General features: G+C 50.9%; 55 protein-coding genes and 3 pseudogenes (1 of these 58 running past the window's edge). 38 read left to right on the top strand and 20 right to left on the bottom strand.

The window, feature by feature from the left end:
• Positions 1–70 precede the first annotated feature (70 nt).
• A complete protein-coding gene (gene ycjG, locus FHD02_RS04890) occupies positions 71–1036 on the top strand; it encodes an L-Ala-D/L-Glu epimerase (RefSeq protein ID WP_137370649.1) in 966 nt (321 codons plus the stop codon).
• Here the strand turns inward: ycjG and mpaA are convergent.
• Positions 1011–1739, bottom strand: a complete 729-nt coding sequence (gene mpaA, locus FHD02_RS04885) for a murein tripeptide amidase MpaA (RefSeq protein WP_042308148.1) — start codon at positions 1737–1739, stop codon at positions 1011–1013. The genes ycjG and mpaA overlap by 26 nt on opposite strands.
• A gap of 184 nt (positions 1740–1923) precedes the next feature.
• Between mpaA and mppA the strand changes: the two genes are divergently transcribed.
• Together mppA and FHD02_RS04875 are read left to right on the top strand one after the other, a co-directional pair.
• The gene (gene mppA, locus FHD02_RS04880; RefSeq protein ID WP_220393643.1) at positions 1924–3537 is read left to right on the top strand and encodes a murein tripeptide ABC transporter substrate-binding protein MppA; all 1614 of its coding nucleotides are present in this window, start codon (positions 1924–1926) and stop codon (positions 3535–3537) included.
• Positions 3538–3810: 273 nt separating this feature from the next.
• Entirely contained in the window at positions 3811–4680 is an 870-nt protein-coding gene (locus FHD02_RS04875) for an aldo/keto reductase (RefSeq protein WP_137370651.1), read from the top strand.
• Between the two features lie 85 nt (positions 4681–4765).
• On the opposite strand, the gene FHD02_RS04870 is transcribed toward FHD02_RS04875, so the two are convergent.
• On the bottom strand, positions 4766–5329 hold the full coding sequence (locus FHD02_RS04870) for a MarR family winged helix-turn-helix transcriptional regulator (protein ID WP_137365455.1): 564 nt from the start codon (positions 5327–5329) through the stop codon (positions 4766–4768).
• Between the two features lie 116 nt (positions 5330–5445).
• Here FHD02_RS04870 and FHD02_RS04865 point away from each other — a divergent pair, with 116 nt between their 5' ends.
• A complete protein-coding gene (locus FHD02_RS04865) occupies positions 5446–5676 on the top strand; it encodes a glutaredoxin domain-containing protein (protein WP_032939694.1) in 231 nt (76 codons plus the stop codon).
• A gap of 66 nt (positions 5677–5742) precedes the next feature.
• Positions 5743–6012, top strand: a complete 270-nt coding sequence (locus FHD02_RS04860; RefSeq protein WP_220393642.1) for a Rho-binding antiterminator — start codon at positions 5743–5745, stop codon at positions 6010–6012.
• Positions 6013–6041: 29 nt separating this feature from the next.
• Here FHD02_RS04860 and FHD02_RS04855 read toward each other — a convergent pair whose 3' ends face one another.
• Positions 6042–6812 (bottom strand): DeoR/GlpR family DNA-binding transcription regulator, encoded by a 771-nt coding sequence (locus FHD02_RS04855; RefSeq protein WP_137370653.1) that lies wholly within the window; start codon positions 6810–6812, stop codon positions 6042–6044.
• A gap of 116 nt (positions 6813–6928) precedes the next feature.
• On the opposite strand from FHD02_RS04855, the gene FHD02_RS04850 reads away from it, so the two are divergent.
• The 3 genes and pseudogenes from FHD02_RS04850 to FHD02_RS04840 all read left to right on the top strand — a co-directional run bounded on the left by FHD02_RS04850 (position 6929) and on the right by FHD02_RS04840 (position 9206).
• Entirely contained in the window at positions 6929–7312 is a 384-nt protein-coding gene (locus tag FHD02_RS04850; RefSeq protein ID WP_137370654.1) for a VOC family protein, read from the top strand.
• A gap of 172 nt (positions 7313–7484) precedes the next feature.
• A pseudogene (locus tag FHD02_RS24840) lies at positions 7485–8113 on the top strand (carboxymuconolactone decarboxylase family protein).
• 40 nt (positions 8114–8153) lie between these two features.
• Positions 8154–9206, top strand: coding sequence for an NAD(P)-dependent alcohol dehydrogenase (locus tag FHD02_RS04840; RefSeq protein ID WP_137370656.1), 1053 nt, complete (start codon positions 8154–8156; stop codon positions 9204–9206).
• A gap of 38 nt (positions 9207–9244) precedes the next feature.
• On the opposite strand, the gene FHD02_RS04835 is transcribed toward FHD02_RS04840, so the two are convergent.
• Positions 9245–10276 (bottom strand): mechanosensitive ion channel family protein, encoded by a 1032-nt coding sequence (locus FHD02_RS04835; protein ID WP_220393641.1) that lies wholly within the window; start codon positions 10274–10276, stop codon positions 9245–9247.
• Between the two features lie 244 nt (positions 10277–10520).
• On the opposite strand from FHD02_RS04835, the gene FHD02_RS04830 reads away from it, so the two are divergent.
• The gene (locus tag FHD02_RS04830; protein ID WP_137370658.1) at positions 10521–10781 is read left to right on the top strand and encodes a DUF2534 family protein; all 261 of its coding nucleotides are present in this window, start codon (positions 10521–10523) and stop codon (positions 10779–10781) included.
• A 47-nt stretch (positions 10782–10828) separates the two neighbouring features.
• Here FHD02_RS04830 and uspE read toward each other — a convergent pair whose 3' ends face one another.
• The 3 genes from uspE to ogt form a co-directional block, all read right to left on the bottom strand.
• Positions 10829–11779 (bottom strand): universal stress protein UspE, encoded by a 951-nt coding sequence (uspE, locus tag FHD02_RS04825; protein ID WP_137370659.1) that lies wholly within the window; start codon positions 11777–11779, stop codon positions 10829–10831.
• 151 nt (positions 11780–11930) lie between these two features.
• On the bottom strand, positions 11931–12683 hold the full coding sequence (gene fnr, locus FHD02_RS04820) for a fumarate/nitrate reduction transcriptional regulator Fnr (protein WP_003020397.1): 753 nt from the start codon (positions 12681–12683) through the stop codon (positions 11931–11933).
• Between the two features lie 194 nt (positions 12684–12877).
• Entirely contained in the window at positions 12878–13393 is a 516-nt protein-coding gene (gene ogt / locus FHD02_RS04815; RefSeq protein WP_038640835.1) for a methylated-DNA--[protein]-cysteine S-methyltransferase, read from the bottom strand.
• Between the two features lie 214 nt (positions 13394–13607).
• Between ogt and smrA the strand changes: the two genes are divergently transcribed.
• Entirely contained in the window at positions 13608–14171 is a 564-nt protein-coding gene (smrA, locus tag FHD02_RS04810) for a DNA endonuclease SmrA (protein ID WP_042308178.1), read from the top strand.
• A 12-nt stretch (positions 14172–14183) separates the two neighbouring features.
• Here smrA and FHD02_RS04805 read toward each other — a convergent pair whose 3' ends face one another.
• The gene (locus FHD02_RS04805; protein ID WP_079224040.1) at positions 14184–15416 is read right to left on the bottom strand and encodes a sensor domain-containing diguanylate cyclase; all 1233 of its coding nucleotides are present in this window, start codon (positions 15414–15416) and stop codon (positions 14184–14186) included.
• 700 nt (positions 15417–16116) lie between these two features.
• Between FHD02_RS04805 and FHD02_RS04800 the strand changes: the two genes are divergently transcribed.
• From FHD02_RS04800 to dbpA, 4 genes are all read left to right on the top strand, one after another.
• Positions 16117–17226 carry a methyl-accepting chemotaxis protein gene (locus tag FHD02_RS04800; protein ID WP_220393654.1) on the top strand — a complete coding sequence of 370 codons (1110 nt, stop codon included), beginning with the start codon at positions 16117–16119 and terminating at the stop codon, positions 17224–17226.
• Between the two features lie 156 nt (positions 17227–17382).
• Positions 17383–18366 carry a zinc transporter ZntB gene (gene zntB, locus FHD02_RS04795; protein WP_042308182.1) on the top strand — a complete coding sequence of 328 codons (984 nt, stop codon included), beginning with the start codon at positions 17383–17385 and terminating at the stop codon, positions 18364–18366.
• A gap of 292 nt (positions 18367–18658) precedes the next feature.
• Entirely contained in the window at positions 18659–18823 is a 165-nt protein-coding gene (locus FHD02_RS04790; protein ID WP_370607385.1) for a hypothetical protein, read from the top strand.
• A gap of 28 nt (positions 18824–18851) precedes the next feature.
• Entirely contained in the window at positions 18852–20225 is a 1374-nt protein-coding gene (dbpA, locus tag FHD02_RS04785; RefSeq protein WP_137370660.1) for an ATP-dependent RNA helicase DbpA, read from the top strand.
• A gap of 48 nt (positions 20226–20273) precedes the next feature.
• Here dbpA and ttcA read toward each other — a convergent pair whose 3' ends face one another.
• On the bottom strand, positions 20274–21209 hold the full coding sequence (gene ttcA, locus FHD02_RS04780) for a tRNA 2-thiocytidine(32) synthetase TtcA (RefSeq protein ID WP_137370661.1): 936 nt from the start codon (positions 21207–21209) through the stop codon (positions 20274–20276).
• Between the two features lie 49 nt (positions 21210–21258).
• Positions 21259–21506, bottom strand: a pseudogene (locus FHD02_RS04775) (tyrosine-type recombinase/integrase); the annotation flags it as partial.
• A 137-nt stretch (positions 21507–21643) separates the two neighbouring features.
• Between FHD02_RS04775 and FHD02_RS04770 the strand changes: the two are divergent.
• Both FHD02_RS04770 and FHD02_RS24835 read left to right on the top strand, forming a co-directional pair.
• The gene (locus FHD02_RS04770) at positions 21644–21781 is read left to right on the top strand and encodes a hypothetical protein (protein ID WP_220393640.1); all 138 of its coding nucleotides are present in this window, start codon (positions 21644–21646) and stop codon (positions 21779–21781) included.
• 1 nt (position 21782) lies between these two features.
• Positions 21783–21878 (top strand): annotated as a pseudogene (locus FHD02_RS24835) (SAM-dependent methyltransferase); the annotation flags it as partial.
• Positions 21879–22024: 146 nt separating this feature from the next.
• On the opposite strand, the gene FHD02_RS04765 reads toward FHD02_RS24835, so the two are convergent.
• On the bottom strand, positions 22025–22219 hold the full coding sequence (locus FHD02_RS04765) for a hypothetical protein (protein WP_137370663.1): 195 nt from the start codon (positions 22217–22219) through the stop codon (positions 22025–22027).
• A 461-nt stretch (positions 22220–22680) separates the two neighbouring features.
• On the opposite strand from FHD02_RS04765, the gene FHD02_RS04760 reads away from it, so the two are divergent.
• The gene (locus tag FHD02_RS04760) at positions 22681–22956 is read left to right on the top strand and encodes a hypothetical protein (protein ID WP_137370664.1); all 276 of its coding nucleotides are present in this window, start codon (positions 22681–22683) and stop codon (positions 22954–22956) included.
• Positions 22957–23088: 132 nt separating this feature from the next.
• The gene (locus FHD02_RS04755) at positions 23089–23400 is read left to right on the top strand and encodes a hypothetical protein (RefSeq protein WP_220393639.1); all 312 of its coding nucleotides are present in this window, start codon (positions 23089–23091) and stop codon (positions 23398–23400) included.
• A gap of 96 nt (positions 23401–23496) precedes the next feature.
• On the opposite strand, the gene uspF is transcribed toward FHD02_RS04755, so the two are convergent.
• From uspF to nifJ, 4 genes are all read right to left on the bottom strand, one after another.
• A complete protein-coding gene (uspF, locus tag FHD02_RS04750) occupies positions 23497–23931 on the bottom strand; it encodes a universal stress protein UspF (protein WP_006684401.1) in 435 nt (144 codons plus the stop codon).
• 81 nt (positions 23932–24012) lie between these two features.
• A complete protein-coding gene (locus tag FHD02_RS04745; RefSeq protein WP_072014741.1) occupies positions 24013–24225 on the bottom strand; it encodes a KTSC domain-containing protein in 213 nt (70 codons plus the stop codon).
• A 145-nt stretch (positions 24226–24370) separates the two neighbouring features.
• Positions 24371–25498, bottom strand: coding sequence for a porin OmpC (ompC, locus tag FHD02_RS04740; RefSeq protein ID WP_220393638.1), 1128 nt, complete (start codon positions 25496–25498; stop codon positions 24371–24373).
• A 368-nt stretch (positions 25499–25866) separates the two neighbouring features.
• Positions 25867–29391 carry a pyruvate:ferredoxin (flavodoxin) oxidoreductase gene (gene nifJ, locus FHD02_RS04735; protein WP_220393637.1) on the bottom strand — a complete coding sequence of 1175 codons (3525 nt, stop codon included), beginning with the start codon at positions 29389–29391 and terminating at the stop codon, positions 25867–25869.
• Positions 29392–29665: 274 nt separating this feature from the next.
• Between nifJ and FHD02_RS04730 the strand changes: the two genes are divergently transcribed.
• Entirely contained in the window at positions 29666–29932 is a 267-nt protein-coding gene (locus FHD02_RS04730; protein WP_137370667.1) for a DUF333 domain-containing protein, read from the top strand.
• A 13-nt stretch (positions 29933–29945) separates the two neighbouring features.
• On the opposite strand, the gene hslJ is transcribed toward FHD02_RS04730, so the two are convergent.
• Complete coding sequence (hslJ, locus tag FHD02_RS04725) at positions 29946–30365, bottom strand: heat shock protein HslJ (protein WP_137370668.1); 420 nt, start codon at positions 30363–30365, stop codon at positions 29946–29948.
• Positions 30366–30476: 111 nt separating this feature from the next.
• The gene (locus FHD02_RS04720) at positions 30477–31466 is read right to left on the bottom strand and encodes a 2-hydroxyacid dehydrogenase (RefSeq protein ID WP_137370669.1); all 990 of its coding nucleotides are present in this window, start codon (positions 31464–31466) and stop codon (positions 30477–30479) included.
• 246 nt (positions 31467–31712) lie between these two features.
• Here FHD02_RS04720 and FHD02_RS04715 point away from each other — a divergent pair, with 246 nt between their 5' ends.
• The 5 genes from FHD02_RS04715 to FHD02_RS04695 all read left to right on the top strand — a co-directional run bounded on the left by FHD02_RS04715 (position 31713) and on the right by FHD02_RS04695 (position 35584).
• A complete protein-coding gene (locus FHD02_RS04715; RefSeq protein WP_074458538.1) occupies positions 31713–31925 on the top strand; it encodes a hypothetical protein in 213 nt (70 codons plus the stop codon).
• A 165-nt stretch (positions 31926–32090) separates the two neighbouring features.
• A complete protein-coding gene (locus FHD02_RS04710; protein ID WP_220393636.1) occupies positions 32091–34730 on the top strand; it encodes a YdbH family protein in 2640 nt (879 codons plus the stop codon).
• Entirely contained in the window at positions 34727–34918 is a 192-nt protein-coding gene (locus FHD02_RS04705) for a YnbE family lipoprotein (RefSeq protein WP_042308207.1), read from the top strand. Before FHD02_RS04710 ends, FHD02_RS04705 begins: the two co-directional genes overlap by 4 nt.
• Before the next feature lie 7 nt (positions 34919–34925).
• Entirely contained in the window at positions 34926–35249 is a 324-nt protein-coding gene (locus FHD02_RS04700; protein WP_137370678.1) for a YdbL family protein, read from the top strand.
• A gap of 143 nt (positions 35250–35392) precedes the next feature.
• Positions 35393–35584, top strand: a complete 192-nt coding sequence (locus tag FHD02_RS04695) for a hypothetical protein (RefSeq protein WP_137365473.1) — start codon at positions 35393–35395, stop codon at positions 35582–35584.
• A gap of 42 nt (positions 35585–35626) precedes the next feature.
• Here the strand turns inward: FHD02_RS04695 and azoR are convergent, their stop codons facing one another.
• Complete coding sequence (gene azoR / locus FHD02_RS04690; protein ID WP_006684422.1) at positions 35627–36232, bottom strand: FMN-dependent NADH-azoreductase; 606 nt, start codon at positions 36230–36232, stop codon at positions 35627–35629.
• 201 nt (positions 36233–36433) lie between these two features.
• On the opposite strand from azoR, the gene hrpA reads away from it, so the two are divergent.
• The 3 genes from hrpA to aldA all read left to right on the top strand — a co-directional run bounded on the left by hrpA (position 36434) and on the right by aldA (position 42853).
• A complete protein-coding gene (gene hrpA / locus FHD02_RS04685; protein ID WP_220393635.1) occupies positions 36434–40336 on the top strand; it encodes an ATP-dependent RNA helicase HrpA in 3903 nt (1300 codons plus the stop codon).
• An 80-nt stretch (positions 40337–40416) separates the two neighbouring features.
• Positions 40417–41214 (top strand): YdcF family protein, encoded by a 798-nt coding sequence (locus FHD02_RS04680; protein WP_170975148.1) that lies wholly within the window; start codon positions 40417–40419, stop codon positions 41212–41214.
• Between the two features lie 199 nt (positions 41215–41413).
• Positions 41414–42853, top strand: coding sequence for an aldehyde dehydrogenase (aldA, locus tag FHD02_RS04675; protein WP_079224067.1), 1440 nt, complete (start codon positions 41414–41416; stop codon positions 42851–42853).
• A gap of 86 nt (positions 42854–42939) precedes the next feature.
• On the opposite strand, the gene gap is transcribed toward aldA, so the two are convergent.
• Positions 42940–43941, bottom strand: a complete 1002-nt coding sequence (gap, locus tag FHD02_RS04670; protein ID WP_220393634.1) for a type I glyceraldehyde-3-phosphate dehydrogenase — start codon at positions 43939–43941, stop codon at positions 42940–42942.
• Positions 43942–44130: 189 nt separating this feature from the next.
• Here gap and cybB point away from each other — a divergent pair, with 189 nt between their 5' ends.
• The 6 genes from cybB (at position 44131) to FHD02_RS04640 (ending at position 50314) form a co-directional block, all read left to right on the top strand.
• Complete coding sequence (gene cybB / locus FHD02_RS04665; protein WP_042308232.1) at positions 44131–44661, top strand: cytochrome b561; 531 nt, start codon at positions 44131–44133, stop codon at positions 44659–44661.
• Positions 44662–44904: 243 nt separating this feature from the next.
• The gene (locus tag FHD02_RS04660; protein ID WP_042308234.1) at positions 44905–45324 is read left to right on the top strand and encodes a translesion error-prone DNA polymerase V autoproteolytic subunit; all 420 of its coding nucleotides are present in this window, start codon (positions 44905–44907) and stop codon (positions 45322–45324) included.
• Between the two features lie 2 nt (positions 45325–45326).
• The gene (locus FHD02_RS04655) at positions 45327–46595 is read left to right on the top strand and encodes a Y-family DNA polymerase (RefSeq protein WP_220393633.1); all 1269 of its coding nucleotides are present in this window, start codon (positions 45327–45329) and stop codon (positions 46593–46595) included.
• 434 nt (positions 46596–47029) lie between these two features.
• On the top strand, positions 47030–47305 hold the full coding sequence (locus FHD02_RS04650) for a metal/formaldehyde-sensitive transcriptional repressor (protein WP_003833178.1): 276 nt from the start codon (positions 47030–47032) through the stop codon (positions 47303–47305).
• Positions 47306–47337: 32 nt separating this feature from the next.
• Positions 47338–48456 (top strand): S-(hydroxymethyl)glutathione dehydrogenase/class III alcohol dehydrogenase, encoded by a 1119-nt coding sequence (locus tag FHD02_RS04645; protein WP_137371580.1) that lies wholly within the window; start codon positions 47338–47340, stop codon positions 48454–48456.
• Between the two features lie 169 nt (positions 48457–48625).
• Entirely contained in the window at positions 48626–50314 is a 1689-nt protein-coding gene (locus tag FHD02_RS04640) for a methyl-accepting chemotaxis protein (RefSeq protein ID WP_137371579.1), read from the top strand.
• Positions 50315–50353: 39 nt separating this feature from the next.
• Here the strand turns inward: FHD02_RS04640 and FHD02_RS04635 are convergent, their stop codons facing one another.
• Positions 50354–51277 carry a LysR substrate-binding domain-containing protein gene (locus FHD02_RS04635; protein WP_038640774.1) on the bottom strand — a complete coding sequence of 308 codons (924 nt, stop codon included), beginning with the start codon at positions 51275–51277 and terminating at the stop codon, positions 50354–50356.
• Positions 51278–51508: 231 nt separating this feature from the next.
• Here FHD02_RS04635 and FHD02_RS04630 point away from each other — a divergent pair, with 231 nt between their 5' ends.
• The 5 genes from FHD02_RS04630 to rimL form a co-directional block, all read left to right on the top strand.
• The gene (locus FHD02_RS04630; protein WP_220393632.1) at positions 51509–52411 is read left to right on the top strand and encodes a manganese-dependent inorganic pyrophosphatase; all 903 of its coding nucleotides are present in this window, start codon (positions 51509–51511) and stop codon (positions 52409–52411) included.
• 121 nt (positions 52412–52532) lie between these two features.
• Positions 52533–53876, top strand: a complete 1344-nt coding sequence (locus FHD02_RS04625; protein WP_220393631.1) for a VOC family protein — start codon at positions 52533–52535, stop codon at positions 53874–53876.
• Between the two features lie 193 nt (positions 53877–54069).
• Complete coding sequence (locus tag FHD02_RS04620) at positions 54070–55725, top strand: glucan biosynthesis protein D (RefSeq protein ID WP_220393630.1); 1656 nt, start codon at positions 54070–54072, stop codon at positions 55723–55725.
• 166 nt (positions 55726–55891) lie between these two features.
• Entirely contained in the window at positions 55892–56116 is a 225-nt protein-coding gene (locus tag FHD02_RS04615) for a YdcH family protein (protein ID WP_006684453.1), read from the top strand.
• A gap of 100 nt (positions 56117–56216) precedes the next feature.
• Positions 56217–56565: the 5' portion of a 50S ribosomal protein L7/L12-serine acetyltransferase gene (gene rimL, locus FHD02_RS04610; protein ID WP_220393629.1), read on the top strand. 197 nt of this gene lie beyond the right edge of the window; only the first 349 of its 546 coding nucleotides appear in the window; its start codon is at positions 56217–56219; its stop codon lies beyond the right edge, outside the window.

The raw sequence follows: 56565 nt of genomic DNA, 5'->3' as shown, positions 1-56565 counted from the left end.
GCCATCAGCAGTTAACACGGCAAACGCTATTTGCGGATATCCGCTTCAGGGACTGCACTAAGGAAAACGAATGAGAACAGTAAAGGTATATGAGGAAGCCTGGCCGCTGCACACTCCCTTTGTTATTGCCCGTGGGAGCAGAACCGAAGCGCATGTGGTGGTTGTCGAAGTAGAAGAAAATGGCGTCGCAGGCATCGGAGAGTGTACGCCTTATCCGCGCTACGGTGAAAGCGATGCCTCAGTGCTGGCGCAAATTATGAGTATTGCGCCACAACTGGAAAATGGACTGACGCGCGAAGAACTGCAAAAGCTATTGCCAGCGGGAGCGGCGCGTAACGCCGTGGACTGTGCGTTGTGGGATCTGAGTGCGCGTCAACAGCAGCAGTCTCTGGCTGAACTGGTGGGTTGCGAATTGGCGGAGGTGGTGACGACAGCGCAAACGGTGGTGATTGGTACGCCGGAACAGATGGCGGCGAGCGCGGCAGCACTGTGGGAGAAGGGGGCGAGACTGCTGAAAGTCAAACTGGATGAGCGTTTAATCAGCGAACGGATGGTTGCCATTCGTGCGGCTGTGCCTGATGCCACGATTATTGTCGACGCCAACGAATCCTGGCGGGCAGAGGGGCTGGCCGCGCGCTGTCAGCTTCTGGCTGATTTAGGGGTTGCGATGCTGGAACAACCGCTCCCGGCGCAGGATGATGCCGCGCTGGAGAATTTTGTGCATCCGCTACCGATCTGCGCAGATGAAAGTTGCCACACCCGCAGCAGCCTGAAAGCGCTGCACGGGCGCTATGAAATGGTCAATATCAAACTGGATAAAACGGGTGGCCTGACCGAAGCGCTGGCGCTGGCCGTTGATGCTCGCGAACAAGGATTTGCGCTGATGCTGGGCTGCATGTTGTGTACATCCCGGGCGATTGGTGCGGCGTTACCCCTCACGCCGCAGGTCAGTTTTGCCGATCTCGATGGACCTACCTGGCTTGCCAGTGATGCGGAGCCAGCCCTGCATTTTACGACCGGACAGCTTCATCTCTAGGGTGCCAACGCAGGAGATTGGACATGGCCAGCAAGTATTTCTCGCTCGCTTCATCGGATGAAATGGGCGGGAATTCGGCGGTGATACAGTGCAAGTTCAGGTCGGCACACCAGCTACCAAAAGAGCCGGGCGTTTCATAACCTACGCTGGTAACCAGGGGCAACTCAAATGACTGCGCCAGCCACGCGCCCAATTCGCTGCGTCTGGGATCTTCAATACAGGCCAGCGGATCGTGGAAAGACACCACCCAGGCGGGATGAATCCGGTGAATAAGCTGACACAGCGCCTGGGTTTCTGGTTCTGACCCCGGATGCTCGCCAGTCAGCAATACCACGTCGCGTTCTTCTGCGCTACTGTTCCAGCGATACACCGTTTCACCCGCTTTCCAGTTTGCGGCAGGAAAGTTACGGTTAAGATCTACGCCGTTAGCATTTGCGCGTAGCCCAAGCTGGCAACCGTCGGGGTTCACCGCCAGCACAACATGATGACGACGCAGGGAAGGGTTAAGCGTACGCAATGCGCAGGAAAGGGTGACGACCGATGAGTTTTCATCACCGTGTGTACCTGCCAGTATCAGGCCGCTTTCACGATCGGCTGCCAGCGCAGGAAACCAGATTAGCGGTGCGCCTAACGATGAACGTCCGTAATGTTCGGTTCCTGGCGGAAATGCGCCGCGCTCGGCACGGGGACGGGTAGCGGTCATAGTCATCTCTGAATGCTCGAATAGTTACTCGCAGTGTTGTGCAAAATGTATGGATAATCAAATCGTTTTCACACACTTATCTTTTCAGGTGTAATATCACTTTCTTGTCGGAAGTTAATTGCATTTCCTGCTGGCGATACAAATAATTACACATTCACTTAGTAGCCGGAATTGAGGGTATTTTATGCAGCATTCTGTTTCAGTAACCTGTTGTGCGCTGTTGGTTAGCAGCATTTCCTTATCCTGGGCTGCTGATGTTCCCAGCGGAACGGTACTGGCAGAGAAACAAGAACTGGTGCGGCATATAAAAGATGAACCGGCGTCACTTGATCCGGCAAAGGCCGTCGGACTTCCTGAAATTCAGGTTATTCGTGATTTATTTGAAGGGCTTGTCAATCAGAATGAGAAGGGAGAAATTGTTCCTGGCGTTGCCACCCAGTGGAAAAGTAACGATAACCGCATCTGGACGTTTACGCTACGCGACAACGCGCAATGGTCCGATGGTACACCGGTAACGGCGCAGGATTTTGTCTACAGCTGGCAGCGTCTGGTTGATCCCAAAACACTATCACCGTTTGCGTGGTTTGCTGCGCTGGCGGGTATTAGCAATGCTCAGGCGATCATCGATGGCAAAGCAACGCCTGATAAGCTTGGCGTTAGCGCAGTCGATGCGCGTACATTGAAAGTTCAGTTGGATAAACCGCTCCCCTGGTTTGCCAACCTGACGGCAAGTTTTGCATTTTATCCGGTACAAAAAGCCAACGTCGAAAGCGGCAAAGAGTGGACCAAACCGGGGAATTTGATTGGTAACGGCGCCTATGTGCTCAAAGATCGCGTCGTAAATGAAAAACTGGTCGTTGTACCGAATACGCATTACTGGGACAACGGCAAAACGGTTCTGCAGAAAGTTACCTTCCTGCCCATTAATCAGGAATCGGCAGCCACCAAGCGCTACCTTGCGGGTGATATTGATATCACTGAATCCTTTCCGAAAAACATGTATCAGAAACTGTTGAAGGATATTCCGGGCCAGGTTTATACCCCGCCTCAGCTTGGCACTTACTATTATGCCTTCAATACCCAGAAGGGACCGACTGCTGATTCCCGCGTGCGTCTGGCGCTCAGCATGACGATCGATCGTCGTTTGATGGCGGAGAAAGTATTGGGTACCGGCGAGAAGCCCGCATGGCATTTTACGCCGGATGTTACGGCAGGATTTGTACCTGAACCTTCGCCGTTTGAGCAAATGAGTCAGGAAGAGTTGAATGCTCAGGCGAAAACGCTGTTGCGTGCGGCAGGCTATGGTCCGCAGAAGCCGCTGAAACTGACGCTGCTGTACAACACCTCTGAAAACCACCAAAAGATTGCTATCGCTGTGGCTTCTATGTGGAAGAAGAATCTCGGCGTTGACGTAAAACTGCAGAATCAGGAGTGGAAAACCTATATCGACAGCCGTAATACCGGCAATTTTGATGTGATCCGCGCTTCCTGGGTGGGGGACTACAATGAGCCTTCGACGTTCCTGTCGCTATTAACATCGACCCATACGGGCAATATCTCCCGCTTTAATAATCCGGCATACGATAAAGTTTTAACTCAGGCTACGTTGGAAAATACCGAGAAGGCGCGGAATGCGGATTATAATACGGCAGAGAAAATTCTGATGGAACAGGCACCTATTGCGCCAATTTATCAATATACCAACGGGCGGTTAATTCAACCGTGGCTGAAAGGGTACCCGATTACTAACCCGGAAGATGTCGCATACAGTCGCACAATGTATATTGTGAAGCACTGATTAAGAAGTAGCTGGTTACCGGCATGGGCAAAGAGCGCCACTGCCGGGCAGCCCTGAGAATAAACAAAGGGTACGCGCTCCACTCAGCCAAGCCCGTTCTGATACATTCAGCAAGAGTGATGTCGTCGCCCTTATCCCTTCTTGCCGTATCTTCAACAGAATAACCTCGTCTGTATTAATGAATTCCATGCATAGGTCAAATCAGAGATGACAGGCTAATCACGGCGGGGGTTCTGGCCTAATATGGTGTTTTAACATGACAGGGGCTTGGCCGTGGAATACTCAGTACTAAGTAACAACCGCAAAATGCCGATGGTTGGTTTTGGCGTTTTTAAGGTCACCGATAAAGAAGAGTGTAAGCAGTCGGTATTAAGCGCTATTCGTACCGGTTACCGCCTCATCGATACCGCAGCCGTGTACAGCAATGAAGATGCCGTGGGTGAGGCGGTTCGTGCAGCCATTGCCGAAGGTCTGTGTACCCGCGAGGAGTTATTTATCACTTCTAAGCTGTGGGTCCAGGATATGGTCAACTACGATATGGCTCAAGCCGGTATTGAGGCGTCGCTGAAAAAATCGGGCCTGGAATATATTGATCTTTATTTATTGCATCAGGCCATGGGCGATTATTTCAGCGCCTGGCGCGCGCTGGAAGAGGCTTATGAAGCCGGTAAACTGAAGGCCATTGGCGTCTCCAACTTCTATGCGCATGTATTAGCTAACTTCTGTGAAACCGTCAGAATTAAGCCGATGGTGAACCAGGTCGAATTACATCCTTACTTTGCGCAACCTGTAGCTATCGAAACCATGAAGCGCTATAACGTTCAGCCTGAAGCCTGGGCGCCGTTAGGCGGTGGCAGGCATAAACCGTATGAAGATGAAATGCTCCAGGGGATTGCGGATGCCCATCAAAAAACGGTTGCTCAGGTCGTTCTGCGCTGGAACGTGCAGCGCGGCGTCACGGTGATTCCTAAATCCACCCGGCAGGAGCGTATTGCAGAGAACTTTGCCATCTGGGATTTCTCACTCACGGATAGTGAAATGGCGCAAATCAGCGCGCTGGATCTAGGCTATGTGGGTGAGGCGGTGAAGCACTTTTACCCTGAATTCGTCCGCGGCTGCCTAGGTGTTAAAATCCATGACTGAGCGTGGAGAAAACGTCGCGAGCTCGTAAAACGGACAACTTTTTTGCCTGCGTTAAAATGGCTGGTGTGATTTTCCTTCAGCTATTTTAAGTTTCCGGGGGCTGGTGCTCCCGGCAAATCAGCAACGCATCCTCTTCACTCAATCTCTCTTTCGTCAGATTACAATATCCCTGACCACCCGTTTTTTGGTGGAAGCGACAGCTATGGCAAAGTCCAAAGCCAGGCACATTGTTGGTCCGCTGGATCCCACGTAAAAGTTCAAACAGTAGCTCCTTAAGTACAGTCGCGCGTTCACCCATCGCCGTTTCACCCGCCACCAAAAACGTTGGCGGGAGCAGGGCGTCCAGTAACGTACCGGCTGATTCAGTTAACTGTAAATGTACGCTGCGTTTATCGCGGGCATCCTGCTTACGAACAATCAGTCCTTTGCTTTCCAGCAGCTTCAGCGATTGCGATACGGTGCCTTTGGTGAGGCCGAGGTAGTCCGTTACGCCAAGCGGCGTATTGGAATAACGGTTGCAACGGGCCAGATACATTAACGCGCTGAGTTGTACTGGTTGCAGATCCGCCAGTAATGGATGTTGGCGAAACCACATCCTTGTCAGGCTGGAAAGCCTGTCCAGGACATCGAAAAGTGACATGTCGTGCATAACAACTTCCTCCTCGACATATAGTATCGATTAAAAACTATATTGACAAAGCATAAAAGTGGCGTAGTATCAATTATAGTATCGAATCGATACTATAATTTAAAGGGAGATATATCATGACTAAAGCCCGTTTTTATCATGCCGGTTGCCCGGTTTGCGTTTCCGCAGAACAAGCGCTGCTTCAGCATCTGTCCTCCGATGTTGAAATCGATGTTATTCACCTGGGAGAGCAACCTGGCCGGGTTACGGAAGCAGAACAGGCTGGCGTGAAGTCCGTTCCTGCGCTGGTGATCGACGGCAATGTGCTGCATATCAATTTTGGCGCGCCCATTGAAGCGCTGAAATAACCTGGTGCGTTCGGGAAGTGGCGTAAGCAATTTCCCGAACATCCGCGGCAATAAGGAAGAGGCGTTATGAATGTGACGGGAAAATACCATCCTATAGATTGCGAACTTCACGATTATCTGGAGATCGCCTGTCTGTACCATTATTGGTTACGTATTGAGCTAACCGATGGCTCGTGTATGAATGTCACAGCGTTGACGACCTGCACCACCAGAGATAAAGAAGAGTTTCTGGTGGTGGAATACAATGGCAATCCGCTAAAAATTCGTCTGGATCGTTTGTCTGCGATCGCCACGCTGACAAACGGGGCGACGTTTAGCGTCGTCAGCTTTCCTTGAGTAACGACGCAACGAACGCGCCGCCGCTGTTATACGGTATAAATACGAATGTCATGCGCCTGGAAAGCCGTGGCATACTCTTTGCTGATATTTTCCTCCACGACAATCACATCAATATTGCTGCTTTCGGCGACGACATAGCGGGCGACGGCTGGGATCTTTTCCGCCGTCAGTGCGACGATAGTTTCATTGCACTGTTTGATTACCGCTTTTTTGAACTCGCAATCCGCATAATCAAATCCGGTTAAGCCGGATTCTGGCGACATCGCGCAACCGCCAATAAAACCCTGATCGAATAAGATGTTCTGCACTTGGGCGATGGCGGTGGCCCCCACACATCCACCCGAGGATCTCTGTACCGCGCCGCCTAACATGATGACCTCAAACAGCGGTTTTTCCAGCAAAACGGCGGCAATCTCTGGGGAGTTAGTCACTACGGTTAACGCCAGTTCGGCGGGCAGGGCTTCAGCCATCGCTAAATTTGTGCTGCCCGTGTCGATAAAAATGCAACTGCCGGATTTGACCAACCGGGCGCACCTCTGCGCGATACTGTTTTTTTTCGCCACATTAATGTTCTTGCGTACAGCGATGTCTTCGGATTCAGGAAGGGCAATGACCGCGCCGCCATAAACCTTTTTACACACGCCATCTTTACTTAGCTCATGCAGGTCGCGGCGGATCGTATGTTCAGAAACGCCTAGCCGACTGGCGAGCTCGGAACAAATGACTCTGCCGTTTTCCTGCAAGATCTGATAGATAAGCGCCTGGCGCTGTTCCGGGAAGGCAGCATAATCAAGCATAAATACTCCAGATAAAACAAATAACGAGCAATAATGAGCATGATCGTGCATGATGATTAACGATGTCAACACCCTTGAGAACGTACTGTTCGAAATACTACGAGAAGAGGTTCGCGATGAAGATTGCGCATATGGCTTTATGGACACAGGATCTCGAGCAGCAAGCTCGTTTCTGGGTCACGTTCTTTGACGGCAAGATTAACGAAAAATACTGCAGTAAAACCAATCCTGGATTTGAATCTTATTTTGTGCGTATTGGCGATGAGGTTGCGATTGAAATAATGACCAAACCGGGCCTTACAAGACGGCAGCCAGACAATAATACCTGTGGATGGGTACACCTTGCGCTCTCTGCAGGCTGCGCGGAAAAAGTTGATGCCATCGCGAGACGTGCGCAGGAACAGGGGATTTTACTTTCTGCTCCACGAACTACCGGTGATGGCTATTACGAAGCGGTAATACAAGATCCTGACGGCAATTTAATTGAGATTGTTGCCTAACGTTGTACAAATTTCCCTGCTGATAAATGGCATCGGGGACTGATTATTGATGAGTATTGTTCATAGGTTCGTTCTTATTTAACCCTCTAATCAGCGGTGTGTCAGGCCTCTATAATTTTACTGTTTTCAGTATCCGGCGGCAGTACGCTGGCGTTATTTTGGAGAGTCATACATGCAACATCAACTGGATGCCAGACAGCAGGCAATCATACCTATTGCCGCGTTTACCGCTACAGGTCAGGGTGAAAACCTGGACGCGGCGTTGAATGCCGGGCTGGATGCGGGGCTCACCCTCAATGAAGTGAAGGAAATTCTACTACAGCTTTATGCTTACTGCGGTTTTCCCCGCAGCCTGAACGGACTTGCTTGTTTAATGTCTGTGGTTAAACGCCGTAGAGAAAGAGGAATTACCGACGCAGAGGGAAATCCGGCCACGCCGCCGACGGAGGGCTGGGACAGCTTCCTGGCGGGGAGTCGCACACAGAGCCAGCTCGTTGGCATCAGGTCAGTGGGCCGCTGTTCGACTTTGCCCCTGCCATTGATGTCTGGCTAAAGGCACATTTATTTGGCGATATTTTTCAGCGTGATGTCCTTAACTGGAAGATGCGGGAGTTAGCGACGGTTTCTGCGTTAGCGGTATTAGGCGGTGTGAACAGTCAACTGAAGAGCCATTTTGCTATCAGTCTGAATATCGGTATGACTACTGATCAACTGATTGAATTTATTGCAATACTTGAACAGCATTGTGGTGCTGAGATAGCGACTAATGCCCGCGCTGTTCTTGATGAATGTCGCTTATGAATGCTGGTTAAGGTAATACCTAATCCCTGAGGAAATCATAATGGTCATGAACGTGAAGGGTTATGCCGCTCTGGCGGTGAAAGAAGATCTGGTTCCACACAGCTTCGTTCGTCGCGATCCGCGCGAAGATGATGTGGTGATTGATATCTTGTACAGCGGTGTTTGCCACTCAGATATCCACAACGCCTATAATGACTGGGGCGGCGCTAAGTATCCGATGGTGCCGGGACACGAAATCATTGGCCGTGTGGTGCATGTCGGGAAGTCGGTGACCAAATTTGCCGTAGGCGATCTCGCCGGGGTTGGCTGCATGGTTGACTCATGCCAGCATTGTAGCGCTTGCGAACAGGGGCTGGAGCAATATTGCGAAGAGGGTAACACGCTCACGTATAACGATATCGATCGTCATGACGGGCTGCCTACCTTCGGGGGCTATTCCGACAAGATTGTCGTTACCGAAAAGTTTGTGGTGAAGGTGCCAGAAGGGATAGATTTACGCGGTGCCGCGCCGCTGCTTTGTGCCGGGATCACCACATGGTCGCCGCTGCGTCACTGGCAGGTTGGAGAGGGCAGTAAAGTCGCGGTTGTTGGGTTGGGCGGCCTTGGGCATATGGCCATCAAACTCGCTAATGCGTTGGGGGCTGAAGTTACGCTGTTCACGCGTTCTCCGGGCAAAGAAGCAGATGCCAGACGTCTGGGCGCCAGTCACGTTGTGCTTTCCACTTACCCTGAGCAGATGAAGGCCGCCGCTAATCAGTTTGACCTGATTATTGATACTGTCCCGTACGTTCATGACCTGAATCCCTATATCCCAACGTTGGCGCTAAGCGGTACGCTGGTGCTGGTTGGCTATCTGGGCGCGTTGGATCCGTTCCTGAATACGGTTCCCCTGATTCTCGGGCGGAAATCTGTTGCGGGGTCGGTTATCGGCGGGATTGCAGAAACGCAGGAGATGTTGGATTTTTGCGGCCAGCACGGTATTACAGCCGATGTCGAAGTGATCAATATTCAGGATATTAATAACGCCTGGCAGCGGATGTTGAAAAGCGATGTGAAATACCGCTTTGTAATTGATATTGCCTCGCTGAAATAACGGTAGAAAGACGCGGATTTCCGCGTCTTTACTTTTTGTTAGTGTGCCGATGGCGATACTTCAGGATTATCCATATACAGCGTCTGGCTGGGGAATGCAAAGTCGGCGCCGTTTGCCTGGACTATCGAAATGATTTTCAAATAAACGTCTTGTTGTACTGTAAGCCATTCCTGCCATATGGTAGTTTTCGTGAAGCAATACACCATGATATTTAATGATGAATCTGCAAATTCATTGAAATAGACCAGTAGCGTTTGCTTCTGGTCTATCCCTGGATGATTTTGCAGCATTTGCCTGACCGCCTCGACAACAGCCTCAATTTTATCGGCATCTTCATATCGTAACCCGATCACCGTTTTGATTCTTCTGTTGGTCATACGCCCTGGATTTTCTACGCTGATAGAGGAGAAAATCGAGTTTGGGACATATAACGGACGATGATCGAAGGTGTTTATTTTGGTCATTCGCCAGCCAATTTCTGTCACTGTGCCTTCAATATTACGGTCCGGGGAACGGATCCAGTCACCGATGCTAAACGGTCTGTCGAAGTAGAGCATGATGCCGGAGAAAAAATTGCTCAGGATGTCTTTACCTGCCATACCTACAGCGATACCACCGATGCCGCCAAAGGTTAGCAGACCAGATAAGCTCATGCCGAAATGTTCGCCATACAGCAAAATGATGGCGACCACGATGGTAATCTTAATGATCCGCGATAGGATCCTCGCGCTGGTAATATCTCTGCCTTTATTAATCTGCGTTTTTTCAAACTGATTAATCACCAGAAAGAGTTTGATCGTCAGAATCAGCGCAATCAACGAGGTGCAGATAAAATCGACTACGCTGGGAGAGATAAATTTCAGGTTGTAACTCTCGATCACGTTATTGGCAATACTGCCGAACGTTCCAATGATAATGGCATAGACGAAAAATTGTGCCGCATGAAATATGAATCCTTTGCAACGTCGTTCGCCACGGTGAAACCAAACGCTCATCAGCACCAGTGCGGTAAAACAGCTGAGAATTACCGTCAAATTAAACGCATTATTCATAAACAGTTCAGCGATCATGATCCTTCCTGGCAGCTCCGTGGTTGCTAAATATCATCTGACATTCTGCTCATCGGATATTTTACGCAGTTTTGGCGCTCAGATCATTAACCAAAGGGTGAGAGAAATAATGCAATCAGCGCTAATTTCAGCGCAATCGCGCAGGCGTCACTGATGAATAGGCGTTATGTAGCAGACAGTAAGTTGATGTCATGGTATTGTTAGCGCAAAGTAACAAGCTTTTCATCTGCAAAAGGACAGTACTATGATCATGGCTAAGCTGAAGACAGCGAAGGGACGAAAGTTTTTGTTGTGCCTGCTTGGGGTGTTTATTATCGCAGCGTCAGTAGTCACGCGAGCGACGATCGGTGGCGTTATTGAACAGTATGACATTCCGCTATGCGACTGGACCGCCTCAATGTATGCCATTCAATCTGCAATGATTTGTGTCTACAGCATGGTGTTTACCATTCTGCTTGCCATCCCTCTGGGCATCTACTTCCTCGGTGGCGACGAGAAACACTAATTATTTGTTATGCCGGATGAATATCCATCCGGCATTGTATGGTGTGGTTAGTCGTCTTCGTCGTCGTCCAGCTCAACGGGCGTCTGATACTGATCCGGCTTGATAACCAGCAGGTCACAGCGTAGATGATCGATAACCTGTTCCGCGGTATTTCCCAGGAACGCGGCAGAGATGCCGGTACGTCCAACGGTGCCCAGGACCACGATGCCCGCCTGTAAGTGTTCGGCTAAATCAGGAATAACCTCTTCAGGCAACCCTTTTTCAACGTGTGTTACTTTCTCATCAATACTGAATTTCTGCCGTAATGCCTTCATGGCCAGCAAATGCTGTCCACGGATCGCATCGTTATATACGCTGGGATCAAATTCAGGGAGCTCAATCGCAATGTTGATGGGGGTAACAGGGTAGGCGCCAACCAGATGCACTTCGGTATGGTTAACCTGTTCCGCCAGTTGCAGCGTTTCTTTGACCAGTTTTTCATTGAGGGCGTTGTGATAGGCCTCTTCACTGGCGAGGTTCACCGCAACCAGCGCTTTACCGCCCTCAGGCCATGGCTGGTCTTTAACCATCCACACTGGGCTTGGACATTTACGCAATAAATGCCAGTCGGTTGGGGTGAAAATCACGGCTTCCAGACGGTCGTGTTGGTGCGCCATTTTTAGCACCAGGTCATGCTTCGCACTGATGACTTCCTGGATGATGGCTTCAAAGGGGCGGTTGTGCCAGACTACTTTTATCTCAAGTGGGATCCCTGCTTCGATATAGTATTTCGCTTGTTCACGTATCCACGCCGTTCGCTGGCTGATGACACCCTGACGCATTGCCGTACGCTCATCGGGCGACAGCAGGGTAGTCATCTCATAGGAAAAGTCGTAGATCGGCAAAAAGGCTTTAATTTTGCCACCAATCCGTTGATGCAAATAAACAGCTCGCCGTAATGCTGGTTGATCGTCCTGGTTAGGGTCGATGACGACCAGCATATTTTTATACATAGCCATACAGGGTCTCCTTACAACTGTCATCGCAGTTTGTAATTAAAAGAGTAACCCAATAATGTGGATTGAAACAGGGGAGAACCTCCTGCCAGATCAATAAATCGGGAAAATTTAGTGATTTGACAGGAGGATAACAGAGATATTTGCAGAACGATTATGCAACGTTACGCGTGTGGCCAGCAAGAACTGCCAGAGCGTCGCTATTCTCAATAGTGATATATTTGCCTTTTACCGCCAGCATACCGCTTTTCTGGAAACGACCCAGCAGACGGCTAATTGTTTCAACCGTTAGACCGAGGTAGTTACCGATGTCGCCACGGGTCATGGTCAGGCGGAATTCACGAGGCGAGAATCCACGCTGGGCGAAGCGGCGGGACAAATTGTAGATAAAGGCCGCCAGGCGTTCTTCAGCGTTTTTCTTCGACAACAGCAGGATCATGTCCTGGTCGCCTTTGATTTCGCCACTCATCAGACGCATCATCTGTTGACGCAGATTCGGCATTTTGCCGGACAGGTCATCCAGAGTTTCGAAAGGAATCTCGCATACCATTGAGGTTTCCAGCGCCTGGGCAAAGCTGGGGTGATGACCGCTGCCAATCGCGTCAAAACCTACCAGGTCACCTGCCAGATGGAAACCGGTGATTTGCTCATCGCCTTGCTCGGTAATGGTATAGCTTTTAATCGTTCCGGAGCGGATAGCATAAAGTGATTTAAGCTCATCACCTGCTTTAAAGAGCGTCTGCCCCTTTTGGATAGGCTTTTTGCGCTCGATGATGTTATCGAGCTGGTCAAGCTCATGCTCGTTAAGTGTGAACGGGATGCAAAGCTGGCTGATGCTGCAATCCTGGCAATGGATAGCACAACCGCCAGACTGAATGCGCCGTATAATTCGCTTTTCCGGGATCATAGGTCTGCTCAAGCCGTAATTGATATTTGTCAATTTTAACATCTTTTTGGTGAGCACGTAAGCCTGAGCTACTCCCAATAGAGAATAATTCAGGCATAACTGGGTTGAATGTTTGTATCTACCTGATTAACCGCACTTTATTTAAGGCTGTATTATGTGGAAGTGTGATGAATAAGGCATTAATTGCCTGGATTCTAGAGTAGCAAATAGCCCTCATGACGCAATAACCACTCTTTTCGTTGCACACCACCGGCATATCCGGTCATGGTACCGTTACGCCCAATGACGCGATGACAAGGGACGACAATGCTTACCGGGTTTGATCCATTCGCCGCCCCGACGGCTCTGGCAGCACCAGGACGTCCCAGTTGTTCGGCCAGTTGACCATAATGCATGACCTGTCCACAGGGAATGGTACGTAACGCTTGCCAGACTTCACGCTGGAAAGGTGTCCCCGCGGTGGCGGTTTCCAGTGTGTCAATAATGCTAAGGTTTCCGGCAAAATATTCAGCCAGCTTATCACTCAATCCGCCAGGGTTTTTGGCAGCAATACGCTGATAACCTTCAGCGCGATAATGAATGTCCAGCAACTGCACCATACGATCGCTGTGTTGATCCCATTCGACCGCGCGCAGACGAAATTGCTCATCGCAAATAATCCACAGCGGGCCCAACGGTGTGGCGATGGTATCTTCCAGTAAGTTCAGCATCCGTTTCTCTCATTACAGCATTACAGGCAAGGTGACACATTATCACGCCAGTTATCGTCGCAGCTATACCTCTAAAAATGGATATCAGTTTGTTGGAAGTAGATCGCTTTCACGGCGTGAATCTGGTGAATTATTGGAAATAATCGTAAACCGTTGTCGGTATAACAGTGCGCGGTTATGATAAGACCCGTCGTAATACGCTGGAGGATGAAACATGAACCTTGATGACGCATCGTTGTTTCTTGACGCGATGGGGGATGTTCAACCGCTGAAAGGCTGCACCGAGGTGCACTGGCAGCCCACGCGCAATCTCCGCGCTCCGGCACGTATTGATACGCTCCAATTGGATAATTTTCTCTCGACGGGTTTTCTCGATATTGTCCCGTTAAGCGTACCATTGGAATTTCGTCGCGAAGGTTTGCAGCACGGCGTGACTGACAAGCTACGAACCGGCAAATATCCGCAGCAGGCGAGTCTCAATCTCGTCCGTCAGCCCGTTGAAACCTGCCGTCAGATGCTCTTCAGTTTTATTCTGCAGGCACAGCAAGAAGGATTGCGTAACGTGCTGGTGATACACGGCAAGGGGCGCGACGATAACTCTCATGCCAACATTGTTCGCAGCTATGTAGCGCGTTGGCTGACGGAATTTGAAGATGTACAAGCCTACTGTGCCGCACTGCCGCATCACGGCGGCAGCGGGGCATGCTATGTGGCATTACGTAAAACCGCGCAGGCAAAACAGGATAACTGGGAGCGTCACGCTAAGCGCAGTCGCTGACCGACATAAACATCAGGCGGCCAGCACCCGGTTCCGCCCTTCGTTTTTGGCTTTGTACAGCGCGTCGTCAACGCGTTTGAATAGCTCATCGATGCTTTCATTCGTTTCGTGCCGCGCAACGCCGATGCTGACGGTAAAGCGGGGAAGGCCAGGGAGCGTCACCTTGGCCACCGCCGCGCGTATTACTTCTGCGAGATTAAGGGCAACCTCCAGTGAGGTTCGTGGCAGAAGGAGCACAAATTCTTCACCTCCCCAGCGAAAAATCAGGTCGTCCTTTCTTGCACAGGACTCCAGCGTTCGTGCCAGAGCGCAAAGCACATCGTCACCTCTTAAATGACCGAAGAGATCGTTAATGCTTTTAAAGCGATCGGTGTCGATTAACAGCAGGCTGTAGTCCTGCGTTAATGACATCGCGTGCGTCTGTTGCGGTTCGGTTACCTGATAAAAATGTCGGCGGTTAAGTAATCCGGTCAGGGCGTCACGCAGGGCCGCTTGTTCAAGTTCCTGCTCCAGCCTTTTTTGTTCGGTAATGTCATGAATGATGCACAGCATGAGCTTATTGCCATAGATTTCGATCGGCCCGGCATAAGTTTGTACGTGACGTGAGGAACCATCAGCAAGCTTATGAACAAAATGCAAGGGCTTATGGCCGCCGGGCAGATGGGCGATTTCATGCATCACCGGTAGGATATGACGGCCCAGCATGTTGATTTCCCATGTATGTTTCTGGCACATCACATCATGGCTGTAACCATAAAAATTCAGGGCACTGAGATTCGCATCGACGATCAAACCATCTCGAGATGGATCGATAAGTAACATCGGCGCGGAATTAGTCTGGAAGAAGCGCGCGTAAAATCCCTGCTTGTTTCGCTGATAGTTCGCAGAACGACTGGCTTTCAGTCCCTGCGCGGTCGGTGTTTCAATGCCTTCGAAAACGATGATATCGCCAATATCCGGGAGCGAGTTAATGGACAGGCGGCTGGCCATCGCAGTTTCCTCACCGTTGCGATAAACCGTGAGAATTTCCACAATATAGTGATGATTTTTCAAGTCGCTGAGATACATGGTTAAATCATTTTGTGCATATGTTGAGAATATGCCTTTTCGCAGTGGAGAAAAACAGGGATCCTGCATTAGCTCCCGTGCAACGGCATTTGCGAACACAAGTTCTTCGGTATGTGGTGAAACTATCCAAACCGGAAGAGTTAATAAATCCAATGAATGCAGCGCGGTTATATTCATCGATAATCCCGTTATCTTATCTGCTGTGTTGCCCATTTAATGGCGAATTTTTTATATTACCGTCTCATAATGTTTTGATTGTCGGTGAGACAAGGGGGTACAACTGGTTTTTTTTGATGTTGGTTGCAATTCATGGTACTGGCTATGCCAATAATAGTAGACACTATTTTGGCATGTTTACCGTTATCGCTAAAATATACTTTCAATTTTTAATTCTAGTGCCAGACACGGTTTCAACATCAATATATTTGAATGAATCGGGCTGGAATCATCAACAAAAATGGTGATCCCCATACATTGGGTCACGCCACCAGATAATCGCCAGAAGGCAGCTCAATGTCAGCCAGAGATCGCCACCTTGACTGTACTCATATTTTTACACTGTGTATTAGTTAGAACCACAAAATATTAAGAATGCTGCAATAGTGCTTATATATGTATTCATGATAATTATAACTCTGTACGTTTTACATTCGCTGCGTGCTCACCATCACAATAATCTGATAACAAACCTGGCCATCACCTTTGGTGGAGTAAATCACTGGATTAAGGCAAATAAATAGCGCCATTGTGTGCTTTAAGTAAAAAGGTTATCGACTCTTATTGAATATTCACTTTTCGTATCCGAGCTATGGCAATTTATATTGCAGGTGCTATAAAAAATAATATTCTCCTCGTTTTCTTGGTAAACAGGGCTAAAATGTTAAATGATATTAGCGTCAGGACCTTTATTGTTTTATTTTTGGTGATTACGGCAGTGGCTCTCAATGTGGTGGAAATAATACTTTCAGCCAGCGTTGATGTTATTATTGGTACCAACTTAGTAAGCTTTATTTCTATAGTATGTCTGTGGGGATACATGACCAAATATCTGGTGATGCCGATTAATACGGTTAAAAGAAGTATTGAAGAGGTTACATCCGGGAATCTGGCGATCAGCATTCCAGAATTTGGTAATAACTGCGCGGGTAGACTTATTCCGGGCATCAATAGCTTATCCAGTAATATTTCAACACTTGTGAATGAGATAAGGATATCTTCACAAACGGCGATGGCGCTCTCAGAACAGCTTGCAGAACGTAGCGCCGAGCTTTTAGTGAAAACAGAACAGCAATCCGGAGCATTAATGCAGACGGCTGCCAACATGGATGAGATCGCGGTGAATACGCGAAACAATGCTGATAACACGCAAATAGCCAGCGCCCAGGCGACAATTGCTACGCAGTGCGCCCGACAGGGGGGCGAATTAATGGTGCAGGTGGCGACAAATATGCGATCAATCACCGAATGCGCGGAACAGATGACTGAAATTATTACGCTGATAGATGGTATCGCATTCCAGACAAATATTCTGGCATTGAATGCAGCTGTGGAAGCGGCGAGGGCCGGGGAACATGGCAAAGGGTTTTCCGTGGTGGCCGGTGAGGTAAGAAAGCTGGCGCACCGTAGCGCAGATGCAGCTAAGAATATTAAACAGCTGATTGCCCAGACTCATCAAAATGTTCAGCAAGGCGCGGCTATCGTACGCGAAGCAGAAAAAAATATGCAGGATATCGTCGGGGGCGCCGGGCAATTAAGCCAGTTAATGGGCGAGATATTAACAACTACCCAGGAGCAGGAGAAAGGGATCATCAGGATCACGCATGCTCTGGCCGAACTGGAGAACGTAACGCAAAGTAATGCCGTTATGGTGGATGAGCTTTCTGATTCATCTGGCATCCTGAAAAACCAGGTTATTGATCTCCAGTCCCGGACCCATCAATTTCGCTTAAGTAAGACACTTGAGCCCGCAATACACCAGCGAGCATAACAGGCTCTCTCTCACCACAAGCGTCGCATTCGTCGACGCTTTTTCTGTTATCGGATACTTTTATGAATCATTTCAGCGCAATGGGACAATGAGATATTGCTTAACCTATTCTGACGGCTAGACTATCGAAAAAAGCTGAATGTTTGTGGAGGCGTTGTGGAAGCCATTAAGGGAACGGATGTTAATGTGCCAGATGCCGTGTTTGCCTGGCTGCTGGATGGCCGTGGTGGGGTGAAACCGCTGGAAAATAACGATGTTATCGACGCTCAGCATCCCTGCTGGCTGCATCTTAATTATACCCATTCTGAAAGTGCGCAATGGCTGGCGACCACGCCTCTGCTTCCTAATAATGTGCGTGATGCGCTGGCGGGTGAAAGTACGCGTCCACGCGTAAGCAGAGTCGGGGAAGGTACGTTAATCACGCTGCGCTGTATTAATGGCAGCACCGACGAGCGACCTGACCAGCTGGTCGCTATGCGCTTGTATATGGATGAACGTCTGATTGTCTCAACGCGCCAGCGCAAAGTACTGGCACTGGATGATGTGGTCAGCGATCTCCAGGAAGGTACAGGGCCGGCTGACTGCGGTAGCTGGCTGGTGGATGTCTGCGATGCGTTAACCGATCATGCCAGCGAGTTTATCGAGCAACTGCACGACAAGATTATAGACCTGGAAGATAACCTGCTCGATCAGCAAATCCCCCCACGCGGATTCCTGGCATTACTGCGCAAGCAACTGATTGTGATGCGCCGCTATATGGCGCCTCAGCGGGATGTCTATGCGCGCCTGGCGAGTGAGCGTTTAGCCTGGATGACCGACGATCATCGGCGACGGATGCAGGATATCGCCGACAGGCTGGGAAGAGGGCTGGATGAGATAGACGCCTGTATCGCCCGGACCGGTATCATGGCGGACGAAATTGCGCAGGTTATGCAGGAGTCTCTGGCGCGCCGCACCTATACAATGTCCTTGATGGCGATGGTTTTTCTACCCAGTACATTTTTAACTGGGCTGTTTGGCGTTAACCTCGGTGGTATCCCCGGCGGCGGCTGGCAGTTTGGCTTCTCACTTTTCTGTATTCTGTTAGTGGTCCTGATTGGTGGTGTTACTTTATGGTTGCATCGTAGTAAATGGTTGTAACAACAACATTTTTTATCGGCTTTTGCGCATGAAAACGGCCAGGTTTTTGAGCGAAGTCAATAAACCATCTACCTATTCGGGGCAATATCTCACTCGCAGGTGAATGCAACGTCAAGCGATGGGCGTTGCGCTCCATATTGTCTTACTTCCTTTTTTGAATTACTGCATAGCACAATTGATTCGTACGACGCCGACTTAGATTAGTCGGCTTTTTTTTGCCTGCAGGAAATCAGCGTCTACCCTAAAAGAGTCAACCTGATGACTGGAGGGCTATATGACCTGTCTGATTGCAATGCTACAGCGGCAAGTACTAAACGCTGATTCGCTACCCACCGACCCGGTTCCTGTTCCCGATCCGCTACCTCGTCCGCAGCCTATGCCGGATCCGCCACCGGATGAAGAGCCGATTAAATTGTCGCATCGCGAGCGCAGATCTGCGAGGATACGCGCCTGCTGAATGTAAGTTTTTACCGCGAGATTAAATTGTGACCGCTTTTTCGACCCTGAATGTTTTACCTGCCGCCCAACTCGAGAACCTCAACGAGCTGGGCTACCTTGAAATGACGCCTGTTCAGGCTGCTGCGTTACCGGCAATCCTGGCGGGGAGAGATGTTCGCGTGCAGGCTAAAACCGGCAGTGGCAAAACGGCTGCTTTTGGTCTGGGGTTGTTACAGCATATTGATGCCGCGCTGTTTCAGACGCAGTCTCTGGTGCTGTGCCCAACGCGTGAGCTTGCCGACCAGGTGGCAGGGGAACTGCGTCGGTTAGCGCGCTTTCTGCCAAATACCAAGATTTTAACCCTGTGCGGCGGGCAGCCCTTTGGCGCACAGCGTGACTCCCTACAACATGCGCCACATATTATTGTCGCCACACCGGGGCGTTTACTTGACCACCTGCAAAAGGGCACCGTTTCTCTGGACGCTCTGAATACGCTGGTGATGGATGAAGCCGATCGCATGCTGGATATGGGTTTTAGCGATGCGATTGATGAGGTGATCCGCTTTGCGCCAGCATCGCGTCAAACCTTGCTATTTTCAGCGACCTGGCCGGAGGCGATTGCCGCCATCAGCGGTCGGGTGCAGCAGGATCCGCTCACGATCGAAACCGATACGGTGGATGCGCTGCCGGCGATTGAACAGCAATTTTTTGAAACGTCCAGCCACGGTAAAATCCCGCTGCTGCAAAAATTGCTCAGTCAGCATCAGCCCGCATCCTGCGTGGTTTTTTGTAATACCAAAAAAGATTGCCAGGCCGTTTGCGATGCACTGAATGCGGCAGGGCAAAGCGCACTTTCGTTACATGGCGATCTTGAACAGCGCGATCGCGATCAGACGCTGGTACGTTTTGCCAACGGTAGCGCACGTGTACTGGTTGCTACCGATGTGGCCGCGCGTGGTCTGGATATCAAGTCGCTGGAACTGGTGGTTAACTTCGAACTGGCGTGGGATCCTGAAGTCCATGTCCATCGTATTGGACGAACTGCTCGCGCTGGTAACAGCGGTCTGGCGATTAGTTTCTGCGCACCGGAAGAAGCGCAACGTGCCAATATCTTGGCTGAAATGCTGCAACTCAAACTGAACTGGTTGCCTGCGCCAGGCAATGGTTCAATCCTGCCTCTGGAAGCTGAGATGGCTACGTTGTGCATTGATGGCGGTAAAAAGGCTAAAATGCGTCCCGGCGATGTTTTGGGCGCTCTGACCGGCGATATTGGTCTGGATGGGGCTGATATCGGCAAAATCGCCGTCCATCCGGCGCATGTCTATGTCGCAGTTCGCCAGACTGTGGCGCATAAGGCATGGAAAAAATTGCAAAACGGAAAGATTAAAGGCAAGACCTGCCGCGTTCGTTTATTGAAATAAATGCGCGTTGGAGCGCCTGATGGCGCTCCGCTTATCCGGCATGATAAGTTACTTCACTTCCACAACGTTCAGGCGCAACTCATCCAGTTGGGTATCATCCTCTTCTGGCTGCCAGCCCGCGGGTTGCAGCGGGATCTCTTCGCGGTCAAACGCTAAATCACCACCGTCCACAACTTCTGAGCCGTGTTTAATGCCTTTAAAATCGAACAGATTGATATCACTCAAATGAGAAGGTACAACGTTCTGCATTGCGCTGAACATGGTTTCAATGCGGCCTGGATAGCGTTTGTCCCAGTCGCGCAGCATATCAGCGATGACCTGACGTTGCAGGTTAGGCTGTGAGCCACACAGGTTACACGGAATAATCGGGAAACCTTTCGCTTCAGAGAAACGCTCAATATCTTTCTCACGGCAGTAGGCCAGTGGACGGATCACGATGTGCTTACCATCATCACTCATCAGCTTCGGCGGCATACCTTTCATTTTCCCGCCGTAGAACATGTTTAAAAACAGCGTTTGCAGGATGTCATCACGATGGTGCCCGAGCGCAATCTTGGTGGCGCCTAACTCGGTTGCCGTGCGGTACAGAATGCCGCGACGCAGGCGAGAGCAGAGCGAGCAGGTCGTTTTACCTTCAGGAATTTTATCTTTGACGATACCGTAGGTATTTTCTTCGACGATTTTATACTCAACGCCCAACTGTTGCAGATACTCCGGCAGAATATGCTCCGGGAAGCCGGGTTGTTTCTGATCGAGGTTAACCGCAACTAAGGAAAAACTGATCGGCGCGCTTTGCTGCAAATTACGCAGGATCTCCAGCATGGTATAGCTGTCTTTCCCTCCGGAAAGGCACACCATAATGCGATCGCCGTCTTCGATCATATTGAAGTCGGCAATCGCTTCGCCCACGTTGCGACGCAGACGTTTTTGCAATTTGTTCAGGTTGTATTGTTCTTTCTTTGTAACTTGTTGATTATCTTGCATTATTACCGTTCTCAAAAACCAAAAGGGGCATATAAGGGGCAAACTTCCATCACAGGGCTAGTTTGTTATTCAACATTGCAACTTGATCGCCATTCATTTCTTCAATCCATGCACTGTAGACTTCGTACACCATCTGCGTGTTTCATGCCCCATCTGATTAGCTATAAATGATGGGTTCGCTCCAGCCGATGACAGCCAGCAGGCAAAAGTATGCCGCGTATGGTACGGATTACGGCGACGAATACCAGCACGTTTTACAGCAGCGTTCCATCTCGCACCGATGCTACTCATCGCCCAGTCTTTTCATTTCAGCCCGGCGGGGGGCTGAACATCAAGCAGCTCAAATCGAACATGAGCAAAAACATGGTTGCATCAATTCACCGCACAAGTCCAGCTATGCAGTATGTACTGGCGTTTTACGGGAGAGCATCAGCATGAAACCGACATATGAAGAACTTGAAGCAAAAGTGCTCGATATGTTTGGGGCTGGCTATAACAGCGCTGTAGTTCACTGTGAAAGCGTATTGCATCAGGCATGTGCCGCCGCTGGCATTGGCGTGAAGGGGGAGTGAGATGGCAGATCAAACGATTTTAGCCGTGTGCTGCGGCTCCCGCATGTTCTGGTTCAACAAACAGGACACCCGTGCCGTGTTCACTGATATCCGCGCCTGACGTGAAACCTGCAATAGGCCAGCGCACCGGGAAGAGCGACAAAACCCATTGGATTCTCTTTGTAAAGGATTAACCCAAAGCCAGGATGCATAGCGCAATAAAAAAGCAGGATAATAATCCTGCTTTGATCTGTGGTTTCTTAGCTATTTTCCAGACAGTTTTCTCCAGATACCTTGGCTAATGCCAAAAGCAAAAGCTAAGAAAACAAGACCAGACCAACGCTCTATCCCTTGCGCCATCACCAGCATAGCAACTCCGATACATCCAAGAGGAATAGCAGTGATAACAAAAAGAATAATACCCCAAAAAAATTGGCCTGCAGTGGGCTCTTGAGACATGACAACACCTTTAATGAAGGAAACCGTTAACTAACGCGCGATTTTTTATGGTTATTATATAGTTCCATGTAGCACTGAGGCTTCTGTGTTTGCTGTACCTTCCATAGGCGTCTCTTCTAATTTTACAAAAGTAACTAGTTGTTTCAACCCCTATTTATGGTGGGTGTTATGTTTCCCACGTTTGTCTGCTAAGTCGCGATTAACCTGTTTCTACTGTATGTGGTCGTCAACTGGGCTCCTCTGCCCGGCGTAGAACTAGTGCGTGCTAATTTGCCGGAACTATGCCAGTCGAAACAAATCGCAGTATGACCGATATCGTTTCCATATGCTTAATAACGTAATTATTCAGTGAGCGTATAATTCATACTTTCTTATGGGGATTGTATGGAGTGGGGGTATCTATAGTTTTTCAGAGAGCCTGATTCACAGGTTGTTTAGAACAATTATCTCTGGAGTTAACTATGGCTTCTATTAAAGAAAGTGAAAGCTATATCAAAGCACTCAAAGCATTAATTGACGCAAGCAAAGAATATGAAAAAGATGGTGGTGTTGATGACAAGGCAAAGATTGATATCGAAGAGTTTTGTAAGTTCTATTCAAAACGTAAACTATCAACCGTTCTAACTGCGCTCATTCTTGTTTTGGGATGGTCTCCTGGCGTTCCTGCGGGGGCAGTTGATGCCTTGAAAAAAATTAAAGAGTTTTTTGATACAATCTGCACGACAAAAGCAGCATAAATATATCCAATTTCTTTATAGGCCTCGCCTTTGTGCGGGGCTTTTCATTTCAGGGGCATAGGAATCATCCGTTACGTGCTTTGTTGATAAATCCAGCCCCGTGAAGCCTGACCCTCTACACACGGAATAACTATGTCTGAGCCAATCACAATTGCCAGTGGAGTGACCTCCGATAGGGATTACTTTCGCCACTATGTTCCCGGAGGCGACGCCTGGCGTAATGTTATGCGAGCGGCCGGGGCGGCAATGTATGTGCTGACACCAGAGCCTCATCAACTATGGAAGCAGATGCTTTTTGCAGTCATCCCGTTTATGGGGGGCGTGTTCTTCTCCGTTCCCATGATCAAGATACTCGCAGGAGTTATCAACTCAGCTCTCGGGCTGTTGCAGCCGTCGGTAAGTATCGAAGTCTCACCGAATGTCGGTGCAAAGCGTCCACACTAGAAACCTCCAGCCAGATGTCAGACTAAAAGTATAGGGGCAAAAAAGGGGCATGAAGGGAAAAACAAAAAGCCCGCCACGATGTGCGGGCCAGGCAGCTTAGCGGACAACCAGAACCGAACACTCAGCATGACGCACCACGGCTGCGGCGTTAGAACCCAGCAGGTAAGTGGTGATGTCAGGTCGGTGAGAGGCAATAATGACCATATCAGCCGGTAATTTTTTAGCCATTTCCAGAATCTTATCTTTCGGCGCACCTTCCGCGACATGAACGTGCACTCTGTCCGTTGGGATATTGAACTTCTTGATAATCTCTTCCAGTTGAGATTTCGCTTCGGCTTTCAGATCGTCCATGGCCGGCAACTCTGCCGAGTAGGCCAATCCCAGGGAAGCGTAATAGGGCAGTGACGGAATAACGGTCAAAAAATGGACCTGCGCATCGTCAATTTTTGCTTCTGCTTCAACATGGGCAATAACGCGTTGAGTTAATTCTGAGTCTGAAATATCGATGGGTACAAGAATCGTTCTGTTCATAAAACCTCCTGTTTAAGTATCCACCTAAAGCTTACCGCGTAATGGCACTTTATGTACAATGACAAAGATCACACTTTGGCATCACTTTATTTTGATTTCAGGGAATTTTCCTTTTATTACCCCATCATAAAATCGACCTTTAGAGACTACGCTGAGGAAATCACGAAAAATACGAGCAGGAACATGCTGGTATTGCAGGGTAGACAATTGATGAAAGCGAATTTCAAGCGTGTGAGAGGATTCGTCGTAACCGACGGATGCAATACGGGATGATTTTACAGGGTGATGATTCATTGCAGGTATCCTCTACTACAGGTCTTTATGCAAGATATCATCTATCAGGGATGTGTTTTGACGCAACAGATATAATGTTTTGATCTGGATAAAACAGAATTGCGATAACAGAAAGGAAGCCCGCCGTTGCCGGCGGGCTGACGAATTAGAACTGGTATACCATACCCAGAGCTACAACGTCATCGGTAGAGATGTTTTGGCGAGTGTAGAAGCTGTCGTCTTCGTCCAGCAGGTTGATTTTGTAATCAACATAGGTGGAGAAGTTTTTGTTGAAGAAGTAAGTTGCACCTACGTCAGCATATTTCACCAGGTCTTTGTCGCCGTCGGTAGAGTTCAGGTCTTTACCTTTAGACATCAGGAAAGAGACTGCCGGACGCAGACCAAAGTCGAACTGGTACTGTGCAGTGACTTCGAAGTTCTGCGTTTTATTGGCTACACCGTTCTTGCCATAAGGAGTCATGTTACGGGTTTCGGAATACATGGTTGCCAGGTAGATGTTGTTAGCATCGTATTTCAGGCCAGTAGTCCACGCGTCAGCTGTATCACCGCCAGCAACGTCGCCTCCAGCTTTACCTGCATTAACCTGATCGTTAGTACGGTCAGACGTGGAGTATGCCGCACCGAAGCTTACACCCATACCCAGATCATAGGTAGAGGAGATACCGAAGCCGTCGCCGTTAGAGTTCTGAATCTTACGGTCGCCACCATTGTTGGTGCCTTCCTGCTCATCACTTGTTTGTTCGTTTGCGCCCTGATACTGCAGTGCAAAGTTCAGACCATCAACCAAACCGAAGAAGTCGGTGTTACGGTAGGTTGCTACGCCGTTAGCACGACCGGTCATGAAGTTATCAGCGTAGGTGTAGGAGTCGCCACCGAACTCAGGCAGCATATCGGTCCAGCCTTCTACGTCGTACAGTACGCCGTAGTTACGACCGTAATCGAATGAACCGTAGTCACCAACTTTAATACCCGCGAATGCCAGACGAGTCCATGAATCGCCTTTATCGCCACTTTCAGTACCGTTAGCCTGAACCTGATATTCCCACTGACCGTAGCCGGTGATCATATCGTTAACCTGAGTTTCACCTTTGAAACCCATACGCATATAAGTCTGATCGCCATCTTTGTTGGCGTCGTCGGAGAAGTAATGCAGACCGTCTACTTTGCCATACAGGTCTAATTTGTTGCCGTCTTTATTATAAACTTCAGCAGCGTGAGCCGCGCCTGCAGCCAGCAGGGCAGGAATTACGAGAGCCAGTACTTTTCTGTTCATTGAAATAATCCTTTAGTTTTTTTATTTAACCTGTGACTACCCATGTAGGGAGTAAAAGCATGCTAAAGGAGAAGTTCCGTAAAGAGATAAATATGAATTGTTACGTTTTAAGTAAAACTTTAAATAAATAATTCTGCAGAAATGGTGATAATTATCATGAATGTATTGGTTTAATATATATAAAATAAAAATTATACAAGTGAATTGTGTTGAGCTATTCTGCGCGTGTTATATGCCTTTATTGTCACGTTTTATTTTTTCGTTGACGTATTGATAGCCAATATTAATTAGCCAGCGAATAAATTGACAAGCCCGAACAACTGTTCGGGCTTTTTTTTTCGTTCCACTTTAACGCTGAGCTAAACGTATTACTCGGTTCCGCTCTTTTCCGCTTTACCTGCCAGTTGCGCCAGGAAATCGTAGCGTTTTTGCAGATCGGCTGTTGCGTCTTTCCACAGCTGTTCAGCAACTTCAGGCTGTTGGGCATTTAAGCGGCGGAAGCGCTGCTCGTTAAGTAAAGTTTCAGCCAGTGCATCTGACGGCGGGCGAGAATCCAGCGCCAATGGCAGTTTACCTTCGTCAGCACGACGCGGATCAAAGCGATACAGCGGCCAGAATCCGGTTGCCGTGAGTTGACGCATCTGATCGTGGCTCAACGCGAGATCATAACCATGCTCCTCGCAAGGGCTATACGCGATAATCAGCGACGGCCCCGGATAGGATTCCGCTTCCTGGATAGCTTTCACCGTCTGGTTCAACTGGGCACCCAGGGAAATCTGCGCGACATAAACATGCCCGTACATCATCATACTGACACCAAGATCTTTACGAGCCTTACGTTTGCCGTGCTCCCCAAATTTAGTGACAGCCCCAAGAGGCGTGGCTTTTGATGCTTGTCCGCCCGTGTTGGAGTAACACTGGGTATCCAGCACCAGAATATTGACGTTCTCGGTCAGGCTCAGGACGTGATCCAGCCCGCCGAAGCCAATATCGTAGGCCCAGCCATCACCGCCAATCAACCAGATGGATTTCTCAACCAGCGCGTCGGCATCGGTTAACAACTGCTGTGCGCCTTCGACATCTTTCAGGTGCTGGCGCAGGGCCGCTACTTGCTCACGACGAACCTCCGGCGTGGCTTCTGCATGCAGCGCGTCATTCAGCTCAGCTGGGATGTTATCGGCAAACTGCTCCAGCAGACGCATAACGCGCACTCGGTGTTGATCCACCGTCAGACGGAAGCCCAGGCCAAACTCGGCGTTATCTTCAAACAGCGAGTTTGCCCATGCTGGCCCACGCCCATTGGCGTCTGTGGTGTAGGGCGTTGAGGGCAGGTTACCGCCATAAATTGATGAACACCCGGTGGCATTCGCAATCAACATCCGGTCACCGTACAGCTGAGTGAGTAGTTTGATATACGGCGTTTCACCACAGCCAGAGCAGGCGCCGGAATATTCAAATAGCGGCGTAATCAGCTGCGAGGTGCGAATATCAATACGTTCCAGTTTGGTGCGATCAATTTCCGGCAGATCGAGGAAGAAGTCATAGTTAACTTTTTCTTCTTCAACATGCTCAAGGCGCGACATCATATTGATGGCCTTGATTTCTGGATTTTGACGATCTTTCGCCGGGCACACTTCGACGCACAGATTACAACCGGTGCAATCCTCTGGCGCGACCTGCAGAACATATTTCTGACCACGCATATCGCGTGATTTCACATCCAGAGAGTGCAGGCTGGCAGGGGCGTTTTCCATCGCTTCTGGGGAAACCACTTTGGCGCGGATTGCCGAGTGCGGGCAAGCGGCAACGCAGTGGTTACATTGCGTACACAGCTCTTCTTTCCAGATGGGGATCTCTTCGGCGATATTACGTTTTTCCCAACGCGTGGTGCCCATTGGCCAGGTACCGTCTGGCGGCAGCGCGGAAACGGGAAGCGCATCACCCAGACCGGCGAGCATTGCTGCGGTGACGGTTTTCACGAAATCTGGTGCGGCATCAGAAACCACCGGTGGGCGGTTGGCGCTATGCGGATCAACCGGCTGCAGGGCCACTTCGGCGACGGATTCACGCGCCAGAGCCAATGCCTGCCAGTTACGTTCGACCAGATCCTGTCCTTTACTGCTGTAGCTTTTCGCAATTGCACCCTGCAATTCGATCAACGCGCTGTCGCCGGGTAAGATTTGCGTCAGGTGGAAGAACGCCATTTGCATCACGGTGTTTATACGCGCCGCCAGACCACACTCACGGGCGATTTTGGCCGCATTAATCACGTAGAAACGGGCTTTCTTCTGATTCAGCACCGCCTGAACTTCCTGTGGCAGACGCGCCCAGACTTCATCCACATTGTATGGGGTATTAAGCAGGAAGATACCGCCTGGTTTCAGGCGCTCGGCCATTTGATACTTATCGATAAATTGCAACTGGTGGCAGCCGACAAAATCGGCTTGTGAAACCAGATACGCTGAGCGAATGGGATGTTCGCTGACGCGCAGGTGGGAAACGGTCAGGCCGCCTGCTTTTTTCGAGTCATACACGAAATAACCCTGCGCATACCACGGCGTAGAGTTACCGATAATCTTGATATTGTTTTTGGTGGCCGACACGCTGCCATCGCTACCCAGGCCGTAAAACAGCGCTTCGAGCTTAGCGGTGCCGGGCAGGGTGTTTTCTGGCAAAGGCAATGACAGGTTGGTGACATCATCATAGATACCGACCGTGAAGCGTGGTTTTGGTTTCGCGCTATTCAGCTCATTAAAGACCGCCATGACGCAGTCGGGTCCAAACTCTTTGGACGAAAGACCATAGCGTCCGCCAATCACACGCGGTAAGGTTTCTCGTTCACCACAGTTAAACGCTTCCGCCAGCGCGGTCATGACATCCAGATATAATGGTTCTGCCTGCGCGCCGGGTTCTTTGGTGCGATCCAGAACGGCGATGCTCCGTACGGTTTCCGGCAGGGCGCGCAGCAAATGTCTGGCAGAGAATGGGCGGAACAGGCGCACTTTCAGCACGCCAACTTTCTCGCCGCGAGCCAGCAGTTCTTCGACGACTTCTTCACAGGTGCCAATCGCCGAGCCCATCAAAATAATGAGGCGTTCTGCCTGCGGATGACCGTAATATTCAAATGGCTGGTACTGGCGACCCGTCGCCGCGGCGAAGTCGTTCATCGCCTGTTCGACGTGATCGTAAACCGCGTTGTACCACGGGTTGGTCGCTTCGCGTGACTGGAAGTAGGTGTCCGGATTCGCTGATGTACCGCGGATAACCGGATGCTCTGGATTTAGCGCCCGAGCGCGGTGAGCATCGATCTCCGCCTGAGGCATCAGTCCGAGGATCGTGTCATCGGCCAGCGGCACAATTTTGTTGATCTCATGCGATGTACGGAAACCATCAAAGAAATGAATAAACGGGACCCGGCTTTTGAGGGTGGCCATTTGCGAAATTAGCGCAAAGTCCTGTGCTTCCTGAACACTGCTGGCGCACAGCATCGCGCATCCCGTCTGACGTACCGCCATCACGTCGGAATGATCGCCAAAGATCGATAACGCGTGAGTCGCAATCGTACGTGCCGCAACGTGCAGAACAAACGGAGTCAGCTGCCCGGCCAGTTTGTACAGCGTTGGGATCATCAGCAGCAGGCCCTGCGATGAAGTAAACGACGTAGAGAGCGCACCGGTCTGCAACGCGCCGTGAACGGTCGCAATCGCACCGCCTTCTGACTGCATTTCTACGACGCGAGGAGTATCCCCCCATACGTTTTTCAGCCCATTTCCAGCCCAGGCATCCGCCTGTTCAGCCATCGTCGAACTGGGCGTAATCGGGTAGATGGCGATAACTTCGCTGGTACGAAATGCGACCGAAGCAACCGCACCATTACCGTCAATTGTTTGCATACTGACACCCTTACATTGCGCAAAAAGGGGGACTCGCGTAACAGCGGCGAATCCTGTAGTTATCCTTCTATTTTAGCAAAAGCCATTCAGGCGCATTTTCGCTTTTGTGTCCCTGGAATTAACAGAATGAATGGTTTGATCAAAAGAGCAGGCAAAAAATTGCCAGAAAATGTAAACAGCGCGCATAAATGCGCATATTGCCTCTCGACGGCAGTGTTTCCGCTGCCTATTATTTATGGCTGTGTCGTTTGGTTAATATTCAGAGGGGAGTAAGATGCGCGCAGCGTTTTGGGTAGGGTGTGCCGCGTTATTATTATCGGCGTGTAGCAGTGAACCTGTTCAGCAGGCAACCGCCGCGCATGTCGCACCGGGCATGAAGGCAGCAATGTCCAGTTCCGGAGAGGCAAATTGCGCCATGGTTGGTGGTTCGCTCTCCGTTGCTCGTCAACTGGATGGCTCAGCCATCGGCATGTGTGCGTTACCCAACGGCAAACGCTGTAGTGAGCAGTCGCTTGCCGCCGGAAGCTGCGGGAGCTATTGAGCCACCGCGTTTATTACATTAAATCCGCAAGTTTATACGTCAGCGTTTGTTCTGCCGTCGCCAGTGTCAACTGGTCAGCAGTCAAATCGACCTGTGCGCCTTGCTTAAACATTTCGCTGACGATGCCGTCGAGCGCGTTAAGCTGTGGATCGGCGCACATCATGCGGGTCATCGCCATATCTTTCACTTTCAATTCGCCGTCGGACAGCTTGCCCTGACCGTGGAATTGATTACACATCTTTCCCGATACCGTCATGTTTTCGCCAAAACTCAATTCGGGTGGGTTGTTGGCGACGGTAACAGCTTTACCATTCACGCTCTGCAAAACGAAACGGTGATGCTGTAACTGGTCGCGATTGACGGAAACTTTTTCGCTGCTCACACAGCCAGCCATCAGTGTGCTGAGGGCAATCAACGTGACAACTTTCTTCATTAAAACTCTCTAAGTTCGTGACCGGAATACATTCAATATAATAATGATACTGACTATTTTATCATCGGCAATTGTCTGAAAATGCCCCCCTAAAGCCAGGGGGCACAAGGATTAGAAGAGGGCGTTTGGACAGGTTTCGCCTTTGGCGATTTGTTCCAGATTTTGCAGCGTCGTTTCAGAAATGCTGGTCAACGCTTCGGCGGTCAGAAACGCCTGATGCCCGGTAAACAGCACGTTATGACAGGCTGACAGACGGCGGAACACATCATCCTGAATCACATCATTGGATTTATCTTCAAAGAACAGGTCGCGTTCGTTTTCATATACGTCCATTCCCAAAGAGCCAATTTTCTGGTTTTTCAGAGCATCGATAGCCGCCTGCGAATCGATTAGCGCCCCGCGACTGGTGTTAATAATCATCACGCCGTTTTTCATTTGCTCAAAGGCTTCCTGATTGAGCAGATGATAATTCTCCGGCGTTAACGGGCAGTGCAGGGAGATAACGTCGGACTCAGCAAACAGCGTTTTAAGATCGACATATTCCACGCCTAATTCCAGAGCCGCGGCGCTTGGGTAGGGATCGAACGCCAGCAGGCGCATACCAAAACCTTTCAGGATCCGCAGCGCAGCAATACCGATTTTACCGGTACCAATCACCCCAGCCGTTTTGCCATACATGGTAAAGCCGGTCAGCCCTTCAAGAGAGAAGTTGGCATCACGGGTACGCTGATACGCGCGATGTATACGGCGATTTAAGGTCATCATCATGCCAATCGCATGCTCAGCGACGGCTTCAGGCGAATAGGCCGGGACGCGTACCACCTGCAGACCGAGCTCTTTTGCCGCGTCGAGATCGACGTTATTGAACCCGGCACAGCGCAGGGCGATATATTTCACACCCAGCTTTTTCAGTTCTTCCAGAACCGGTCGGCTGCCATCGTCGTTGACGAAGATGCATACCGCTTCGCAGCCATGGGCTGTTTTGGCCGTTTTCTCCGTCAGCAGAAAGTCAAAAAATTCAAGTTCAAAACCAAAAGCCTCGTTAACCTGCTGCAGATACTTTTTGTCGTACTGTTTTGTACTATAGATGGCGAGTTTCATAAGACTTTCTCCAGTGATTTTGACGTCACATTAGTTCAATTCAAATTATTTTACAAAATCTAAAAAGTTATTGATAGTCATAGAAGTAATGAATATCTGAAGCGTATCTTTTGTTAGTGTGGGCAGGTTACGCGATTTCAACAACTGGATATTTTCCATCTGTGGAGCAGGTAGTGTGGGTAAAAAGCCAGGTGATTCACATCCAGACAGCTACGCTTATACAGGTAGCAGATATCGGGAGGAGTTATGCTAACTCACTCTGAAGCAAAACGATGGGCCACCTTAATGCTTAAGGCGGCTTTATGCGATGGAATGAAGCCCGAAGAAATTTCCCGCCAGGTGCATCTTGTCTGTGATCATCATGGCAAGGAGTGTCTTGAAGAACTTATAGAAGAAATATTGATAGAGGCTGGTCGGATAGGACCTAAACATAGCGATGGACAACTGAACCATCATTGAGTCCGAGCCCATGTGCCACTATGTTGGAATCATTCCTGACGGCACGTGTAACAGCGTGCCACATAGCGCTGTTATCTATCCTTAATGTGGGCATATCCAGTTAAACATGCCACAATACAGGCCTAAACCGGCTTAAATTTTGCTAAATCAGGATATTAACTACCCATGAAGGGTAAATATAAAGCCGTTCTGGCACTCCTTTTATTATTGATTCTCGTGCCGCTGACGCTGGTGATGACGCTTGGCTTGTGGGTCCCGACCCTGGTGGGCGTCTGGTTACCTGTGGGGACACGTATCGCGCTGGATGAGAGTCCACGGCTGACACGGCATGGGCTGCATATCCCGGAACTCCGCTATCTGGTCGATGATTGCCCGCTGGCGCGCATTACTCAGGCGAACCTGTCCCATCCCAGCCGCTGGTTGCTCAATGTTGGGACAATTGAGCTGGATTCCGCTTGCCTGGCCAAATTACCGCAGACAGAAGCGTCTCCGGCAGCACCCAAAACGCTGGCTGAATGGCAATCGATGCTGCCCAATACCTGGATCAACATCGACAAACTTATTCTTTCTCCCTGGCAGGAATGGCAAGGAAAACTGTCGCTTTCGCTAACGCCCTCTACTCAGCAACTGCGCTACCAGGGTGAAAAGGTTAAATTCCAGGGGCGTCTGCATGGGCAAAATCTGACGGTAAATGAGCTGGATGTCGCTGCATTTGAAGGACAACCGCCGGTAAAACTGGTCGGTGAATTTACTATGCCGCTGGTTCCGGATGGGTTACCAGTGAGCGGTCATGCCGTTGCGACGCTGAGCTTGCCGCAGGAACCCACGCTTGTGGATGCCGAACTGGAGTGGCAAGAAAACAGCGGACAACTGATCGTCATGGCGCGGGATAGTGCCGATCCACTGCTCGATCTTCCGTGGGAAATAACCCGCCAGCAGTTGACCATCAGCGATGGTCGTTGGAACTGGCCCTATCAGGGATTCCCGCTAAGCGGGCGGCTGGGCATGAAAGTTGAAAACTGGCAGGCAGGGCTGGAAAACGCCGTGGTGAGCGGGCGTCTGAACATTCTGACGCAAGGCGATGCCGGTAAAGGAAATGCCGTTTTAACGCTGGGGCCAGGTAAGTTGGGCATCGATAATAACGAGATGCCGTTACAGCTGATCGGCGAAGCGAAACAGGGCGATCTGATCTTCTACGCAAAATTACCCGCCAAACTCACCGGAAGCCTGAACGATCCACAACTGGCGTTTGAGCCAGGGGCGCTGTTGCGTTCGCGGGGGCGGGTAATTGATTCGCTGGATATTGATGAGATTCGTTGGCCGCTGGCGGGCGTAAAGGTAACACAACGCGGTGTGGATGGCCGTCTACAGGCTATTTTGCGTGCGCATGAAAACCAGATGGGGGGCTTTGAACTGCATCTGGATGGTCTGGCAAATGAGTTTCTTCCTGATGCCGGTCGTTGGCAATGGCGCTACTGGGGCGAAGGCAGCTTTACGCCGATGCATGCTCGCTGGGACGTGGCGGGTAAGGGTGAATGGCATGACAACACGCTGAAGCTATTTGATCTCTCCACCGGATTTGATCACCTGCAATACGGGACCATGACGGTGGAAAATCCACGCCTGGTAATGGATGAGCCGATCGTCTGGGTACGGGACGCGACCAAACCGACGTTTAGCGGCGCACTATCACTGGACGCAGGAAAAACCGTCTTCACCGGCGGAAGCGTCTTACCTCCCTCAACGCTAAAGTTCAGCGTGGAAGGCAGCGACCCGACGATTTTCCAGTTCAAGGGCCAGCTTCACGCGGGTGCGATTGGCCCCGTACAGCTAAATGGTCGTTGGGACGGGATCCGTCTGCGCGGACAGGCCTGGTGGCCAAAACAATCACTCACCGTGTTCCAGCCGCTGATCCCGCCTGACTGGAAAATGAAACTGCGTGAAGGTGAGCTCTATGCGCAGGTCGCATTCTCGGCCGCGCCGGAACAGGGCTTTGAAGCAGGCGGTCATGGGGTATTAAAAGGCGGTAGCGCCTGGATGCCTGATAACCAAATTAATGGCGTCGATTTTATCTTGCCGTTTCGGTTTAGCGAAGGCGCATGGCAACTGGGTACGCGTGGGCCTGTTTCACTGCGTATTGCGGAAGTCGTGAATCAGGTGACGGTGAAAAATATTACTGCCGATCTGCAGGGCGCGTACCCCTGGAGTGAAGACAATCCGTTACTGCTGAGCGATGTCAGCGCTGAACTGCTGGGAGGCAAAGTCATCATGCAGCAACTGCGGATGCCACAGCACGACCCAGCCTTATTACGCGTGCAGAATATCTCCTCCAGCGAGCTTATTAGCGCGGTTAACCCCAAGCAATTCGCCATGTCGGGTCCGGTCAGCGGCGCGTTGCCATTATGGTTAGATAACGAAAAGTGGATCATCAAAGACGGCTGGTTAACCAACCCAGGCCCAATGACGCTGCGCATTGATAAAGACACGGCGGATGCCGTCGTTAAAGATAATATGGCGGCTGGCGCGGCAATTAACTGGCTGCGCTATATGGAAATAACCCATTCCTGGACGAAAATAAACCTGGATAACCTGGGTGTCTTAACGATGCAGGCAACCGTTACTGGCAATAGTCGAGTCGATGGCAAAGTGGGGACGGTTAATTTGAATTACACCCACGAGGAAAACATCTTTACGCTATGGCGCAGTTTGCGTTTTGGTGACAATTTACAGGCATGGCTTGAGCAAAATGCAGCGCTGCCGGAAACCCATTGCCTGGAAGGCAAGGAATGTGAGGAACAACAATGAAAACGATAGCCGCCATGCTGAGTTTGCTGGCTTCATCTCTGGTGGTAGGTTGTACCCCAAGAATCGAAGTGGCTGCGCCAAAAGAGCCGATCACGATTAATATGAACGTCAAAATTGAGCATGAAATCCATATCAAAGTTGATAAAGACGTTGAGAGCTTATTGAAATCGCGCAGCGATCTGTTCTGAGGTAATGATGAAAAAACAGCTTGCAGCGATCCTGGTGGCGCTGAGTTTTATCACCAGCAATGCGTGGGCGTTGACCCTGAATGAAGCCAGAACCCAGGGGCGGGTGGGGGAAACACTTAATGGTTATCTGGTGGCATTACAAACCGATGCTGAAACGCAGGCGCTGGTGAGTGAGATTAATAAGGCGCGAAGCGCCAGTTATCAGCAGCTGGCTGAGAGCAATAATATTCCGCCAGACGAAGTGGCAAAAATGGCCGGGCAGAAGTTAGTTGCTCGCGCTAAACCGGGGGAGTATGTCCAGGGTATAAACGGTAAGTGGATGAGGAAATAATAATCATTTCTGAGCGTCGTTGTTGGATTGGTATTACAAGTGGAGGATCCTTCCGGATTATTCATCGACATCGCAATAGTTGCCACACGGCATCAAACTGATGTTGATATAGTTCAACACCGGTCGCGTCGTGGAGTGAAATCATGTGGCTTCTCAAGTGGTATGTCTGGAATCGTTGGGTGTTCAAGCTGTTAAGCCGGGATGTCGCGGAGCCGGAACAATTTTTAGCTCATTGCTGGGAAGAAAATCTGGCGAAATGCAGGGAATATGCCACCATCTGGCGTGATATTAATCGCATTCACGGCAAGCAGGTACATGTGCGGGCAAAGAAGTAGGTACCGAGAATCCCTCCCACCGGATGGTGAGAGGGGGAATTATCAGGCAGCAACCACGCTGTCGATAGCGGCTTTCGCATCGGACTGTGCTTTAGATGCCACTTCCGGGCCGTAAGCGATACCTTCAGCAAAGACAACGTTCACGTCGGTGATACCGATAAAGCCCAGGAACACGTTCAGGTACGGTGTGATCAGGTCAGTCGGCGTATCTTTATGAATACCACCACGGCTGGTCAGCACCACTGCGCGTTTACCGGTCACCAGACCTTCCGGACCTTTCTCGGTATAACGGAAGGTCACGCCAGCACGGGCAATCAGGTCAAAGTAGTTTTTGAGTTGCGTCGGAATGTTGAAGTTATACATCGGCGCGGCGATAACAATCACATCATGCGCTTTCAGTTCAGCGATCAACTCGTCAGACAGCGCCAGCGCTTCTTGCTGACGCGGCGTCAGCGGCGCATCGCTTGGGCGCAGCGCACCCACCAGTTCGCCATCCAGCACCGGAACAGGATTTGCAGCCAGGTCGCGGACGGTGATTTCATCAGCAGAGTGCTTTTCACGCCACTGTTCAACAAAATAATCAGACAACTGACCAGACTGAGAGTACCCTGCCAGAATACTGGATTTAAGAACTAATACCTTGCTCATGGGTGTTTCCTTTTATGTGTTTGAAGGGGTAGTGCCCCGTTGCTTGTTGACACTTTATTCACAATCCTGTCGCAGTGATAGCGCAATATATCGAATCCTATGTTCGAAATTATTGAACAACACATAAAAAGCCCCGATGTGGTACTCTATATCTATCATCTAAAAGAGATTTAACCCGGCAGAACTCTGCCTTTTAACGCTATGACAGAACAACCAAAATTAACCTTCAACATGCTGCAACAACAGCTGGACTCGCTGATGCTGCGCGACAGGCAGCGTTTTGCGCGCCGTTTGCACGGCGTGAAGAAGGTTAAAAATCCTGATGCACAACAGGCCATTTACCAGGAGATGGCAAAAGAGATCGACCAGGCAGCCGGTAAAGTTGTGCTGCGTGAAGCGGCGCGTCCGGTCATCAGCTACCCGGAAAACCTGCCCGTCAGCCAGAAAAAACAGGATATTCTGGAAGCCATTCGCGACCATCAGGTGGTGATTGTGGCTGGTGAGACCGGTTCAGGTAAAACCACCCAGTTGCCGAAAATCTGTATGGAACTGGGACGCGGGGTAAAAGGGCTGATCGGCCATACCCAGCCGCGTCGTCTGGCGGCGCGTACTGTGGCGAACCGTATCGCGGAAGAGCTGCAAACCGAGCCGGGCGGCTGTATCGGTTATAAAGTCCGTTTTAGCGATCATGTTAGTGACAACACCATGGTTAAGCTGATGACGGACGGTATCCTGCTGGCAGAAATCCAGCAGGATCGGCTGCTAATGCAGTACGACACCATCATCATCGATGAAGCGCATGAACGCAGCCTGAACATTGATTTTCTGCTTGGCTACCTGAAAGAACTTCTGCCGCGTCGTCCGGATCTAAAGATTATCATCACTTCGGCGACCATTGACCCGGAACGCTTTTCTAAGCATTTCAACAATGCGCCGATTATCGAAGTCTCTGGCCGAACCTATCCGGTGGAAGTACGCTATCGACCGATTGTTGAAGACGCAGATGACACTGAGCGCGATCAGCTACAGGCAATTTTTGATGCCGTAGATGAGTTAGGGCGTGAAAGTCAGGGCGACATTCTGATCTTCATGAGCGGCGAGCGCGAAATCCGCGACACCGCCGATGCCCTGAATAAGCTGGATTTGCGTCACACCGAAGTGCTGCCACTGTATGCGCGTCTCTCCAATAGCGAGCAGAACCGTGTATTCCAGTCACACAGCGGTCGTCGTATTGTGCTGGCCACCAACGTGGCGGAAACCTCGCTGACCGTACCGGGCATCAAGTATGTGATTGACCCGGGCACTGCGCGTATTAGTCGTTACAGTTACCGCACTAAAGTCCAGCGTTTGCCGATTGAACCGGTGTCGCAGGCCTCTGCCAACCAGCGTAAAGGCCGCTGCGGTCGTGTTTCAGAAGGGATCTGTATTCGTCTGTATTCTGAGGACGACTTCCTGTCGCGTCCGGAGTTTACCGATCCGGAGATCCTGCGTACCAACCTGGCGTCCGTTATTTTGCAGATGACCGCGCTGGGGTTGGGGGATATCGCGGCGTTCCCGTTTGTTGAAGCGCCGGATAAACGCAATATTCAGGACGGGGTGCGCCTGCTCGAAGAGCTGGGGGCGATAACCACCGACGAACAGGCAACCGCTTATAAGTTAACGCCGTTGGGCCGTCAGCTGTCGCAACTGCCGGTGGATCCGCGTCTGGCGCGTATGGTGCTGGAAGCGCAAAAACATGGCTGTGTGCGTGAGGCAATGATCATCACCTCGGCGCTGTCCATTCAGGATCCGCGCGAGCGCCCAATGGACAAGCAGCAAGCTTCCGACGAGAAGCACCGCCGCTTCCATGACAAAGAGTCTGATTTCCTGGCGTTTGTGAACTTATGGAATTACCTCGGCGAGCAGCAAAAAGCGTTGTCGTCAAACCAGTTCCGCCGTCAGTGTAAAGTCGACTTTCTTAATTATCTGCGCGTACGTGAATGGCAGGATATCTACACGCAACTGCGCCAGGTGGTAAAAGAGTTAGGGATCCCGGTTAACAGCGAACCTGCTGAATACCGGGAAATCCACGTCGCATTGTTGACCGGTTTACTGTCGCATATCGGGATGAAAGATGCCGATAAACAGGAGTTTACCGGTGCGCGTAACGCCCGCTTCTCGATCTTTCCGGGCTCCGGTCTATTCAAAAAACCGCCGAAGTGGACAATGGTGGCAGAACTGGTGGAAACCAGTCGCCTGTGGGGACGTATTGCCGCACGTATCGAGCCCGAGTGGGTGGAACCAGTTGCGCAGCATCTGATTAAACGTTCATACAGCGAACCGCACTGGGAACGCGCGCAGGGCGCGGTCATGGCGACAGAAAAGGTCACCGTCTACGGCTTACCGATTGTTGCTGCCCGTAAGGTGAACTACAGCCAGATCGATCCGGCGCTGTCGCGTGAACTGTTCATTCGTCATGCGCTGGTGGAGGGTGACTGGCAAACGCGCCATGCTTTCTTCCGTGACAACCTGAAGCTACGGGCTGAGGTGGAAGAGTTAGAGCATAAATCGCGCCGTCGCGACATCCTGGTCGATGATGAGACGCTGTTTGAGTTTTACGACCAGCGTATTAGCCATGATGTGGTTTCTGCCCGCCACTTCGATAGCTGGTGGAAGAAAGTCTCCCGCGAGACCCCGGACCTGCTCAACTTTGAAAAGAGCATGCTTATCAAAGAGGGCGCGGAAAAAATCAGTAAGCTGGATTATCCGAACTTCTGGCACCAGGGCAATCTCAAACTGCGTTTGAGCTACCAGTTCGAACCGGGAGCCGATGCGGACGGTGTGACCGTGCATATTCCGCTCCCACTGCTCAATCAGATCGAAGAGAGCGGTTTTGAATGGCAAATTCCAGGCCTGCGCCGCGAGCTGGTGATCGCCCTGATTAAGTCGCTGCCGAAACCGGTACGACGTAATTTTGTGCCTGCTCCGAACTATGCTGAGGCATTTTTAGGCCGCGTGACGCCGCTGGAACTGCCGCTGCTGGACGCGCTGGAACGTGAACTGCGCCGGATGACCGGTGTCACCGTTGACCGCGATGACTGGCATTGGGATCAGGTACCCGATCACCTAAAAATTACCTTCCGGGTGGTGGATGATAAGAACAAGAAGCTACAGGAAGGGCGTTCGCTACAGGATCTGAAAGACGCCTTGAAGGGTAAGGTTCAGGAAACGCTGTCCGCGGTGGCGGATGACGGTATCGAACAGAGCGGATTGCATATCTGGAGCTTCGGGCAGCTTCCGGAAAGTTACGAGCAAAAACGCGGTAACTATAAGGTAAAAGCGTGGCCAGCGCTGGTCGATGAGCGTGACAGCGTTGCCATCAAATTGTTTGATAATCCGCTGGAGCAGCAACAGGCCATGTGGTGCGGTTTACGCCGCCTGTTGCTGTTAAATATTCCTTCGCCGATTAAATACTTACACGAGAAGTTGCCTAACAAAGCCAAGCTGGGGCTGTATTTTAACCCGTATGGCAAAGTGCTGGATTTGATTGACGACTGTATCTCCTGCGGTGTGGATCGGTTGATCGACGCCCATGGTGGTCCCGTGTGGACGGAAGAGGGCTTTGCGGCGTTGCATGAGAAGGTGCGGGCTGAACTGAACGATACGGTGGTGGATATCGCGAAGCAGGTCGAACAGATCCTGACCGCGGTGTTTAATATCAATAAACGTCTGAAAGGGCGTGTGGATATGACCATGGCGTTAGGGCTTTCAGATATCAAAGCGCAAATGAGCGGGCTGGTGTACCGCGGATTTGTCACTGGTAATGGTTTCAAACGCCTGGGCGATACGTTGCGTTATTTGCAGGCTATTGAAAAGCGTCTGGAAAAACTGGCCATCGATCCACACCGCGACCGCGCACAGATGCTGAAAGTGGATAGTGTGCAGCAGGCCTGGCAGCAATGGTTCAATAAACTGCCGCCTGCACGCCGTGAAGATGACGACGTCAAAGAGATCCGCTGGATGATAGAAGAGCTGCGCGTCAGCTACTTTGCCCAGCAGCTTGGTACGCCGTATCCTATTTCAGATAAACGTATTCTGCAGGCGATGGATCAGATCACGGGTTAACGCGGTGCGGGACTGTAGGCCGGACACGGCGTAGCCGCCATCCGGCCTCTGTACCCGGTAAAGAATAAACACCAGGAGTCATGAATATGAGTCAGTTTCCGACGCTTTCCGCGACCACGCTGGCGGCGATCAATACTGTAGGGCAATGGCTGGCGCAGAGCGATTTTACGGGGGAGATCACGGTTCAGTCAGATTGCGTAATTCTGGCGGGGAACGCGGTGATCCCGACCATCGACGCCGCTTGTCGGATCGCGAAAGACCAACAGGTCCCCTTATTGATTAGTGGGGGCATAGGCCATTCCACGCGCTTTCTGTATGACGCGATTGCCCGACATCCTCGCTACAATATCATTCGAACCACCGGACGTGCAGAAGCGGCGATCCTTGCCGATATCGCTCACCAGTTCTGGCACATTCCGGGGGAGAAGATTTGGGTGGAAGACCAGTCAACAAACTGCGGTGAGAATGCCCGATTTAGCTGTGCGTTACTGAGCCAGGCGACAGAAAGCATTCATACCGTCATTGTGGTACAGGATCCGACCATGCAACGCCGCACGATGGCCACGTTTCAGCGCGTAACCCGCGATGAGCCGCATGCACCGCGCTGGTTGGGTTTCCCGGGATTCGTCCCGGAGTTGGTCCAACAGCGCGACGGCGTGGACTTTGCGCCAACGGTCGAAGGCCTATGGTCGGTGGATCGCTATCTTTCGCTCATTACCGGCGAGTTGCCGCGCCTGCGGGACGATGTTAATGGCTATGGTCCCTGTGGCCGCGATTTTATCGTGCATGTGGATATTCCAGGTAACGTTGAGGCAGCCTGGCAGCAACTGAAAAGCGATACCACGTTGTCAGACTTACTGGAGAGCCGCTCTCTGTGATCTCCGCTGCCCGTTTGTAAGCGTTTTGCTGCAAACGGGCATAAATCCCGCCCGTTTTTTCCTTTCATCATCGCTTTGCCAGGCGCTTTTATGAAGCTGCTCACAGAACAGTCACTGTCGTGATAATTCGTCAGGCATGATTGATATTAATTAACAATAGTTTTACTTGTTAAAAACAAATCAATCACAGGAGAAGCGCATGTCAGTACCCGTACAACATCCTATGTATATCGATGGGCAGTTTGTGACCTGGCACGATGACGCCTGGATTGATGTCGTCAATCCGGCCACGGAAGAGGTTATCTCACGTATTCCGGATGGACGTGCCGAAGATGCGCGTAAAGCGATAGACGCCGCCCAGCGCGCTCAGCCTGAATGGGAAGCGCTGCCTGCCATTGAACGGGCGAACTGGCTACGCAAAATATCTGCGGGTATCCGTCAACGCGCCAGCGAAATTAGCGCATTGATAGTGGCTGAAGGTGGGAAAATACAGCAACTGGCCGATGTTGAAGTCGCATTTACCGCCGATTATATCGATTACATGGCGGAGTGGGCACGTCGTTATGAAGGCGAGATCCTGCAAAGCGATCGCCCGGGCGAAAATATCCTGCTGTTTAAGCGCGCTCTGGGCGTGACGACGGGCATTCTACCGTGGAATTTTCCGTTCTTCCTGATTGCTCGCAAACTGGCCCCCGCGCTGTTGACGGGCAATACCATTGTTATTAAACCGAGTGAGTTTACGCCCAACAATGCCATCGCTTTTGCCAAAATTGTTGATGATATCGGCTTGCCGCGCGGGGTATTTAATCTGGTCCTTGGACGCGGTGAAACGGTCGGCCAGGAACTGGCCGGAAACCCGAAAGTCGCAATGGTCAGCATGACCGGTAGCGTTGGCGCGGGCGAGAAAATTATGGCTGCAGCGGCCAAAAACATCACTAAAGTCTGCCTGGAACTGGGGGGGAAAGCCCCGGCGATCGTGATGGATGATGCTGACCTTGAACTGGCCGTGAAGGCAATTGTTGACTCACGGGTGATCAATACCGGACAGGTATGCAACTGTGCCGAACGTGTGTACGTCCAGAAAGGTATTTATGACCAGTTCGTTAATCGCCTGGGGGAAGCGATGAAAGCTGTACAGTTCGGCAATCCGGCTGTGCGCAATGACATTGCGATGGGACCGTTGATTAACGCCGCTGCGCTGGAACGAGTAGAGCAGAAAGTTGCGCGAGCGGTGCAGGAGGGGGCCAGAGTGGTGCTGGGCGGTAAGGCGGTAGAAGGCAAAGGCTATTACTATCCACCGACATTACTGTTAGATGTGCGCCAGGAGATGGCGATTATGCACGAGGAGACATTTGGTCCGGTGCTGCCTGTGGTGGCGTTTAATACGCTGGAAGAGGCGTTGACGATGGCCAACGACAGCGATTATGGATTGACCTCATCGATTTACACGCAAAATCTGAACACGGCGATGAAAGCGATTAAGGGGCTGAAGTTTGGCGAAACCTATATTAACCGTGAAAACTTCGAGGCAATGCAGGGCTTCCACGCAGGGTGGCGCAAGTCCGGGATTGGCGGGGCAGACGGTAAACACGGTCTGAACGAATATCTGCAAACGCAGGTGGTTTATCTGCAGTCCTAAGTTTTTAGCCGGGTGAGTTTGTACGTCACCCGGCGCAATTCTTACACTTTGGCGGCTATACCGTTCATTCGACCTCCGCCACAACGTCAGAGCTTGATAAATTTATCCAGCGTACGAATAAGTTGGGTCACAAAACCGTACTCGTTATCGTACCAGGCGACGGTTTTTACCAGTTGCAGATCGCCCACTTCGGTAATCTCGGTTTGTGTCGCATCAAATACCGAACCGAAATGTGAGCCAATCACATCTGACGAGACAATCTCCTCGTCGGTATAGCCAAATGACTCATTATTCAGCGTGGCTTTTTTCAGCGCGTCATTAACCTCTTCAGCGGTAACCTTTTTACCCAATACCGATACCAGTTCCGTGACGGATCCGGTTTTCACCGGTACGCGCTGGGCGTGGCCTTTTAATTTTCCGCTCAATGCCGGAATCACCAGGCCAATCGCTTTCGCCGCACCGGTGGTATGGGGAATGATGTTCTCTGCCGCCGCCCGCGAGGCGCGCAGATCTTTTCCGCGAGGGCCATCTACCAGCGATTGTGTCCCCGTGTAGGCATGGATGGTTGTCATGGTGCCCAGTTGAATACCGAAGTTGTCATGCAGAGCTTTCGCCATCGGCGCCAGGCAGTTAGTGGTGCACGATGCGACAGAGATAATTCGATCGTTCGCATCCATCGTGTCGTCGTTCACGTTAAAAACAATGGTTTTCATGTCCCCGGCAGGGGCGGATATCAGGACTTTTTTGGCGCCTGCGTCCAGGTGCGCGTTGGCTTTTTCTGTTGAGGTGTAAAAACCGGTGCATTCGATGATGATCTCTGCGCCAGTGGCTTTCCACGGAATATTTTTGGCCTCTTTTTCTGCATAAACAGCGATTCTTTTACCGTCGACAATCAGCGCGTCTTCGGTAAAGTCGATACTCCAGGGAAATGGACCGTAATTTGAGTCGTGTTTTAACAGATAGGCGAGAATTTTGGGCGAGGTCAGGTCATTAATGGCGACGACCTCCACGCTGCTTTTGACCTCCAGTAGTCGACGCAATACCAGACGACCGATACGACCAAAACCGTTAATGCCAATTTTACTCATGGTTTTCTCCTGTCAGGATGAGGCGGTACGACATATTTTCCCTACCAGGCATAGTCCAGTCGGGCATCCGGGGCAATAGCTGTTTTTGCGCTTAAACGTAACTGACTGATAATGGATGAACAAAAATTAATGAATTTTTAACAAAAGCCCGTTATGTTGACGCATTATTGTTTTTATTCAGGAAGTGTTATGGGGAATAAGTATTCTGGCCTGCAAATTGGTATTCACTGGCTGGTTTTTTTGTTGGTCATTGTGGCCTACAGCGCCATGGAGTTTCGCGGGTTTTTCCCGCGTAGCTATCGTCCCTTGTTCAACATGGTGCACGTATCCTGTGGCATCACAATTTTAACGCTGATGGTGGCGCGTCTGCTGGTCAGGCTGAAATATCCGGCGCCGCCGATTGTGCCAAAACCGAAACCGATGATGACCGGAATGGCGCATCTGGGGCATCTGGTTATCTATCTGTTGTTTATTGCGTTGCCGATTATTGGTCTGGTGATGATGTACAACCGGGGGAATCCGTGGATTGCATTTGGCATCGTCATGCCATATGCGGCAAAAGCCAACCTTGACCTCGTGGAGATGCTGAAGTCCTGGCACGTGACGCTGGCAAACCTGGGCTATTTTGTTATTGGTTTGCATGCCGCGGCTGCCCTGATGCATCACTACTTCTGGAAGGATAATACGCTGCTGCGCATGATGCCGCGTAAGCGTTCCTGACGTAACGCCCCGCAAGTGTGGGGCTTTTTTACCCCTTTCAAATCGAGATACCTTTCGTCTTTATCGTTCCGGCTAAATGAACGTCTTCCTCTGCCGAATAAAACAGAAATTATTTTTCCAGACGTGATAAAAGCTTACCGACGAGATGGTTAAACAACACCCAGTTCGCTACTTTCGTCACTTGATCGCCGTCCTCATTAAAACTACTGTATATAAATACAGTTAAATGAGAGGCCGATTATTATGTTGTTTTTCCAGCCTGCAAAACGTCGACAAACGAAACATTTTCCCCTGTTCAGCGACCTTGTGCCCTGTGGTTTTCCTTCTCCAGCGCAGGACTACGTTGAGAAAGGTATCGATCTCAATGACCTGCTGGTACAGCATCCCAGCGCAACCTATTTTGTTAAATCATCGGGTGATTCTATGGTCGGGGCGGGGATCGGTGAGGGGGATTTGCTGATTGTCGACAGCGCCAGAAACCCGGCTCATGGAGACATCGTGATTGCCGCCATTGAGGGTGAATTCACCGTTAAACGTCTGCAATTGCATCCAATTGTGATGCTCAGGCCAGAGAACAGAGCCTACGCGCCCATCATAATCAGCAGCGAGGATTCGCTGGATATCTTTGGCGTGGTGACGTTTATCGTTAAGGCGGCTGGCTAATTATGTTTGCCCTGGTGGATGTTAATTCGTTTTACGCCAGCTGTGAGATGGCATTCAGGCCCGATCTGAAAGGCAAACCGGTTGTGGTTCTTTCCAATAACGATGGTTGTGTTATCGCCTGTAGCGCGAAGGCTCGAGCGCTTGGCGTGACAATGGGTGCTCCGTACTTCAAACAGAAAGATCTGTTCCGGCGCTACGGCGTGGTGTGTTTTAGTTCTAACTATGAACTGTATGCGGATATGAGCGGCCGGGTCATGTCTATCCTGGAAGACCTCTCTCCACATGTGGAAAGGTACAGTATTGATGAGGCCTTCTGTGATTTGACGGGAGTAAGAAACTGTAGGGATCTGACGGATTTTGGTCTCGAAATAAGGGCCACAATTCTACAGAAAACACGACTTCAGGTTGGCGTTGGCATCGCCCAGACCAAAACGCTGGCAAAACTCGCGAATTACGCCGCCAAAAGATGGCAGCAACAAACCGGCGGAGTGGTGGATTTATCAAATATTGAGCACCAGCGTAAGCTGATGGCCGCACTCCCTGTTGGTGAAGTGTGGGGCGTGGGCCGCCGTATCAGTAAAAAACTGGACGCGATGGGGATTAAAACCGTCCGTGACCTGGCTGATACCGACATTCGTTTTATTCGCAAACACTTCAACGTTGTTCTTGAAAGAACCGTACGGGAATTGCGCGGTGAGTCGTGCCTGGCGTTGGAAGAGTTTGCGCCGGTTAAACAAGAAATCGTCTGCTCACGATCATTTGGTGAAAAACTCACGGACTATAACGCGATGCGTGAAGCAATTTGCACCTATGCCTCACGTGCGGCGGAAAAGCTGCGTGGTGAGCATCAGTTCTGTCGATTTATCTCTGTGTTTATCAAAACCAGTCCATTTGCCCTAAAGGCCCCTTATTACGCTAACAGCGCGTCGGTAAAACTGCTGATCCCGACCCAGGACACACGGGAAATTATGAGTGCGGCAACGCGCAGCCTGGACGCTATCTGGCGAGAGGGGCAACATTATCAAAAAGCGGGTGTGATGTTGGGCGATTTTTTCAGTTCTGGCGTGGCACAACTGAATCTGTTTGATGGCAACGCCCCCCGGCGTAACAGCGATAAATTGATGGACGTACTGGATACGCTTAATGCTGAAAAAGGTAAAGGAACGCTCTATTTTGCCGGACAAGGTATCCAGCAACCGTGGGCGATGAAGCGAGATATGCTTTCGCCGCGTTATACGACACGCTTTTCTGACTTGCTGCATGTCAGGTGAATGTTGGCGCTTGTTATCATTATCCTGTATTTCTATCAGACTCATGAACAACTGCTCAATATTCCATCGGGGGGGAATGGCCTGGCGCAGGCTATTTCCCATTACTCTATTGTGGAGAGCAGTTGGTGGCTGGCCACAACTACATGTTTATCGCCCGACAAACACTCGTTTTGCCAACCCCAATATATCATGTAGTGAAAATCGTGATTTATAAGCCGTTAGACGGGAAAGCGAGCATCACTTTAATTGATCGCCTCTTGTAAATAAATAATATGAATAAAAAGTAAAGGTCGCTTAGGCGGCCTTTTTTACCGCCAGCTTTGGCAGAAATCACCTATGCCCGTTCTAACCCATGCTAATGTAAAACAAATCATTTATTTTACAGCTAAATAACAAATCTGATAGTATACCCCCCTATAGTATCTGGAGGGCGTATGCCACATTCACCTGAAGATAAAAAACGTATCCTCACCCGTGTTCGTCGTATTCGCGGTCAGGTTGACGCGCTTGAGCGGGCGCTGGAGTCCGGCGAACCGTGCCTTGCGATCCTGCAACAAATTGCCGCTGTACGCGGCGCATCCAATGGCCTGATGGGCGAAATGGTTGAGATCCACCTGAAAGACGAACTGGTCAGCGGCGAGACAACGCCAGACCAGCGAGCCGTACGTATGGCTGAAATCGGCCATCTTCTTCGCGCTTATCTAAAATAACACCATCACCTCGCAATAATGGGAAGAGACAAATGAAATCACGTGCAGCAGTTGCATTTGGCCCCGGCCAACCGCTAAAAATTGTCGAAATCGACGTCGCACCGCCAAAGAAAGGTGAAGTTCTGGTTAAAATTACCCACACTGGCGTGTGTCATACTGACGCTTTTACGCTCTCAGGCGACGATCCGGAAGGGGTATTCCCGGCGGTGCTTGGTCATGAAGGCGGCGGTATTGTGGTTGAAGTGGGCGAAGGCGTCACCAGCCTGAAAGCGGGCGACCATGTCATCCCCCTGTACACGGCTGAATGCGGTGAGTGTAAGTTCTGTAAATCGGGGAAAACCAACCTGTGTCAGGCTGTACGCGCCACCCAGGGCAAGGGCCTGATGCCGGATGGCACGACTCGCTTCTCATATAACGGTGAGCCGATTTATCACTATATGGGCACCAGCACCTTCAGTGAATATACCGTTTGCGCGGAGATCTCACTGGCGAAGGTTAACCCGCAGGCTCCGCTGGACAAAGTGTGTCTGTTGGGCTGTGGCGTCACTACCGGGATCGGAGCAGTACATAACACTGCGAAAGTGAAAGAAGGCGACACCGTGGCCGTATTTGGTCTTGGTGGCATCGGCCTGGCGGTGATTCAGGGCGCGGTGCAGGCGAAAGCCGGACGTATTCTGGCCGTTGATACCAATCCGGAGAAATTCAAACTGGCGGGTGAAATGGGCGCGACGGATTTCATCAACCCGAATGATTACGATAAACCGATTCAGGAGGTGATTGTTGAGCTTACCGATGGTGGTGTGGACTTCAGCTTTGAATGTATCGGCAACGTTAACGTAATGCGTGCGGCGCTGGAATGCTGCCATAAAGGGTGGGGAGAGAGCATCATCATCGGCGTGGCAGGTGCCGGACAAGAAATCAAAACGCGTCCGTTCCAGTTGGTTACCGGACGAGTCTGGCGCGGTTCGGCGTTCGGCGGCGTAAAAGGGCGCACTCAACTCCCGGGAATGGTCGAAGAAGCGATGAGCGGGAAAATTCAGTTGGATCCGTTTATCACTCATCGCTTACCGCTGGAGCAAATTAACGAAGCATTCGATTTAATGCATCAGGGCAAGTCCATCCGTACCGTTATCCATTTTGGCGATAACTGATTCATTGGCCAGCGGATTTCTCCGCTGGCACTTTCCTGAATTTTTTAGAATTATGTTGTGAAAGTGTGACGAATCCGGCGCTTTTTGCGGTAAGTAAACTTCACGGATTGCCGATGACTATCTAACGGGCGTGTTTTCACGCATAAACCCTACAAGAGAGTCGACGGTCATGGACAACACAACATCGATGCAGGCCCAGCATAAACTGGGTTTTTTGCATCAAATCCGACTGGTTCCGCTGTTTTCCTCCATTCTCGGTGGCATCCTTCTGTTGTTCGCCTTTAGTTCAGGGCTGGCAAGCTATTTTCTTATGCAGGCCGATCGCGATCAGCGCGATGTGACCGACGAGATTCAGGTCAGGATGGGGTTATCTAACAGCTCTAACCACTTACGCACCGCACGTATCAACATGATCCATGCCGGCGCGGCGAGCCGTATTGCCGAAATGGATGACATGAAGGCCAATATCGCCGAGGCAGAAAAACGGATTAAGCAATCGCAGGACGGCTTCAATGCTTATATGTCGCGTACGGTGAAAACGTCTGCTGATGAAGCGTTAGACGCCGAATTAAGCGCCAGCTTCAAAGCCTATACCGACGGTTTACAGCCAATGCTGAAATACGCTAAAAACGGCATGTTTGAAGCGATTATCAACCACGAAAATGAACAGGCCAGACCGCTGGATTCTGCCTACAACAAGGTGCTGCTGAAAGCCATTGAAATTCGCACTGCCAGGGCGAATAACCTCAGCGAGCAGGCGCACCGACGTACGCAACTTGGTATGGCGTTTATGCTCGGCGCATTTGCCCTCGCGCTGGTGCTCACCGTGATGACGTTTATCGTTCTGCGCCGCACCGTTATTCATCCTCTGTTACGTGCAGCCCTGCGCATCGAGCAAATTTCGGCAGGCGACCTGACTATGCCGGAGGAGCCGACCGGGCGCAGTGAAATTGGTCGCCTGAGTCGTCATCTGCAAACTATGCAGCATTCGCTGGTGAAAACCGTGGGTACGGTGCGCCAGGGGGCAGAGGAAATTTATCGCGGTACCAGTGAGATTTCTGCAGGGAATACCGATTTGTCCTCACGTACGGAGCAACAGGCCGCGGCGATTGAAGAAACGGCGGCCAGTATGGAAGAGCTAACGGCTACGGTGAAGCAAAACGCTGACAACGCGCACCATGCGAGCAAGCTGGCGGAAGATGCTTCCGGCAAGGCGAGTCGTGGCGGTCAGATGGTTTCTGGCGTGGTGAAAACCATGGGCAATATCTCAGGTAGTTCGAAGAAAATCTCTGAAATCACAGCCGTTATAAACAGCATTGCTTTCCAGACGAATATCCTGGCGTTGAACGCGGCGGTAGAAGCGGCGCGGGCAGGAGAGCAGGGACGCGGGTTTGCCGTGGTCGCCAGCGAGGTGCGCACGCTGGCGAGCCGAAGCGCTCAGGCGGCAAAAGAGATTGAGGGTTTAATTAGCGAATCGGTACGACTCATTGACCAGGGATCCGATGAAGTGGTCGCGGCGGGTAATACCATGACGGATATTGTCGATGCGGTAAAACGCGTGACCGACATCATGTTGGAAATTGCGGCGGCCTCTGATGAGCAGAGCCGGGGCATTGTGCAGGTGAGCCAGGCGATTTCGGAGATGGATAAGGTGACGCAGCAAAACGCCTCTCTGGTTGAAGAAGCGTCGGCCGCAGCGGCATCGCTGGAAGAACAGGCCGCACGTTTAACTGAAGCCGTCGGCACATTCCGCTTGCAGGGCGCAAGTGCGATAAAGCGCGCTCCTGGTACCAAAACGTCGAGCCATTCAAGTCCGCAGGCAGCAACGGCCAGTGGTGATAACTGGGAAACGTTTTAACACGCTATAAGGGACCAGATGGTCCCTTAATTTTTGGTATCAAAACGGTATGGTTTTGCGTATCGCGCCAATGAGGATTTGTGCGGCAGAGGAAAGCTGCACGTCTACACGGGTAAGAATGCCAATAGGTTCACCCGCCCCGTGGGTGGGAATCGGCAATGATACCAACGTCGCCTGACGTAAATCTTCCCGGACTGCGCCTGACGGCACAAACCATACATAGTCGTAGTCAACCGTCAACTGGCGGGAAAGCGATGCTGACAGCGTTTCGATGCAGCCCGGCGGCATTTTGCAACCCTGGCTTTGCAGCAGCGTCTCCGCGTGCTGACGAGGAGCCGTTCCTTTTGGTGACACCACAACGGGCCATTCCATCACCCGACTCAGCGTGATGGTTTCCTGCAACAACGGGTGGTTAGGTCGCACAACCAGTTTGAGCGACTCAAGGAACAACAGCTCGTAATTCAGACCGACCATTAATTCCGGATCGGCCATCCGACCGATACCAAGATCGATTTCTCCCGATTTTAAACCGGCCAGAATCATGGGATTACTCATGGTGGCAACTTGCAGCGTCGTTTCCATTTGCTGCTTATGGAACGGACCAATTACCGCAGGCAGAATGCCCAGTGCCGCGGTGGGTAAGGCCCCAATCCGTACGACGTCAGTCTGCGACTCTTCGCGCTGGTTTAACGCCTGTCCGGCAGTATTGAGCGCGTCCAGTACTCTCACCGCGTGGGTAAGAAACTGCTCGCCGGGCAATGTTAACTGCGCGCCAAGGCGACCGCGTTCAAAGAGCCGGGTACCGGTCAACTGCTCCAGTTCATTTAGTGTTTTGGAGAGGGCCGGTTGGCTCAGATTAAGGGTTTCAGCCGCGCGCCCCAGCGTTCCCTGTTGTGCAACGGCGACAAAAGTATGCAGGTGGCGCAAGCGAATGCGCTGATTGAACAGAACATTTTTTTCCATAAGCGATGTTAAAAACAGTGCCGTGTCGGTGACAAGTGAAGTTGTTCGTTTTTGATAACTTGATAGCAAAATATTATTAACATTTATCATGTTTTACTTACAACTTATTTATTTTGCTTGTGTTTTGTACAGTCAGGCAGGGTGGTGGGATCATGGAAGGGAATGTACCCAGTCGTTATACTTTGAATATTGTTTGCTTTTGCACCCTTTCTCTTTACAAGGCACTGATTAATGATACATGTAGTAGGACACCTTAATCCCGATAGCGATGCCATTTGCACTGCCGCAATGACGGCGCGTTGGCTTACCTTACGCGGTCAGCAGGCCACGGCATGGCGTCTGGGTGAAGCTAACCGCGAAACGCAGTTTATCTTTGCGCAAGCGGGGCTGGCACTGCCTGAACGGCTGACGTTTGAGTTGACCGATCGTGACGTCTGGTTGGTTGATTTCACCGAACCTGCCCAGGGACCGCAATCGCTGGCAGACAGTAACGTCGTGGGGATTATCGATCATCACCGACTCGGGGGATTAGTCACCCGTCTGCCGCCAGAAGTGTGGGTGAAGCCTGTCGGCAGTAGCGCAACGCTGTTATGGCAACTGATGTCGGAAGATGAGCGTAGCCAGTTATCTCCTGCGGAGGCCGTTTTGCTGCTGGGTGCCGTGTTGAGTGACACTGTCACGCTTCGTTCACCCACGACCACCGCCGACGATCGCCTGGCGGTCGATGCGCTGACTCAAAAGGCTGGTGTAGACCTTGATGCCTTCAGCCGTGACCTGCTGTCTGCCAAAACGAGCGTGGAAGGAATGAGTGCCTGCGAACTCCTGCAGAAAGACATTAAAACCTTCACTATCCATGGGCATCAGGTCTGTGTGGCGCAACTTGAACTGTATGCACTGCAACAGGTTGATACAGTACTGGAAGAATTACGCCAGGAAATGGCGCGCTATGCGCAGGAAAAAAATGCCGCGCTGGTTGTGCTCATGCTCACCGATATTAATCTGGGCGACACCAGTCTGTGGTTTGCCGGTTCTGAGCTTTCTGACATCCCGCAGCCCTGCAAAGTGGAAGGTATGCTCAGCCGTAAAAAACAGATGCTCCCCTGGCTGGAAAGTCATTTAAAACCACGCCAGTAGGTTCTGTTCGCCGTCTGTATAGGGTGGGAAATTTACGCGGGGTCACACTTTGTAAATTCTTCCCACCGGACTTTGCAGCGTTCTCTACACTCCAGGTAATATTCACTGGAGGCATGACATTATGGCGAACACCATCACGGCAGATGAGATTCGGGAACAATTTTCGCAGGCAATGTCAGCAATGTACCAGCAGGAAGTCCCGCAGTATGGCACGTTGCTGGAACTTGTCGCTGATGTGAATCTGGCGGTACTGGAAAATAATCCGACGCTGCATGAAAAACTGGCTAATGCGGATGAACTGGCCCGGCTAAACGTTGAGCGCCACGGTGCCATCCGGGTGGGTACTGCGCAGGAACTTTTTACGCTGCGCCGGATGTTTGCCATTATGGGCATGTATCCGGTGAGTTATTATGACCTCTCTCAGGCCGGCGTCCCTGTACATTCCACGGCTTTTCGGCCCATCGACGATGCATCGCTTTCGCGCAACCCGTTTCGGGTATTCACATCGTTATTACGGCTCGAATTAATCGAGAACGTAGCGCTGCGGCAAAAGGCTTCGGAGATCCTTGCAAAACGCGACATTTTCACTCGCCGTTGTCATGAACTGCTGGATGAGTTTGATGCGCAGGGCAGTTTTACGCCTGACCAGGCGCAGGAGTTTGTCCATGAAGCACTGGAAACCTTCCGCTGGCATCAGCACGCCACGGTAGATGAAGCGACCTATCACGCATTACACAGCGAACACCGGCTGATTGCCGATGTGGTGTGTTTCCCTGGTTGTCACATCAACCATCTGACGCCGCGCACGCTGGATATTGACCGGGTACAGTCCATGATGCCGGAATGCGGCATAGAGCCGAAAATATTGATTGAAGGGCCGCCGCGCCGCGAGGTGCCGATTTTATTACGTCAGACCAGTTTCAAAGCACTGGAAGAACCGGTGCTGTTTGCCGGTGAAATGCGCGGTACTCACACGGCGCGTTTTGGTGAGATTGAACAGCGCGGCGTAGCGCTCACGCCGAAAGGCAGAGCCTTGTATGACGAACTGCTGAATAAAGCGGGAACGGGAAAAGATAATCTGACGCATCAGTTACATCTTCAGGAGGTTTTCAAGGCGTTCCCGGACAGTGAGTTTCTGCTGCGCCAGCAGGGTCTTGCCTGGTTTCGTTATCGACTGACGCCATCAGGCGAAGCGCATCGCCAGGCTATTCGCCCGGATGACGACCCGCAACCGCTTATTGAGCGGGGCTGGCTGGTTGCGCAACCTATCACCTACGAAGATTTCTTACCGGTGAGCGCTGCGGGGATTTTCCAGTCAAATCTGGGTAATGAAACTCAGGCTCGCAGCCACGGGAATTCCAGCCGCGATGCGTTTGAACAGGCACTGGGTTGCACGGTATATGACGAGTTTATGCTGTATCAGGAGGCGGAGGAGAGAAGTAAACGGCGGTGTGGTTTACTTTAACGGAATTTACACGGGATTCGGTCTGTTCCCATCGACATAAAATATTTTCGATTTTGTACAGATAATCGGCGACCAACAATTGGATTATTAATGAATTTTGTCTAGAGTGAGCGGTCAGAAATGTGCACTCTCTTGCCGCAGATTTTGACCGGCGCGGGACCATTTACACGACCAGAAGGACTCACTTTCAGGCATGAATCGCAGACGATTTATTAAAGGTTCAATGGCAATGGCCGCCGTGTGCGGAACCAGTGGTATTGCATCACTCTTTTCCCGCGCCGCCTTTGCGGCAGAGTCTGACATTGCAGACGGAAAAACCGTACGTTTTGATTTTTCCGTTCTGCAATCGATGGCCCACGACTTAGCACAGAAACCCTGGGGCGGCGCGCCGCGTGCGTTACCAGACACGCTGGCGAAATTGACGCCGCAGGCCTACAACAGCATTCAATATGACGCAGAGCAGTCTCTGTGGAACAATGTTGAAAATCGTCAGCTTGATGCGCAGTTCTTCCATGTGGGAATGGGATTCCGCCGCCGGGTTCGCATGTTCTCGGTCGATGACAGTACGCATATGGCGCGTGAAATCCACTTCCGTCCGGAGCTGTTTAAATACAACGACGCGGGTGTGGATACCAAACAACTGGAAGGACAAACTGACCTCGGTTTCGCGGGTTTCCGCGTGTTTAAAGCGCCAGAACTGGCCCGTCGTGATGTGGTTTCTTTCCTCGGCGCCAGCTACTTCCGCGCAGTGGATGACACCTACCAGTACGGTTTATCGGCGCGTGGTCTGGCGGTAGATACCTATACCGACAGCAAAGAAGAGTTTCCTGATTTCACCGCTTTCTGGTTCGAAACGGTTAAACCAGGGGCGACCTCCTTTACCGTGTATGCGCTACTCGATAGCCCAAGCGTAACAGGCGCTTTTAAGTTCGTGATCCACTGCGAGAAAACGCAGGTGATCATGGATGTACAAAACCATATCTACGCGCGTAAAGACATTAAACAGCTCGGCATTGCGCCGATGACCAGCATGTTTAGTTGTGGCAACAATGAACGCCGGATGTGCGACACCATTCACCCGCAAATTCATGACTCCGATCGTCTGGCGATGTGGCGGGGCAACGGCGAGTGGATCTGCCGTCCGCTGAATAACCCGCAAAAACTGCAGTTCAATGCCTATACCGATAACAACCCGAAAGGGTTTGGTTTACTGCAGCTCGATCGCGACTTCTCTCATTACCAGGACATCATGGGCTGGTATAACAAGCGTCCTAGCCTGTGGGTCGAGCCGCGTAACCAGTGGGGCAAGGGGACCATCGGCCTGATGGAGATCCCGACGACTGGCGAAACGCTGGATAATGTTGTCTGCTTCTGGCAGCCGGAGAAGTCGATTAAAGCCGGCGATGAGCTGGAATTTAAATATCGTCTGTACTGGAGCGCGCAGCCGCCGGTACGTTCGCCGTTAGCTCGCGTGATGGCGACCCGTACCGGCATGGGCGGCTTCCCGGAAGGATGGGCGCCGGGCGAGCACTACCCGGAGAAATGGGCGCGCCGTTTTGCCGTGGACTTCGTCGGTGGCGATCTGAAAGCCGCTGCGCCGAAAGGCATTGAACCGGTGATTACACTCTCCAGCGGTGAAGCGAAACAGATTGAGATCCTCTACGTGGAGCCTATCGACGGCTACCGTATCCAGTTTGACTGGTATCCGACGTCTGACTCAACCGACCCGGTAGATATGCGTATGTTCCTGCGTTGCCAGGGCGCCGCCATCAGCGAAACCTGGCTGTATCAGTACTTCCCGCCAGCGCCGGATAAACGTCAGTACGTTGACGACCGTGAGATGCGTTAATCACTCCTTTTACGGCTCTCCTGAGGGGGAGCCGTATCTGCAATCTTTCTGAAAATATTCTGTACGCTATTTACTCGATCCTGTTCGCATTTTTCTGTATGGCAAATGGGTACTCTGGGGCTGTGTATTTCTTATACACGTTCTTGTCCACTAACAGGGAGAAAGTATGTTTCCAGAATACAGAGACCTTATTTCCCGACTGAAAACCGAGAACCCTCGCTTTCTGTCCTTATTCGAAAAACACAACAGCCTTGATCATGAGATCTCCAGACTGGAAGGTTCGGATGGTCGGGGGTATAGTTTGGACATTGTTCGCCTTAAGAAACAGAAACTCCACCTGAAGGAAGATCTGCTCAAAATTTTGCAAAAAGAGAGTGTCGGTGAGAGCTAAGTAAAACAGCGCTTGCTGTGTAAAAGGGCTTCCAACAGGGAAGCCCTTCCTGTTTTATGATGGGCAGAATTAGCTGCTTAACGAGCGTAACGGAAAGAAAATGCCAGAAGTGATAACCATTAGTGACACGCTGGAACTGCGTGCCGTAGAAGAACAACACGTCACCCCTCTGCATCAATTGGTGCTCAAGAATAAAACCTGGCTCCAGCAGTCGCTGAACTGGCCGCAGTTTGTAGAGTCCGAGGACGACACGCGCAAAAACGTGCAGGGAAATATGATGTTGCACCAGCGCGGCTACGCCAAAATGTTCCTGATTTTTGCACAACAGAATGTGGTAGGTGTCATCGCGTTTAACCAGATAGAGCCACAGAACAAAGCGGCCTATATTGGTTACTGGCTGGATGAAGCTCACCAGGGTAAGGGCATTATGTCCCAGGCGCTGCAGGCAT

Source organism: Citrobacter sp. EC_71, from assembly GCF_019584005.1.
Taxonomy (GTDB): Bacteria; Pseudomonadota; Gammaproteobacteria; order Enterobacterales; family Enterobacteriaceae; genus Citrobacter; species Citrobacter werkmanii.
The sequence above is the reverse complement of the archived record's forward strand: the minus strand, read 5'-3'. Positions and strand labels throughout refer to the sequence as shown.

What these genes read in the sequence shown, in the direction of transcription:
- ycjG (WP_137370649.1), top strand. Translation starts at nt 71, where the DNA reads ATGAGAACAGTAAAGGTATATGAGGAAGCCTGGCCGCTGCACACTCCC.
- mpaA (WP_042308148.1), bottom strand. Translation starts at nt 1,739, where the DNA reads ATGACCGCTACCCGTCCCCGTGCCGAGCGCGGCGCATTTCCGCCAGGA.
- mppA (WP_220393643.1), top strand. Translation starts at nt 1,924, where the DNA reads ATGCAGCATTCTGTTTCAGTAACCTGTTGTGCGCTGTTGGTTAGCAGC.
- FHD02_RS04870 (WP_137365455.1), bottom strand. Translation starts at nt 5,329, where the DNA reads ATGCACGACATGTCACTTTTCGATGTCCTGGACAGGCTTTCCAGCCTG.
- FHD02_RS04865 (WP_032939694.1), top strand. Translation starts at nt 5,446, where the DNA reads ATGACTAAAGCCCGTTTTTATCATGCCGGTTGCCCGGTTTGCGTTTCC.
- FHD02_RS04860 (WP_220393642.1), top strand. Translation starts at nt 5,743, where the DNA reads ATGAATGTGACGGGAAAATACCATCCTATAGATTGCGAACTTCACGAT.
- FHD02_RS04855 (WP_137370653.1), bottom strand. Translation starts at nt 6,812, where the DNA reads ATGCTTGATTATGCTGCCTTCCCGGAACAGCGCCAGGCGCTTATCTAT.
- FHD02_RS04850 (WP_137370654.1), top strand. Translation starts at nt 6,929, where the DNA reads ATGAAGATTGCGCATATGGCTTTATGGACACAGGATCTCGAGCAGCAA.
- FHD02_RS04840 (WP_137370656.1), top strand. Translation starts at nt 8,154, where the DNA reads ATGGTCATGAACGTGAAGGGTTATGCCGCTCTGGCGGTGAAAGAAGAT.
- FHD02_RS04835 (WP_220393641.1), bottom strand. Translation starts at nt 10,276, where the DNA reads ATGATCGCTGAACTGTTTATGAATAATGCGTTTAATTTGACGGTAATT.
- FHD02_RS04830 (WP_137370658.1), top strand. Translation starts at nt 10,521, where the DNA reads ATGATCATGGCTAAGCTGAAGACAGCGAAGGGACGAAAGTTTTTGTTG.
- uspE (WP_137370659.1), bottom strand. Translation starts at nt 11,779, where the DNA reads ATGGCTATGTATAAAAATATGCTGGTCGTCATCGACCCTAACCAGGAC.
- fnr (WP_003020397.1), bottom strand. Translation starts at nt 12,683, where the DNA reads ATGATCCCGGAAAAGCGAATTATACGGCGCATTCAGTCTGGCGGTTGT.
- ogt (WP_038640835.1), bottom strand. Translation starts at nt 13,393, where the DNA reads ATGCTGAACTTACTGGAAGATACCATCGCCACACCGTTGGGCCCGCTG.
- smrA (WP_042308178.1), top strand. Translation starts at nt 13,608, where the DNA reads ATGAACCTTGATGACGCATCGTTGTTTCTTGACGCGATGGGGGATGTT.
- FHD02_RS04805 (WP_079224040.1), bottom strand. Translation starts at nt 15,416, where the DNA reads ATGAATATAACCGCGCTGCATTCATTGGATTTATTAACTCTTCCGGTT.
- FHD02_RS04800 (WP_220393654.1), top strand. Translation starts at nt 16,117, where the DNA reads ATGTTAAATGATATTAGCGTCAGGACCTTTATTGTTTTATTTTTGGTG.
- FHD02_RS04790 (WP_370607385.1), top strand. Translation starts at nt 18,659, where the DNA reads ATGCTACAGCGGCAAGTACTAAACGCTGATTCGCTACCCACCGACCCG.
- ttcA (WP_137370661.1), bottom strand. Translation starts at nt 21,209, where the DNA reads ATGCAAGATAATCAACAAGTTACAAAGAAAGAACAATACAACCTGAAC.
- FHD02_RS04770 (WP_220393640.1), top strand. Translation starts at nt 21,644, where the DNA reads ATGAAACCGACATATGAAGAACTTGAAGCAAAAGTGCTCGATATGTTT.
- FHD02_RS04765 (WP_137370663.1), bottom strand. Translation starts at nt 22,219, where the DNA reads ATGTCTCAAGAGCCCACTGCAGGCCAATTTTTTTGGGGTATTATTCTT.
- FHD02_RS04760 (WP_137370664.1), top strand. Translation starts at nt 22,681, where the DNA reads ATGGCTTCTATTAAAGAAAGTGAAAGCTATATCAAAGCACTCAAAGCA.
- FHD02_RS04755 (WP_220393639.1), top strand. Translation starts at nt 23,089, where the DNA reads ATGTCTGAGCCAATCACAATTGCCAGTGGAGTGACCTCCGATAGGGAT.
- uspF (WP_006684401.1), bottom strand. Translation starts at nt 23,931, where the DNA reads ATGAACAGAACGATTCTTGTACCCATCGATATTTCAGACTCAGAATTA.
- FHD02_RS04745 (WP_072014741.1), bottom strand. Translation starts at nt 24,225, where the DNA reads ATGAATCATCACCCTGTAAAATCATCCCGTATTGCATCCGTCGGTTAC.
- ompC (WP_220393638.1), bottom strand. Translation starts at nt 25,498, where the DNA reads ATGAACAGAAAAGTACTGGCTCTCGTAATTCCTGCCCTGCTGGCTGCA.
- nifJ (WP_220393637.1), bottom strand. Translation starts at nt 29,391, where the DNA reads ATGCAAACAATTGACGGTAATGGTGCGGTTGCTTCGGTCGCATTTCGT.
- FHD02_RS04730 (WP_137370667.1), top strand. Translation starts at nt 29,666, where the DNA reads ATGCGCGCAGCGTTTTGGGTAGGGTGTGCCGCGTTATTATTATCGGCG.
- hslJ (WP_137370668.1), bottom strand. Translation starts at nt 30,365, where the DNA reads ATGAAGAAAGTTGTCACGTTGATTGCCCTCAGCACACTGATGGCTGGC.
- FHD02_RS04720 (WP_137370669.1), bottom strand. Translation starts at nt 31,466, where the DNA reads ATGAAACTCGCCATCTATAGTACAAAACAGTACGACAAAAAGTATCTG.
- FHD02_RS04715 (WP_074458538.1), top strand. Translation starts at nt 31,713, where the DNA reads ATGCTAACTCACTCTGAAGCAAAACGATGGGCCACCTTAATGCTTAAG.
- FHD02_RS04710 (WP_220393636.1), top strand. Translation starts at nt 32,091, where the DNA reads ATGAAGGGTAAATATAAAGCCGTTCTGGCACTCCTTTTATTATTGATT.
- FHD02_RS04705 (WP_042308207.1), top strand. Translation starts at nt 34,727, where the DNA reads ATGAAAACGATAGCCGCCATGCTGAGTTTGCTGGCTTCATCTCTGGTG.
- FHD02_RS04700 (WP_137370678.1), top strand. Translation starts at nt 34,926, where the DNA reads ATGAAAAAACAGCTTGCAGCGATCCTGGTGGCGCTGAGTTTTATCACC.
- FHD02_RS04695 (WP_137365473.1), top strand. Translation starts at nt 35,393, where the DNA reads ATGTGGCTTCTCAAGTGGTATGTCTGGAATCGTTGGGTGTTCAAGCTG.
- azoR (WP_006684422.1), bottom strand. Translation starts at nt 36,232, where the DNA reads ATGAGCAAGGTATTAGTTCTTAAATCCAGTATTCTGGCAGGGTACTCT.
- hrpA (WP_220393635.1), top strand. Translation starts at nt 36,434, where the DNA reads ATGACAGAACAACCAAAATTAACCTTCAACATGCTGCAACAACAGCTG.
- FHD02_RS04680 (WP_170975148.1), top strand. Translation starts at nt 40,417, where the DNA reads ATGAATATGAGTCAGTTTCCGACGCTTTCCGCGACCACGCTGGCGGCG.
- aldA (WP_079224067.1), top strand. Translation starts at nt 41,414, where the DNA reads ATGTCAGTACCCGTACAACATCCTATGTATATCGATGGGCAGTTTGTG.
- gap (WP_220393634.1), bottom strand. Translation starts at nt 43,941, where the DNA reads ATGAGTAAAATTGGCATTAACGGTTTTGGTCGTATCGGTCGTCTGGTA.
- cybB (WP_042308232.1), top strand. Translation starts at nt 44,131, where the DNA reads ATGGGGAATAAGTATTCTGGCCTGCAAATTGGTATTCACTGGCTGGTT.
- FHD02_RS04660 (WP_042308234.1), top strand. Translation starts at nt 44,905, where the DNA reads ATGTTGTTTTTCCAGCCTGCAAAACGTCGACAAACGAAACATTTTCCC.
- FHD02_RS04655 (WP_220393633.1), top strand. Translation starts at nt 45,327, where the DNA reads ATGTTTGCCCTGGTGGATGTTAATTCGTTTTACGCCAGCTGTGAGATG.
- FHD02_RS04650 (WP_003833178.1), top strand. Translation starts at nt 47,030, where the DNA reads ATGCCACATTCACCTGAAGATAAAAAACGTATCCTCACCCGTGTTCGT.
- FHD02_RS04645 (WP_137371580.1), top strand. Translation starts at nt 47,338, where the DNA reads ATGAAATCACGTGCAGCAGTTGCATTTGGCCCCGGCCAACCGCTAAAA.
- FHD02_RS04640 (WP_137371579.1), top strand. Translation starts at nt 48,626, where the DNA reads ATGGACAACACAACATCGATGCAGGCCCAGCATAAACTGGGTTTTTTG.
- FHD02_RS04635 (WP_038640774.1), bottom strand. Translation starts at nt 51,277, where the DNA reads ATGGAAAAAAATGTTCTGTTCAATCAGCGCATTCGCTTGCGCCACCTG.
- FHD02_RS04630 (WP_220393632.1), top strand. Translation starts at nt 51,509, where the DNA reads ATGATACATGTAGTAGGACACCTTAATCCCGATAGCGATGCCATTTGC.
- FHD02_RS04625 (WP_220393631.1), top strand. Translation starts at nt 52,533, where the DNA reads ATGGCGAACACCATCACGGCAGATGAGATTCGGGAACAATTTTCGCAG.
- FHD02_RS04620 (WP_220393630.1), top strand. Translation starts at nt 54,070, where the DNA reads ATGAATCGCAGACGATTTATTAAAGGTTCAATGGCAATGGCCGCCGTG.
- FHD02_RS04615 (WP_006684453.1), top strand. Translation starts at nt 55,892, where the DNA reads ATGTTTCCAGAATACAGAGACCTTATTTCCCGACTGAAAACCGAGAAC.